At 70.4% G+C, this 57671-nt stretch carries 49 protein-coding genes and 2 tRNA genes (1 of these 51 running past the window's edge); 32 read left to right on the top strand and 19 right to left on the bottom strand.

Translation table 11 applies throughout. The annotated features are described in order from the left end of the window. On the bottom strand, positions 1–404 hold the 5' portion of the coding sequence (locus BLW84_RS36075) for a response regulator (protein WP_093275023.1). The gene continues 343 nt to the left of window position 1, outside the view; the window shows 404 of its 747 coding nt (coding positions 1–404); the start codon lies at positions 402–404; the stop codon falls past the left edge of the window. A gap of 150 nt (positions 405–554) precedes the next feature. After that, positions 555–3128, bottom strand: coding sequence for an aminopeptidase N (gene pepN, locus BLW84_RS36070; protein ID WP_093275020.1), 2574 nt, complete (start codon positions 3126–3128; stop codon positions 555–557). Positions 3129–3353: 225 nt separating this feature from the next. Here pepN and BLW84_RS36065 point away from each other — a divergent pair, with 225 nt between their 5' ends. From BLW84_RS36065 to BLW84_RS36055, 3 genes are all read left to right on the top strand, one after another. Next, positions 3354–3968, top strand: a complete 615-nt coding sequence (locus BLW84_RS36065) for a mycothiol-dependent nitroreductase Rv2466c family protein (protein ID WP_093275018.1) — start codon at positions 3354–3356, stop codon at positions 3966–3968. 281 nt (positions 3969–4249) lie between these two features. Next, a complete protein-coding gene (locus BLW84_RS36060; RefSeq protein WP_093275015.1) occupies positions 4250–5662 on the top strand; it encodes an aldehyde dehydrogenase family protein in 1413 nt (470 codons plus the stop codon). Between the two features lie 68 nt (positions 5663–5730). Further along, positions 5731–6396, top strand: a complete 666-nt coding sequence (locus tag BLW84_RS36055; protein ID WP_093275013.1) for an endonuclease V — start codon at positions 5731–5733, stop codon at positions 6394–6396. 27 nt (positions 6397–6423) lie between these two features. On the opposite strand, the gene BLW84_RS36050 is transcribed toward BLW84_RS36055, so the two are convergent. The 5 genes from BLW84_RS36050 to BLW84_RS36030 form a co-directional block, all read right to left on the bottom strand. Beyond that, complete coding sequence (locus BLW84_RS36050; RefSeq protein ID WP_177226874.1) at positions 6424–7275, bottom strand: immunity 49 family protein; 852 nt, start codon at positions 7273–7275, stop codon at positions 6424–6426. A 4-nt stretch (positions 7276–7279) separates the two neighbouring features. Next, positions 7280–11236: a hypothetical protein gene (locus tag BLW84_RS47965; RefSeq protein ID WP_093275008.1), complete on the bottom strand. Its 3957-nt coding sequence runs from the start codon at positions 11234–11236 to the stop codon at positions 7280–7282. Beyond that, positions 11236–11541, bottom strand: a complete 306-nt coding sequence (locus BLW84_RS36040) for an ESX-1 secretion-associated protein (protein WP_093275005.1) — start codon at positions 11539–11541, stop codon at positions 11236–11238. Before BLW84_RS36040 ends, BLW84_RS47965 begins: the two co-directional genes overlap by 1 nt. Positions 11542–11565: 24 nt before the next feature. Continuing rightward, a complete protein-coding gene (locus BLW84_RS36035; RefSeq protein ID WP_245761626.1) occupies positions 11566–12156 on the bottom strand; it encodes a YbaB/EbfC family nucleoid-associated protein in 591 nt (196 codons plus the stop codon). 189 nt (positions 12157–12345) lie between these two features. Next, the gene (locus tag BLW84_RS36030) at positions 12346–12978 is read right to left on the bottom strand and encodes a 2-phosphosulfolactate phosphatase (RefSeq protein WP_093275060.1); all 633 of its coding nucleotides are present in this window, start codon (positions 12976–12978) and stop codon (positions 12346–12348) included. Positions 12979–13086: 108 nt separating this feature from the next. Between BLW84_RS36030 and BLW84_RS36025 the strand changes: the two genes are divergently transcribed. The 3 genes from BLW84_RS36025 to BLW84_RS36015 are packed head-to-tail and all read left to right on the top strand — an operon-like array spanning position 13087 to position 14719. Continuing rightward, the gene (locus BLW84_RS36025) at positions 13087–13557 is read left to right on the top strand and encodes a ribose-5-phosphate isomerase (protein WP_093275003.1); all 471 of its coding nucleotides are present in this window, start codon (positions 13087–13089) and stop codon (positions 13555–13557) included. Between the two features lie 4 nt (positions 13558–13561). After that, positions 13562–13891 (top strand): hypothetical protein, encoded by a 330-nt coding sequence (locus BLW84_RS36020; RefSeq protein WP_093275000.1) that lies wholly within the window; start codon positions 13562–13564, stop codon positions 13889–13891. 18 nt (positions 13892–13909) lie between these two features. Beyond that, positions 13910–14719, top strand: coding sequence for an Fpg/Nei family DNA glycosylase (locus BLW84_RS36015; RefSeq protein WP_093274999.1), 810 nt, complete (start codon positions 13910–13912; stop codon positions 14717–14719). A gap of 433 nt (positions 14720–15152) precedes the next feature. Here the strand turns inward: BLW84_RS36015 and BLW84_RS36010 are convergent, their stop codons facing one another. The 5 genes from BLW84_RS36010 to BLW84_RS35990 all read right to left on the bottom strand — a co-directional run bounded on the left by BLW84_RS36010 (position 15153) and on the right by BLW84_RS35990 (position 20390). Next, positions 15153–15989 (bottom strand): hypothetical protein, encoded by an 837-nt coding sequence (locus BLW84_RS36010; RefSeq protein WP_093274995.1) that lies wholly within the window; start codon positions 15987–15989, stop codon positions 15153–15155. 67 nt (positions 15990–16056) lie between these two features. After that, on the bottom strand, positions 16057–17271 hold the full coding sequence (locus tag BLW84_RS36005; RefSeq protein ID WP_093274992.1) for a GNAT family N-acetyltransferase: 1215 nt from the start codon (positions 17269–17271) through the stop codon (positions 16057–16059). Between the two features lie 47 nt (positions 17272–17318). Further along, complete coding sequence (locus BLW84_RS36000) at positions 17319–17945, bottom strand: 2'-5' RNA ligase family protein (protein ID WP_093275056.1); 627 nt, start codon at positions 17943–17945, stop codon at positions 17319–17321. A 55-nt stretch (positions 17946–18000) separates the two neighbouring features. Next, positions 18001–19470 (bottom strand): MDR family MFS transporter, encoded by a 1470-nt coding sequence (locus BLW84_RS35995; RefSeq protein ID WP_093274989.1) that lies wholly within the window; start codon positions 19468–19470, stop codon positions 18001–18003. A gap of 849 nt (positions 19471–20319) precedes the next feature. Beyond that, positions 20320–20390: transfer RNA gene (locus tag BLW84_RS35990), tRNA-Gly, on the bottom strand. A gap of 114 nt (positions 20391–20504) precedes the next feature. Between BLW84_RS35990 and BLW84_RS35985 the strand changes: the two genes are divergently transcribed. Beyond that, positions 20505–20578, top strand: a tRNA-Pro gene (locus tag BLW84_RS35985). A 287-nt stretch (positions 20579–20865) separates the two neighbouring features. On the opposite strand, the gene BLW84_RS35980 is transcribed toward BLW84_RS35985, so the two are convergent. Further along, entirely contained in the window at positions 20866–21822 is a 957-nt protein-coding gene (locus BLW84_RS35980) for a ferredoxin family protein (RefSeq protein ID WP_093274985.1), read from the bottom strand. Positions 21823–22013: 191 nt separating this feature from the next. Between BLW84_RS35980 and tig the strand changes: the two genes are divergently transcribed. From tig to BLW84_RS35955, 5 genes are all read left to right on the top strand, one after another. After that, complete coding sequence (gene tig, locus BLW84_RS35975) at positions 22014–23378, top strand: trigger factor (protein WP_093274983.1); 1365 nt, start codon at positions 22014–22016, stop codon at positions 23376–23378. 466 nt (positions 23379–23844) lie between these two features. Then, a complete protein-coding gene (locus BLW84_RS35970; protein WP_010695833.1) occupies positions 23845–24468 on the top strand; it encodes an ATP-dependent Clp protease proteolytic subunit in 624 nt (207 codons plus the stop codon). 39 nt (positions 24469–24507) lie between these two features. After that, a complete protein-coding gene (locus BLW84_RS35965; RefSeq protein ID WP_093274981.1) occupies positions 24508–25140 on the top strand; it encodes an ATP-dependent Clp protease proteolytic subunit in 633 nt (210 codons plus the stop codon). Between the two features lie 230 nt (positions 25141–25370). Beyond that, positions 25371–26651 carry an ATP-dependent Clp protease ATP-binding subunit ClpX gene (gene clpX, locus BLW84_RS35960; RefSeq protein WP_093274979.1) on the top strand — a complete coding sequence of 427 codons (1281 nt, stop codon included), beginning with the start codon at positions 25371–25373 and terminating at the stop codon, positions 26649–26651. A 161-nt stretch (positions 26652–26812) separates the two neighbouring features. After that, complete coding sequence (locus tag BLW84_RS35955) at positions 26813–27451, top strand: RBBP9/YdeN family alpha/beta hydrolase (protein WP_093275054.1); 639 nt, start codon at positions 26813–26815, stop codon at positions 27449–27451. 7 nt (positions 27452–27458) lie between these two features. On the opposite strand, the gene BLW84_RS35950 is transcribed toward BLW84_RS35955, so the two are convergent. Both BLW84_RS35950 and fdhD read right to left on the bottom strand, forming a co-directional pair. Further along, entirely contained in the window at positions 27459–28334 is an 876-nt protein-coding gene (locus tag BLW84_RS35950) for an alpha/beta hydrolase (protein ID WP_093274975.1), read from the bottom strand. Positions 28335–28407: 73 nt separating this feature from the next. After that, positions 28408–29244, bottom strand: coding sequence for a formate dehydrogenase accessory sulfurtransferase FdhD (gene fdhD / locus BLW84_RS35945; protein WP_093274972.1), 837 nt, complete (start codon positions 29242–29244; stop codon positions 28408–28410). Between the two features lie 105 nt (positions 29245–29349). Between fdhD and BLW84_RS35940 the strand changes: the two genes are divergently transcribed. Together BLW84_RS35940 and BLW84_RS50515 are read left to right on the top strand one after the other, a co-directional pair. Then, positions 29350–30687, top strand: coding sequence for an OFA family MFS transporter (locus BLW84_RS35940; RefSeq protein ID WP_093274970.1), 1338 nt, complete (start codon positions 29350–29352; stop codon positions 30685–30687). After that, positions 30684–30791: an MFS transporter small subunit gene (locus BLW84_RS50515; protein ID WP_425441805.1), complete on the top strand. Its 108-nt coding sequence runs from the start codon at positions 30684–30686 to the stop codon at positions 30789–30791. The genes BLW84_RS35940 and BLW84_RS50515 overlap by 4 nt, the downstream gene beginning before the upstream one ends. A gap of 170 nt (positions 30792–30961) precedes the next feature. Here the strand turns inward: BLW84_RS50515 and BLW84_RS35935 are convergent, their stop codons facing one another. Then, a complete protein-coding gene (locus BLW84_RS35935) occupies positions 30962–31888 on the bottom strand; it encodes a LysR family transcriptional regulator (protein ID WP_093274967.1) in 927 nt (308 codons plus the stop codon). A 71-nt stretch (positions 31889–31959) separates the two neighbouring features. Here BLW84_RS35935 and BLW84_RS35930 point away from each other — a divergent pair, with 71 nt between their 5' ends. From BLW84_RS35930 to BLW84_RS35920, 3 genes are all read left to right on the top strand, one after another. Beyond that, positions 31960–33018 carry an SDR family oxidoreductase gene (locus BLW84_RS35930; protein WP_093274965.1) on the top strand — a complete coding sequence of 353 codons (1059 nt, stop codon included), beginning with the start codon at positions 31960–31962 and terminating at the stop codon, positions 33016–33018. A 9-nt stretch (positions 33019–33027) separates the two neighbouring features. After that, complete coding sequence (locus tag BLW84_RS35925) at positions 33028–33813, top strand: SDR family NAD(P)-dependent oxidoreductase (protein ID WP_093274962.1); 786 nt, start codon at positions 33028–33030, stop codon at positions 33811–33813. A 413-nt stretch (positions 33814–34226) separates the two neighbouring features. Beyond that, the gene (locus tag BLW84_RS35920; RefSeq protein WP_093275051.1) at positions 34227–34832 is read left to right on the top strand and encodes a YwqG family protein; all 606 of its coding nucleotides are present in this window, start codon (positions 34227–34229) and stop codon (positions 34830–34832) included. A gap of 43 nt (positions 34833–34875) precedes the next feature. Here BLW84_RS35920 and BLW84_RS35915 read toward each other — a convergent pair whose 3' ends face one another. After that, entirely contained in the window at positions 34876–37173 is a 2298-nt protein-coding gene (locus BLW84_RS35915) for an FdhF/YdeP family oxidoreductase (protein WP_093274960.1), read from the bottom strand. Positions 37174–37299: 126 nt separating this feature from the next. Between BLW84_RS35915 and BLW84_RS35910 the strand changes: the two genes are divergently transcribed. The 3 genes from BLW84_RS35910 to BLW84_RS35900 all read left to right on the top strand — a co-directional run bounded on the left by BLW84_RS35910 (position 37300) and on the right by BLW84_RS35900 (position 42256). Beyond that, positions 37300–40020 carry a valine--tRNA ligase gene (locus BLW84_RS35910; protein ID WP_093274957.1) on the top strand — a complete coding sequence of 907 codons (2721 nt, stop codon included), beginning with the start codon at positions 37300–37302 and terminating at the stop codon, positions 40018–40020. A gap of 389 nt (positions 40021–40409) precedes the next feature. Further along, complete coding sequence (gene folC / locus BLW84_RS35905; protein WP_093274954.1) at positions 40410–41777, top strand: bifunctional tetrahydrofolate synthase/dihydrofolate synthase; 1368 nt, start codon at positions 40410–40412, stop codon at positions 41775–41777. After that, a complete protein-coding gene (locus BLW84_RS35900) occupies positions 41774–42256 on the top strand; it encodes a DUF4233 domain-containing protein (protein ID WP_177226872.1) in 483 nt (160 codons plus the stop codon). The genes folC and BLW84_RS35900 overlap by 4 nt, the downstream gene beginning before the upstream one ends. A gap of 2 nt (positions 42257–42258) precedes the next feature. Here BLW84_RS35900 and BLW84_RS35895 read toward each other — a convergent pair whose 3' ends face one another. Continuing rightward, positions 42259–43359, bottom strand: a complete 1101-nt coding sequence (locus BLW84_RS35895; protein WP_093274951.1) for a zinc-binding dehydrogenase — start codon at positions 43357–43359, stop codon at positions 42259–42261. Positions 43360–43557: 198 nt separating this feature from the next. Between BLW84_RS35895 and BLW84_RS35890 the strand changes: the two genes are divergently transcribed. The 11 genes from BLW84_RS35890 (at position 43558) to BLW84_RS35840 (ending at position 56581) form a co-directional block, all read left to right on the top strand. Beyond that, entirely contained in the window at positions 43558–45096 is a 1539-nt protein-coding gene (locus BLW84_RS35890; RefSeq protein WP_093274950.1) for an alkaline phosphatase D family protein, read from the top strand. Positions 45097–45442: 346 nt separating this feature from the next. Then, positions 45443–45673, top strand: coding sequence for an AbrB/MazE/SpoVT family DNA-binding domain-containing protein (locus tag BLW84_RS35885; protein WP_093274948.1), 231 nt, complete (start codon positions 45443–45445; stop codon positions 45671–45673). Further along, positions 45663–46091 carry a type II toxin-antitoxin system VapC family toxin gene (locus BLW84_RS35880; RefSeq protein ID WP_093274945.1) on the top strand — a complete coding sequence of 143 codons (429 nt, stop codon included), beginning with the start codon at positions 45663–45665 and terminating at the stop codon, positions 46089–46091. Before BLW84_RS35885 ends, BLW84_RS35880 begins: the two co-directional genes overlap by 11 nt. 106 nt (positions 46092–46197) lie before the next feature. Further along, complete coding sequence (gene ndk / locus BLW84_RS35875; RefSeq protein ID WP_093274943.1) at positions 46198–46608, top strand: nucleoside-diphosphate kinase; 411 nt, start codon at positions 46198–46200, stop codon at positions 46606–46608. 5 nt (positions 46609–46613) lie between these two features. Continuing rightward, positions 46614–47147 (top strand): GNAT family N-acetyltransferase, encoded by a 534-nt coding sequence (locus tag BLW84_RS35870; protein WP_093274940.1) that lies wholly within the window; start codon positions 46614–46616, stop codon positions 47145–47147. Positions 47148–47245: 98 nt separating this feature from the next. After that, the gene (locus BLW84_RS35865) at positions 47246–49207 is read left to right on the top strand and encodes a TIGR03960 family B12-binding radical SAM protein (protein WP_093274938.1); all 1962 of its coding nucleotides are present in this window, start codon (positions 47246–47248) and stop codon (positions 49205–49207) included. Positions 49208–49471: 264 nt separating this feature from the next. Continuing rightward, the gene (locus BLW84_RS35860; RefSeq protein WP_093274934.1) at positions 49472–50266 is read left to right on the top strand and encodes a TIGR03936 family radical SAM-associated protein; all 795 of its coding nucleotides are present in this window, start codon (positions 49472–49474) and stop codon (positions 50264–50266) included. A gap of 166 nt (positions 50267–50432) precedes the next feature. Then, positions 50433–53414, top strand: coding sequence for a translation initiation factor IF-2 N-terminal domain-containing protein (locus BLW84_RS35855; RefSeq protein WP_093274930.1), 2982 nt, complete (start codon positions 50433–50435; stop codon positions 53412–53414). Positions 53415–53495: 81 nt separating this feature from the next. Then, positions 53496–54404 (top strand): hypothetical protein, encoded by a 909-nt coding sequence (locus BLW84_RS35850; protein ID WP_093274928.1) that lies wholly within the window; start codon positions 53496–53498, stop codon positions 54402–54404. A 44-nt stretch (positions 54405–54448) separates the two neighbouring features. Continuing rightward, entirely contained in the window at positions 54449–55057 is a 609-nt protein-coding gene (locus BLW84_RS35845) for a TetR/AcrR family transcriptional regulator (RefSeq protein WP_093274925.1), read from the top strand. 18 nt (positions 55058–55075) lie between these two features. Next, positions 55076–56581 (top strand): carboxylesterase/lipase family protein, encoded by a 1506-nt coding sequence (locus BLW84_RS35840; RefSeq protein WP_093274923.1) that lies wholly within the window; start codon positions 55076–55078, stop codon positions 56579–56581. On the opposite strand, the gene BLW84_RS35835 is transcribed toward BLW84_RS35840, so the two are convergent. Further along, on the bottom strand, positions 56568–57284 hold the full coding sequence (locus BLW84_RS35835) for a helix-turn-helix transcriptional regulator (protein ID WP_093274920.1): 717 nt from the start codon (positions 57282–57284) through the stop codon (positions 56568–56570). The genes BLW84_RS35840 and BLW84_RS35835 overlap by 14 nt on opposite strands. A gap of 138 nt (positions 57285–57422) precedes the next feature. Here BLW84_RS35835 and BLW84_RS35830 point away from each other — a divergent pair. Beyond that, positions 57423–57671, top strand: a 249-nt coding sequence (locus BLW84_RS35830; protein ID WP_177226871.1) for a helix-turn-helix domain-containing protein, incomplete at its 3' end; no start/stop codon positions are given.

The raw sequence follows: 57671 nt of genomic DNA, 5'->3' as shown, positions 1-57671 counted from the left end.
TTCTCCGCGACCCACAGCACCGCGAGCGGCTCCGAACCGACCGGCGCCTGCGTCGGCAGCACCTCGTCCTCGGCGTGGCCGTCGCCGTTGCCGGAGATCTCGGGCACCTCGGGCAGGGCCGGAACCGGGAGCGGCTTCGGGGTTTCCGCCGGGGTGCCGATCTGGTCGCGTTCCGACAGCTCCCTGCTGAGCATGCTCAGCTGCCGCTGCAGGTCCTGGATCATCTCGGTCTGCTGATCGTTGAGCTCGTGCATGGTCAGCTTCTGACCGCCGATCTCGAACTCCAGCTCCCGCTTCTCCGCGGTGCGCAACACCCGCCCGATGGCACGCCGGAACACCACGATCGCCATCAGCGCGATCAACGGCCACAGCAGCTGCGCGATGGCGGTGATCAGCTCGGGCATCGACGCTCCCTCACGACGGGCAGAACGACGAAATCTTACTCGCCGTGTCCATTTCGACACGATTCGTGTTCACCCGAAACGGAAGCTCACGCAACGCGAAAAGGGACCCCGGCGACCAAGCCGGTCGCCGGAGCCCCTCGACGGATCGGATCAGGAGCGGTCGAACTCCCGGGCCGCCAAGGCGCGCACGATGCCCGCGCGGCCCTCCGAGACCAGGCGGTGCAGCGCCGACGGGTGCTCGCTGGCCAGCCAGTCGTCCGAGGCCGCGACCGTGTCGTCGGTGACCGCCCACGACGGGAACAGTCCGATCACCGTCGGCTGGGCCCGCTCGCTGGAGCGGCGCTGCCAGACCTCGTCGATCTCGTCGAAGTAGCGCCGCACGTACGGCGCCAGCAGCTCGCGCTGGGCCGGGTGCTGGAAGCCCGCGATGATCGAGTCGCTGACCGCGTTCGGCAGCTGGTCGTCGTGGACGGCCCGCTGCCAGGCCTTCTCCTTGGACTCGGCGGTCGGGATCAGCGCCCGCGCCCGCTCCGCGCGCCGCCGGCCCGTCGCGGTCTGGTCCTTCTCCAGCTCCGCGTCGATCTCGGACTCGCCTGCCGCGCCGTGCGCGACCAGCGCCTGCAGCAGCTGCCAGCGCAGGTCCGTGTCGACGGCCAGCCCGGGCAGCGGCGCCGAGCCGTCCAGCCAGCCGCGCAGCTCGGCGACCTGCTCGGCGGAGAGCACCGAGCCGACCAGCGAGTTGACGAACGCGAGCTGGTGGTCCGAGCCGGGCTCGGCCGCGCGGGCGAGTTCGAAGAGCCGGCCGGAGAACCGCCGCCAGCCCTCGCCCTGCCACGACGGGTCCACATAGGACGCGAGCGCGGTCTGGGTCTGCAGCAGCACCCGCTGGACCACGCCGATCTGGCTCTCGGCGCCGATGCCGCCGTCCACGGACGCGCCCAGCACCAGCGTCACGAAGTCGCGCGCCTTCAGCTCCGCCTCGCGGGTCATCTCCCATGCGGTGGACCAGCACAGCGCCCGCGGCAGCGACTCGTCGATGTCGCCGATCCGGTCGATCAGCGACGCCAGCGACTCCGGGTCGAAGCGCAGCGAGCAGTAGGTCAGGTCGTCGTCGTTGACCAGCACGAGCTTGCCCCGGTGCACGCCGACCAGGTCGGGGACCTCGGTGCGCTCGCCGGTGACGTCGAGCTCGACGCGGTGCTTGCGCACCAGCTTGCCGCCCTCGTCGTCGTAGATGCCGATCGCCAGCCGGTGCGTGCGCAGCTCGCCCGCGCCGGGGCGGGCACCGTTCTGCACGACCTCGAACGAGGTGAACCGGCCCTCGCCGTCGGTGGTGAACCGCGGCCGCAGCATGTTCAGGCCGGTGGTCTCCAGCCACTGCGCGCTCCACCACGACAGGTCGCGGCCGGAGGCCTCCTCCAACGCCCGCAGCAGGTCGTTGAGCGTCGCGTTGCCCCAGGCGTGCCGGTTGAAGTACACCCGCAGGCCGGCCAGGAAGTTGTCCAGGCCCACGTAGGCGACCAGCTGCTTGAGGACGGAGGCGCCCTTGGCGTAGGTGATGCCGTCGAAGTTGACCTCCACGGCCTGCAGGTCCTGGATGTCGGCCGCCACCGGGTGGGTCGACGGCAGCTGGTCCTGCCGGTACGCCCAGGACTTCTCCACGCTGGCGAACGTCGTCCAGGCGTGGTCGTACTGGGTCGCGCCGACCTGCGCGAGGACGCTGGCCCAGGTCGCGAACGACTCGTTGAGCCACAGGTCGTCCCACCAGCGCATGGTCACCAGGTCGCCGAACCACATGTGCGCCATCTCGTGCAGCACCGTCTCGCAGCGCCGCTCGTAGAGGTAGCTGGTGACCTTCGACCGGAAGACGTAGTCCTCCAGGAACGTCACGCAGCCGGCGTTCTCCATCGCGCCCGCGTTGAACTCCGGCACGAAGCACTGGTCGTACTTGCCGAACGGGTAGGGCACCCCGAACGCCTTGTGGAAGAAGCCGAAGCCCTGCTTGGTCTCGGTGAACAGCCGCTCCGCGTCGAGGTGCTCGGCGAGCGAGGCGCGGCAGTAGATGCCCAGCGGGATCTCGTCCTGGCCGTCACCGCTGGGGAAGACGTCGCGCCACTCGGCGTACGGCCCGGCCACCAGCGCCACCAGGTAGGTCGACATCGGCTTGGTGGTGGCGAATTCGTGCCGCTTGCCGTTCGCCGAGCCGGTGACCTCGGCGGTGGCGTTGGAGATGACCTTCCACGACTCCGGGGCGTCCACCGTGATCTGGTAGGTGGCCTTCAGGTCGGGCTGGTCGAAGCAGGTGAACATCCGCTTCGCGTCGGCGGTTTCGAACTGGCTGTAGAGGTACACGCCGCCGTCGACCGGGTCGATGAAGCGGTGCAGGCCCTCGCCGGTGTTGGTGTAGGCGCAGTCGGCGCGCACCACGAGCTCGTTGTCGGCGGCCAGGTTCGGCAGCCGGATGCCGGTGGACTCGTCGTAGTCGGAGACGTCGACCTCGACTCCGTTGAGGACGGCGCTGTGGACCCGGTCGGCCACCAGGTCGATCCAGCTGTCGGCGCCCGCCTGGTTGCTGCGGAACCGCACCGTTGTGGTGGAACCGAACGTCTCCACGTCCGGCCCACCCGCGCCGGCAGTGAGATCCAGTTCGATCACGTACGACTGGACCTCCAGCAGGGCCGCGCGCTGCTCGGCCTGTTCGCGGGTGAGGTTCGGCGGGGCCACGGATCACCTCGTTGCTCGTCGGGGACTCGTCAGGACAGGCACGCCTGGCGTACCTGGCGCAGGCATCAAATCACGTCCGCGTGCGCGCGTGCCGCCCGGCGGGTCAGGCTCCGCCGTCGGCGTGTCGGTCCGGGCGGGAAGACAAACGGCTCTACCGGGGTTGGTACCCATGACGGGGCGCGCTGGAACGCGTCCGCGGGCTACTTCTCGAACGTTGGAGGCTTGATGAGCGCCGCTGCCCGACCCAGGGTCGATTTCTACTTCGACCCGGTGTGCCCATTCGCCTGGGTGTCCTCGCGCTGGATCCTGGAGGTCGCCAAGGTCCGCGACATCGACCTGAACTTCCGCGTGATGAGCTTGTCGGTGCTCAACGAGGGGCGCGACCTGCCGGAGGAGTATCGGGAGCTGCTGGACAAGGCGTGGGCCCCGGTGCGGGTGGCCATCGCCGCGGCCAAGCACCACGGCGACGAGGTGCTGTCGCCGCTCTACACGGCGCTCGGCACCCGGCTGCACGACGAGGGCAAGAAGGACTTCGAAGAGGTGATCGCCGAGTCGCTGGCGGAGGTCGGCCTGCCCGCGTCGCTGGCCGAGGCGGGCCGGAGCACCGAGTACGACGAGGAACTGCGCGCCAGCCACCACGCGGGCATGGACCCGGTGGGCGACGAGGTCGGCACCCCGACCATCCACGTCGACGGCGTGGCGTTCTTCGGACCGGTGATCACGCGCATCCCGCGCGGCGAGGAGGCGGCGAAGCTGTTCGACGGGGCGCTCGCGCTGGCCAGCTACCCGTACTTCTTCGAGCTCAAGCGGACCCGCACGGAGTCGCCCAGGTTCGACTGATCACCGCAGGTGGGCTTGTCTTTGAAGCGGCGCAGCCGCTTAGCCCACACACGCAGCTTGCACCGCCGCGGGTTCTCAGGGGGCTTCTCGCGAGGACAGCCCCGACGTGGTGAATTGGCTTCATGATGTCGGGGATCCCACAGCGAGAAGGCCTCTGAGGTTCCGCTACCGCGCCGCTGCCCAAAATGAGCCGGGACTTTGAAACTTTCGCGGGTTCCCCGGGGTTTGTCGGGTGTGACAGGCTCGCCGTGACGTCTGCTGCGTTGGATCAGGGAGGCTTCATGGTGCACACCGGCCACATCATCGGCGGTGCTCACGTCGAGGGCGGCGAGGCGCGGATCGAGGTGCTCAACCCGGCCACCGAGGAGGTGATCGGCTCGGTACCGGCCGGCACGCCGTCCGATGTGGACGCCGCGGTGGCCGCGGCCCGGGCCGCCTTCGACGGCTGGGCGGGCACGCCGCTCGCGGAGCGCATCGCGGTGGCTCGGCGGATCTCCGCGGGGATCGCCGGGCGCCGCGATGAGATCGCCGCGACGGTGACCGCCGAGATGGGCTCGCCGATCAAGTTCGCCACCCAGGTGCACGCGAGCGTCCCGGTGGCGACCTCGGCCGGGATCGCCGACGTGCTGGAGAACGGCTTCGCCTGGACCGAGGAGGTCGGCAACTCGCTGATCGTGCGGGAGCCGATCGGCGTGGTCGCCGCGATCACGCCGTGGAACTACCCGCTGCACCAGATCGTCGCCAAGGTGGTGCCCGCGCTGGCGGTCGGCTGCACCGTGGTGCTCAAGCCCAGCGAGGTGGCGCCGCTGACGGCCGCGATCTTCGCCGAGATCGTGGCGGACGCGGGCGTGCCGGCGGGCGTGTTCAACCTGGTGCACGGCACCGGGCCGGTGGTCGGCGAGGCGCTGGCGGCGCACCCGGGCGTCGACATGGTGTCCTTCACCGGCTCCACCCGGGCCGGTCGGCGCGTGTCGGAGGTGGCCGCGCGGACGGTGAAGCGGGTGGCGCTGGAACTCGGCGGCAAGTCGGCGAACGTGGTGCTCGACGACGCCGACCTGGCCAAGGCGGTGAAGCTCGGCGTCGCCGGCTGCTTCCCGAACGGCGGCCAGAGCTGCAACGCGCTGAGCCGCATGCTGGTGCCGGAGTCGCGGCTGGCCGAGGCGGTGGAGCTGGCCGTCGCGGCGGCCGCGAAGTACACCGTCGGCGACCCCACCGACGAGTCCACCCGGATCGGGCCGATGGTTTCGGAGGCGCAGCGGGACCGCGTCGTGGACTACATCCGCAAGGGCATCGAGGAAGGCGCGAAGCTGGTCGCCGGCGGGCCGGAGCGGCCGGAGGGCCTGGCGAAGGGTTTCTTCGTGCGGCCGACGGTGTTCACCGGGGTGACGCCGGAGATGACCATCGCGCAGGAGGAGATCTTCGGCCCGGTGCTGTCGATCCTGCCGTACCGGGACGAGGACGAGGCCGTGCGGATCGCCAACGGCACCGACTACGGCCTGGCGGGCGCGGTGTTCGGTTCGGACGAGCGGGCCCTGGCGGTGGCCCGGCGGCTGCGGACGGGCCAGGTCGATGTCAACGGCGGCCGCTTCAACCCCAACGCCCCGTTCGGCGGCTACCGGCAGTCAGGCAACGGCCGCGAGTTCGGCCGCCACGGCATCGAGGAGCTCCTCGAGACCAAGTCCATCCAGCGCTGACGGCGACCGCGAGTCTCCCGGGCCGTCCGGGAGACTCGCGTGCCCCGCTCCGCCATACGATCGGCGGCGTGATCCGCGCCCGCGAACTGCACCCGTGGCCCTCGACGGCGGCCGAAGCCGTTGCGATCCAGGAACGGCTTCGGCCGCTCGTGCGCTTCGACGGCGAGCCCGCGGAGGTGCGCACGGCGGCGGGCCTGGACGTCGCCTACCGCGACGACTCGGGACGGCTGGTCGCGGCGGTAACGGTCGTCGATGTGGCAACACTGTCCGTTGTGGACAGTGCCATCGTGCGCGGCGAGACTGATTTTCCTTATGTGCCAGGACTGTTCGCATTCCGTGAAGCGCCGTCGTTGCTGCGGGCCCTCGCCGAGCTGTCGGTGGTGCCGGACGTCCTGGTCTGCGACGGGCAGGGCCTGGCCCACCCGCGCCGCTTCGGCTTGGCCTGCCACCTGGGCGTGCTGACCGACCTCCCGAGCATCGGGGTCGGCAAGACGGCGATGGGGCGCTACGAGCCGCCGGGTGAGGCACGCGGGGCGTGGTCGCCGCTGCGCATGGACGACGAAGTCGTCGGCCGGGCGCTGCGGACGCAGCGCGGCGTGAAGCCGGTGTTCGTCTCCGTCGGCCACCGCTTCACCCTCGACGGGGCCTGCGACCTGGTGCTCCGCCTGGCGCCGAAGTACCGCCTGCCGGAAACGACCCGAACGGCCGATCACCTGGGCAGGACGGCCGGCTAGGTCAAGGTCGGATGCCGCGCACGCCGGTCAGCCTTCGTCGTCCTGCTCTCCGCTGGTGATGACGTGGTTCGGCAAGTACTCCGAGTCAACGGTGACCGCCATCCCGATGTCATGCGCGATGGCGGCCATCGCCGTCAACGGCAGGGAGAAGAAGCCATCGGGATCGGTGGCGCGCTGGCGATCACCGGTCCAGAACTCCTTGTGGTGCTCGACGGCTTGCGCGAGAGCGGTGTTGAAGGCTTCGGCCTCTTGCGTCGCAAGGTAGTGCAGCACCTTCATCTGCGGGTAGTAGATCCGCAGTGCGAGTTCGAGCGCGTCGGGTCCGACGGTATCCGGATCGGTATCGGCCAGCGCGGTGTTCAGCTTGGTCAGCGCATCGTCATCGCGGAGGCAGAACGCGGCGACGGCGTTCGCCCAGCTGTAGAAGAAAGCCGGGAATGACGAGTCATTGTCCCGAAGCGTGTCCACGGGGTAAACGCAGAGCTCGTCGGAGCTCAGCTCGTCGCGGGAGATCAAGCAGGCCCACAGGCTTTCCAGCCAGACAGGCGGAGTGTGGTCGGTGGTCGGGCCGGTCGCCTTGAGCGCCATCCGTTCCCGGATCGTGAAGTCGAATTCGCCGCTCGGCAGTTTTGCAGTGGCGAAGAAGGCGCTGCCGGCGGCTCCCGACAGGGAAAGCGACTCGCGGAACTCGGCGGATTCCCCGGCGGGATCGAAGGCAGACCTGAATCGTGTTCGGAGAAGTGCTTTTCGCTGGACGGATTCGAGCATCCCCGGGTACTCGGCGACATCACCGAGGTTTCGCTCGACGATTCTCGCCAGCTTGCCCTCCCTGGCCCTGGCGTTCTCCACGTCGAGATCGTGCCGCTTGATCTGCGTCATCGAGCTACGTCCCTTGCTCGTCGGTGCGCGGGGAAAGGTCGAACTTCGACGAATCATAGCCCGCGAACACGTCCTTGCCGTCTGGTCCGGTCGTGACCTTGGCCTTCACCAGGCGGTAGTCGACGGTTTCCTTCTTGAGCGCCTGATCGAGGGCGTCCGCGACGTCGTCGTCGCCGCGCTTTTCCATCTCCTTCACGATGGCTTCGTAGTAAGGCCGGGTGCCCTGCTCGACTCTTCGTCCATCTAGGTCCAGCCGGTTTCCCAGGTCCGCGTGGGGCGCCTTCGCCTCGATCACGACGACCGTGCCATCGGGACTGATTGCGATCTTGTCGAAGACGCCGGAACCTTCGCCGGTGATGACGTTCGTCTTCGTCGGGTCGAAGTCGTTCGGCGGGCAGGTGTTGACGTTCGGATCGTCGACGTCGATGCCGTAGCGGTTCTTCAGCTCCAGATCGGCGGCTTGATCGCCGAGCGTCTCGCTCTTCTTGGTCGCATCGGCGTACGCTTGGCTGCGCTCCTCGGTGGCCTTCTCGCTCGGGTCAGGCTTCTCAGCCTCGTAATTGTCCTTCTTGTTCTTGAGGTTATCCAGTGCATTTTCGCGGTCGCGAACCGCGTCCTTGAAGGCTTCTTGTTCTGCCGGAGTTGCGGTGTGCGGATCGGTCTTGCCGTCGAATCGGTGGAATTCTTTGATCTGGTCGTCCGCGACGATGATGTTTCCCTCGTTGTCGCGGCGGAGGAGCGGCACCTGGTCCTTGTTGAAGTCGGTCTGATCCTCGTTCTTCCGGTGGAAGGTGCCGTCCGAGCGCTCGTCGTAGTACTTATTCCGGTATTCGGGGTCGTGGATGCGATCGTCGACGTTCTCCTTGAAATTCGGAGAATTCGGATTCTCGACGTCCGTCAGTTTCGGATCGATCTTGCGGCGACCCCGGGCGTCGGCGTCCTCGGGGCGTGCGCCCGGGTCTTCGCCGTTCTTGGTCGGGTGGAACGCGTCGTCGCTGGCCGGGGACTTGGTGCCGTCCGGGCTGTGGGTTTCCCAGCCGCCGTCCGGCGGCCAGGTGGGGCCGCCGTCCGGGGCACGGCTGGTCGAGAAGACGCGGCCGTTGGAGTCCGTCCAGGCCAGGCCCTTCGGGGCTGTGACGTCCACGCCCAGCTTCTTGGCCAGGTCGCTGGCGAAGTCGCTGGAGTCGCAGCTGACCAGGCGGATCGGGCTCTCGCCGTCCCAGCCGGAGCGGCGCAGCACGTCGGCGAACTCGTCGGGCGAGTAGCTGCGCCCGCCGATCTCGATGCGGCCGTCGGGGCCCATGTGGGCGTCGACGGTCGTGTGCTTGCCATCGCCGGGAACCCGGTCGGCGAGGTCCTGGTGGTTCGGGTCGGTGTGACCCGACATGCCCGCGTCGGTCTGCTTGAGGTTGTCGACACCCTCGTCGATCTTCTGGTCGTACTCGGGCGTGCCCGGCTCCGGCTTGTCGGCGTCCGGCTCGTGCGGCTTGTCCGCGTCGTCCTTCGGCTTGTCCGTCGTGTCGGGCTCGCGTTGGGAGTCCGGGCCGTCCTTCGGCTTGTCCGCGTCCGGGCCCTTCGAGTCCGGCTGGTTGGACGTGTCCGGCGACTTGGTGCCGTCCGGGGACTTCGTCGGGTCCGGGCTCTTGGGCGAATCCAGCGCCTTCGTGGTGTCCGGGCTTTTCGTCGAGTCCGGTGTCTTGGTGGTGTCCGGCTTCGAGCCGGGGCCGCCCGCGTCGGGGCGTTGGCCCGGCCCGCCGTTCGGGCCGGTGGGGCGCTGGTTCGGTGCGTCGGGGCGGGATCCGGGCGCGTCGGTGCGCGGCGTCGGAGCGTCGGAGCGTGGCGCACCGGGGTCTCCCGGCGCACGGCCGTCGGGGCCCGTCGGCCGGGGCGAGCCGGTCGGTCCGCCGTTCGGACGGGGCGGTGCGTCCGGTCCCGCCGATCCGCGGGGCGCCGCGGTGGGGCGTTCCGGCGTGCGGGTGCCGCTGCCCTCGGGGCCGCGCGGGCGCGGCGGAGCGTCCGGAGTGGACGGTGGGCGTCCGGCCGCACCGGGGCTGCCCGGCGTGCCGGTCCAGCCGCCTCCAGAACCCGGACGGCTTCCGCCGCCGCTCGGGCTGGTGCCACCGCCGCCGGCGCCACCGCCGTGCATGCCGCCACCACCCATCGCGCCGCCCGCCGGGGCTCCGGCGTTCGGCTGATCGGTGCGGGGAGCGCTGGGCGGTGGTGCGGTCTGCGGAGCCGCCGCGGGTGCGTCCACACTGGACGAGCTCGTGCCGGACGGGTCGCTCGGCCGGTCGAAGGACGACGGCGAGTGGCTGCCGCCGCCACCGGAACCTCCGCTGTGCGTCCCGCCGCCGCCCGGCGATCCGCCGCCGTGCGGGGCGGAGCTGCCGCTCGGCGAGCCACCCGCGTCGGGGCTGGAGCCGCCGCCGTGCGGGCTGGAGCCGCCGCTGGGGCTGCTGGCGAGGTCACCGGAGAACGCGGTGTTGCGGCCGTCCGGCGCGTGCCCGCCGCTGGGCGATCCGGAGGACCCGCCCCCGGGGTGGCTGCCCGAGCCTGGGCCGTCTGGTGAGGAGCTGCTGCTGGGGTGGCTGCCCGAGCCGCCCGAGTGCGGCGCGGAGCCGTCAGGCGAGGAGGTCGGCCTGCTGCTGTCCGGTGACGAGCTCGACGAGTGCGAGCCGCCCGAGTCCGTGCTGCTGGAGCTCGACGAACCGCTGGACGACGAGTCGGAGTGCGAGCTGCCGGAATCGCCGCTGCTCGACCGGCCGTCGCCGCCGGAGCCAGTGCCGTCCGAGCTGGATCCCGAACCGCTGGGGTCGGAGCTGGAGCTGGAGGAGCTGGATCCGTCGCTGCCCGATCCCGAACCGCTGCCGGAACCGGAGTCGCCGCCGGAGCCCGACCCCGATCCGTCGCTACCGGATCCGGAGCCCGATCCGTTGCCGGACCCAGTACCGCCGGAGCCCGATCCGTTGCCGCCGGACTCGGAGCCCGATCCGTTGCCGGACCCAGTACCGCCCGAGCCGGAGCCGCCGTCGCTGCCAGAGCCGCCATCTCCGCCGATGTTCGGGCCGCCGCCCGTCCTGGCGTTGTGCTTGCCGACGACGTTGGTGCCGAAGGCGTCGTCGAACTTCTTCCAGGCGCCCTCGGCGAAGTTGTCGGCGAGCTTGCCGGGGGCGTCGACGACCTTCTTGATGCCCTTGCCGAGCTTCTTGAGGATCTTGCCCAGGACCTCGACCATCTTGGCGATCTTCGGCGCCACGTTCTTGATCGTCTTGACCAGCTTCTGGACGACTTCGCTGATCTTCGAGACGGTCTTGGAGATGAACGCGGTCGCCTGGGCGACGATCACCGGGGTGCCGAGCCCGAAGGTGCACAGCGCTTCCAGCGCGTAGGTGATCAGCCGCGAGACGCAGTCGGCGACCAGGTCGCGGACGAATTCGCGGACGAACGAGACGACCTCGCCCATCACCGTCACGACGGTGCTCAGGATGCCGGCGAGCTCGCTGGCATCGTTGAGCGCGCTGGCCTTCTCCTCGGCGTGCTTGCGGTAGGCGTCACCGGCGGCGCCGGTCCACTCCGAGGTGTCGCCCTGGACGGCGCCGTTGTACTCCTCCGCGGCCTGCTTGACGGCTTCGGAGACCTTCTGCCAGGTCGCGCCGTAGGCCTTGACTCCGTCCGGGTCGCCGGCGAACCAGTCCAGCGCCTCCTTGAGCGGCTGCACGTGTTCGATCAGGAACGAGACGCCGTAGGAGGCCAGCGTGCCGATGGGGTCCATGACCATGCTGGCCACTTCCATCGCGGCACCGCCGTAGGCGAGCCCTGCCTCTACCCAGCTGGATTCGTCGTTGAGGCTGGTGACGTCGTGGTAGGACTCCAGGATGCCGACGCCCTTGATGCTGTCGGGCGTCTCGTTCGGGTCCTTGGGGAGGGTGTCCTCGGTTACGACGAGCGGATTGTCGGCCATCACTGCATCCCGCTGAACATCGAGCTGTTGCCGTCATCGGTGGACTGGTAGTCCTCGGCGGCGCCGCGCACGTTCTCGGCGGTGTCTTGCATCGCCTCCACGGCCTTCTGCAGCGTCTCGACGCCGTACTGCTCCACGGGCTGCAGCATCAGCGCGAAGGGCTGGCACAGGATTCCGTAGGCGTCGTTGTTCATCGTCACCTGCTGCGACGCGTCGACGGCGACGTTCAGCTGATCGACGACACCGTCCACTTTGGATGCGTGCGATCGCAGGTTCTCGATGACGACGTTCATCTCGTCGGCCATCGTCGGCTCCCCTCAGTGCGGAACTCAGCGCAGGAACGAACCACCGCTGAAGTCGTCATCGTCGAAGTCGTCCGGACGGCGGCGCGACGGCCGCTGCTGCTGTTGCGGAGGCTGTTGCGGAGGCGGCGGCGCGGCGGGACGTTGCGGGGGTTGTTGCCGCTGCGGCGGTTCCTCGTAGTCGTCTTCCAGCCCGAACTGCATCTCCGGCACACCGGAGCCGTGCCCCTGCGGCCCGTCCTCGGTCGCGGGCGGTTCCGGGAAGTTCTTGCGGGCCTCGCCGAGCACGTGCTGGGCGGCGGAATCCTCCAGCCCGACCGTGCCCGCCACGGCCTGCTGCATGAGTTCGGGGATCTTCGCCTGCGCGGTCTGCACGGCGCGCATGATCTCGGCGGCGAGCTTCGGCATCGGGCGGTTGCTGGCGTTCTCGGAGAGCTGCAGGTTCTGCAGGATGCCGTTCGAGGCGATGGTCACCTGGATCGCGCCGTCGCGGGACGTCTCGGTCACCGAGATCTGCTCGATCTCCTGCTGCATCCGGCCGAACTTCTCGGCCTTCTCCGCCGCGCGTTCCTGCCACTGCTGGACCATGCGCTCGGCGGCGCCGATGTCTTCAACCACGCGTCCTCCCCGGCAGAACCCCCCCTGTTCCGAAAAGAATGACGCGTTGGGAAACTGTTCGGATCCACCAGGCGACGCAAATGGATCGAACAGATCAGCTTGTTAAGCCAAATGGTCTAATAATTGTGCGCAAAGGTAGCTCGGCGGGTTCATCGTGACCCGATCGTCCTGTGTGGACGCCGAGCCGCCTCATCCGGCCGTCAGGATCCCGTCCCGCAGCACCGGCGCCCGCCCGCTGCAGTCGACCTCAGCGGCCAGCGAGACATCGTGCGCGAACCCCCACTCCGCGAGCTCGCGGCCGGACTCGCAGTCGGCGAGCATGGCGCCGATCTCGCCCGACACGGCCTGGAACGCCGCTGCGGCCAGCTCGGCTTCGGGAGAGCGCCGTCCTGGCAGCGCCGAGATGATCGCGCCCGCACCGAGTTGATCCTCGATAGCCGGGCGCAGCTGGCCGTCTCGCCGCTCTCCGGCGGCGACGATTCCGATCGGGCCGCCCACCCGCGCTGCCGCGCGGGCCACGGCGCCGGCGTTGCGCAGGCAGCCCGCGAACACGGTGGCCCCGGTGGCGACGGCCTCGGCGCACAGCGTCGCGCCGTTCGGCGACGGAAGCCCCAGCAGCACGTCAGGTGTCAGGGTGCGAAGCGACGACGGGCTCAGCGACCACTCGTCGAGGCTGCGGGGACGCGCGAGCACGACGTCGTCGGGCGCCGACTCGTCCTGCCAGCGCAGCGGCATGACCCGGGCGCCGGTGCCCGTCGCCACGTCGACCGCCGTCGAGAAGGACAGGACGTCGACGACCACGAGCACCGGGTGGTCCGCCATGGCCCGCAGGCCGGGCAGGGCCCAGTCGGTGTGCACATCGATGCTGGTCACGGTCGGTAGCGTAACCGGGGTGTGCGGGGGCGGTGGGCCGTTTGGCAGACTGCCCGCGTGCGCGTCTACATCGGCTCCGACCATGCTGGCTACGAACTCAAGAACCACCTCGTCAAGTGGCTGACCGACAAGGGTCACGACGTGACCGACATCGGTCCGGCGGAATACGACGCCCAGGACGACTACCCGCCGTTCTGCGTCGAGACCGCCCGCCGCGTCGTCGCCGACGAGGGCAGCCTCGGGCTGGTCCTCGGCGGATCCGGCAACGGCGAGCAGATCGCCGCGAACAAGGTCCCCGGCGCCCGCGCCGCGCTGGCCTGGAGCGTCGAGACCGCGAAGCTCGCCCGGCAGCACAACAACGCGCTGCTGGCCGGCATCGGTGCGCGGATGCACACCGTCGACGAGGCCGAGCAGATCGTCGAGGCCTTCCTGACCACCGACTTCGAGGGCGGCCGGCACCAGCGCCGGATCGACCTGCTCACCGACTACGAGAAGACCGGCGAGCCCCCGGCCCTGCCCGGCAACTGATCCCATGGCGCCGGCACGTCCGACCGCGGCGCTGCTGACACCTCTGGTGGCGGCGGCGGGAACCGCGGTCGGCGTGCTGGCGCTCTTCTTCGGGCAGCGCGCGCTCGCGCCCGTCCTCGCGGGCGGCCCCGGCGCGACCTGCACCGAACCCGACTGCCTGCTCGGGGTGGGAGTGTGGCTGATCGTGGGCGGCGTCGTCGCGGTGTGCGCCTCGTCGCTGGCCGGCGCGGTGTTCCGGCATCCCGACCGACCGGTCCGGCGCGGCCTGTTCGTCGCGCTGTGGTGCCTGGCGGCGTACCTCGTGGAGTCGGTCGTGCTGTGGATCCTCGCCTGACGCGGACGGACTGTTGACATGCCTGAAGGCCACACGCTGCACCGGCTCGCCGGGCTGCACGGCGACCTGTTCGCCGGCACGGAGGTCCAGGTGCGCAGCCCGCAAGGGCGGTTCGCCACCAGCGCCTCGCTGCTGACCGGCTCGGTGTTCGAGCGGGCCGAGGCGCACGGCAAGCACCTGTTCCACTTCTACGGCCCGGATCGGGTCGTCCACGTGCACCTCGGGTTGTACGGCACGTTCACCGAGTCCGAACTCCCGCTGGCCGAGCCCCGCGGCCAGGTGCGGATGCGCATCATCGGCCGCACGCATTGGACGGACCTGCGTGGGCCCACCGCGTGCGAGCTGCTGACCGGCGAGGAGGTCGCCGCGCTGCGCGGGCGGCTGGGACCGGACCCGCTGCGCCGCGACGCCGATCCCGAGCGGGCGTGGCAGCGGATCTCGCGTTCCCGCACCAGCATCGCCGCACTGCTGATGGATCAGAAGGTGCTGGCCGGCGTCGGCAACGTCTACCGAGCGGAAGTGTTGTTCCGGCACGGGATTCCGCCGTACACGCCGGGTCGCTCGCTCGGGCGCGAGCGGTGGGAGGCGATCTGGGCCGACCTCGTCGAGCTGATGGCCGACGGGGTGCGGGTGGGGCGCATCGACACGGTGCGCCCGGAGCACCTGCCGGAGGTCACCGGCCGGGCGCCGCGGCAGGACCGGCACGGCGGCGAGGTCTACGTCTACCGGCGAGCGGGGATGCCCTGCCTGCTGTGCGGCACGCCGGTGGCGATGGCGGACCTGTCGGCCCGCAAGCTCTACTGGTGCCCCACCTGCCAGGAAACCTGACTCCTGCCTCCTCGGAGGTGCGCAACTTCAATGGAAACTGCGGTTCTCCGGCGCGTCGGGCCCGCCGACGGGGAGTCGGTGTCCAGTGGTTTCAATGGAAACCTCAGTTCAGTTTCAATTGAGGTTTTTCCAACCTCGATTTGCGTGGCGGCGCGGGTGGCGGAACCTCAGCGTCCGCCTGGCTGTGGGTGCCCTGACTTATGTATGCCAATACACGGCGTCAGGGCCGTCCTCGCCAGGCGAACGCTGAGAACCCGCGGCGGTGCCAGTTGCGAAGGGGCCCGAAAGCGCCTGACGGCGCTTGGCGACGGCACGCACTCAGGCGCAGGTCAGACACCGCAGCTGCGGTACCCGACCAGGATGAAAAACCCTCATTGAAACTGATGTCCAGTTCCGTTGAAACTGCGGGTCGTCGCCTGCGGCGTCGGAATCGTCAGATGTCGAAGTCGCCCATGTCGAAGCCGCCTGCGTCAAAGCCGCCAGCGTCGAAGCCGCCAGCGTCGAAGCCGCCAGCGTCGAAGCCGCCAGCGTCGAAGCCGCCAGCGTCGAAGCTGCCGGCGTCGCTCGGGTCTCCGCCGTCGAAGCCCTGGTCGCCGATGCCCTGGTCGCCGTCGGCTCCCAGGCCGTCTTGGAAACCGTCCGCGTACGCGGCTTCCGCCGGGACTCCCGCCATGCCGCCGAACAGGGCGCCCATCAGCACGAACGAGCCCACGCCCCAGGCGCCCGCGACCAGCGCAGGCTTCCACCACGGCTCGCTGTACCAGCCCTGCGGCACCGGCCGCCCGGCGACCGTGCCGCCCGGGTAGTAGTGCGGCGTCTGCTCGGTCGGGTTCGGCGACGCCGCCTGGTGCCGGCCCTCCACCTCGACGTCGCGGTACTCGGTGACCTTGCCCGCGCCGTGCTGGCCTGACAGGTCGGGCAGTTCCGGGCCCGGGTCCATGTCCATCGCGACCCGCGCCGCCCGCACGTAGTACAGGCCTTCCAGCGCGGACTCCGTGGTCAGGCGCGCCTGCGCGGCGGTGTTCGCCCGGTCGAGCTGGGAGATCGCCGCGCCGTGCCGTTCGGCCGCGTCGGCGAGGGCCTGCTTGGCCGCCTCGTTGGTGCCGACCAGGTTGAGCACCTGCCCGCCCAGCCGCTCCACCCAGCGCCGCGCTTCGGCCTTGGCGTCCTCCAGCTGCTTCTGCTGGTGCGCCACGGCCTTCTGGCGGGACCACCAGACCGCGGCGACGATCACCACGAGGGCGATCACGATGATGATGGTTGCGGTCACCCGTGCCTCCCGTTCCGGCGGACGCGCTGATTTCGACAGTACGCCGCCGGAACGAGGTGCAGTCGGGTCAGAAGCTCTCCTGGCAGTGCGGGGCGTCCTCGGTGGCGAACGCGCGGGAGGCTTCGAGCAGAGCGCCGGGGGCGAGTTCGGCGACCCGTCCGGAGCGCGCCAAGCCGGCCAGCGTGTTCCCGCCCAGGTACGCCGCGGCCAGGTCGGTGACGTCCAGCTCGAGCTGGCCGGGATCGTCGGTGCGGGAGAGCTTGGCGATGCCGTCGGAGCCGGCGGTCAGCCGCCACCGGCCCGCGTTCCACGGGCAGAACCGGTCGGTGATGTCGAGCACGACGTCCACCGGGGCCGAGTACCGCCGCGCGGCCAGCGCGCGGTCGACGTCGACGAGCCGCACCCACAGCCCGTCGAGGATCTGCCGGCTCGCCGCGCGCGGGTCGGCGAGCATGCCCACCACCGGCTCGTCGAGCGCGGCCTTCGGCCAGTTCACCTCGCCGACCAGGTCGATGTCGAGCAGGTACCGCCACAGCGCGGCGTAGGCATGCGGGGTCGCCGCGACGAGTTCCAGCACCTGCAGCTGGTAGGCGGGGCCCCGGGTGGTCCACTCGGGCTTGGGGCGGTAGATGACGTAGCCGTCGGGGTGCAGCGCGAACCTGGCCCGGCCCAGGTCGCCGCGCTCGGCGCGGTCGTCGATCATCCGGACCTCCCAGGAGCCGTCGCCCCGGGACAGCCAGCCGGTGCGGGTGGCGGCCACCTCCGGGTAGCGCCGGTGGGCGAACTCCAGCGCGGTTTCCCGGTCGGCCTCCCGGACCCGTCGCTCATCGACGTCCACAGTAGACAGAAATGCGGCGCCGCGGGGCAGGCTCAGGCGGGTTTCGTAGCTGGCCAGGCCGTAGCCGAAGCGTCCGTAGATGGAGCCCTCTGAGGCGTACAGCGCGGCGAGCCCGGTGCCGTCGGCGTGCACCTCGTCGAGCTGGGCGCGCATCAGCGAGGTCAGCACGCCGCGCCGCCGGTGGCCCGGCTTGACCCCGACCGCGGTGATGGCCGCGACCGGGTGCTGCGCCGGGCCGGGCACGGTGATGTCCAGGGAGAACCGCCCGGCGACGCCGATCAGCTCGTCGCCGTCGAAGGTTCCGTGTGCCAGCGATGGGTCGAAGACCTCGCGGTAGCGCTCCATCGCGGGATCCCGGCTGTCGTCCAGGAAGGCCGCGGTGAACACCGCGAAGAAGCTCTCGTAGTCGCCGGTCGAAAGTTTTCTCGTGGTGAGGTCCGCCATGTGGCGTTCTTACCGCCGACGAGCCGTTCGTGCGACCCGTTTTCCGGTCAGGCGCCGAGCGGGACCTCGGCGATGGTCTCCCACTCGGAGCACGAGTGGTCCCGGTTGAGCTTGACCAGCGACAGCGAGGGCACCTTCGCCGTGGTCGGCTCCACCGCGGTCGCGCTGAGCGTGGCGATGGCGAAGATCGCCGGGCCGTCCGTGGTGGAGTGGGCGAGGCTCACGTGCTTGTCGACGTCCTCGGGCTCCGCGGGCAGCGGCGTCTCACCGATGGCCTCGGCGGTCGCTTCCCGCACCGCGGCGCGGAGTTCGAGCACCGTCGACTGCGGTTCGGCCGGCAGCGACAGCGACTCCGGCAGCACCACGGCGTGGTGGAACGCCAGGGTCAGGGGCAGCACCGACGCCAGCCGCGGCCGGGCGGCGGCCAGCAGCGCCTCGATGCGGTCTTCGCCGATCTCGTCGGTGAAACCGATCTCCTGCACCAGGATGTGCATCCATTCCAGCGGGACGAGGTCGAAGCCCGGCAGGTCGCGCAGGGCGTACTGGTAGTCGTTCACCAGCTTGCGCAGCCCGGGTTGGTCGGCCAGCGGCAGCAGCCACGCGTAGCCGGTGCGCCCGGCGCGCCAGCCCGGGCGCCAGCGGGCGTGATTGCGGACCTGATCGGCGTGTGGCATGTCGGTCACCCCTCACATACTGCCCGGGCCGGTCCGGGCGTGGGGCGAGCTTGAGCTATCTCACGGTTTCCGAGGGCTCGCGTTCACCCTGCCGTGCCTTCGCCACCGGAGTGTCCAAGCTGGCCGCCGCGTCGGAGTCTCGCACGCGCAGCCCCAGCAGCAGCCCCAGCCCGGCGAAGACCACCGAGACCAGGAACGCGCCGTGGTAGGCGCCCAGGTGCGCCGCGGCGACCTGGCCGACCGCGGCGGGATCCACTGTGGACGTGCCGCGCTCGGTCAGCACCACCAGCACGGTGGCGACGATCGCGGTGCCCAGCGCGGTGGCGACCTGCCTGCTGACGTTGAACATCGAGCTGGCCTGACCCATGGAAGGACCGGAGATCCGGGCGAAGGTCGCGGTCTGCACCGGCGTCATCAGCAGCCCCATCGCCACGCCCTGCACCGCGAGCAACGCGACGAGGAACCACAGCGAGGTGTCGACGCCCTGCAGCTGCAACCCGATCCCGATCACCACCTGCACGGCGAACCCGGCCAGGATCAGCCGCTTCGGCCCGACGCGACCGTAGATCCGGCTGATCACCTGGGTGGTCAGCAGCATGGTGATGGCCTGCGGCATCAGCACGAGCCCGGCGTGCATGGGCGACACCCCGCGCAGGTTCTGCAGGTACAGCGGGATGAGGAAGAGCACCCCGAACATCGCGCCGGTCTGGCACAGCAGCAGCAGGTTGCCTGAGCGGAACAGCCGGTCGGTGAGCAGCCGGAGGTCGAGCATCGGGGCGCGCACGGTCAGCTCCCGCCAGACCAGCCCGCTGATGAGCAGCACCGCGGCGATGAGGCTCAGCCAGACCTGCGGCTCGCCCCACCCGAGCTGCGCGCCCTGGTCGAGGCCGTAGAGCAGCGTGGCGAGCCCGGCGCCGGCGAGCACGAACCCGGGCAGGTCGAACCGGCCGGGATCGCGACGCGCCTCCTCCTTCAGGAAGAGAACGGTGAACAGCAGCGCCAGCGCCCCGACGGGAACGTTGATGAAGAAGATCCAGCGCCAGTTGGCGTATTCGACGAGGAGGCCGCCGAGCACGGGCCCGAGCATGGGGGCGACGGTGATCGGGATGGAGAGCACGGCGCCGGCCTTGGCGCGCTCGTTGGGCGGGAATGCGCGGAACAGCATCGCCTGGCCGACGGGCACCAGCATGCCGCCGCCGACGCCCTGGAGCACCCGGGCGGCGATGAGGTGCCACATCTCGGTGGACACCCCGCAGAGCACGGAAGCGAAGGTGAAGATCACGACGGCGGCCTGGAAGGTCCGTTTGCTGCCGAACCGGTCGGCGATCCAGCCGGAGGAGGGGATGAAGACGGCGAGGCTGATCATGTAGCCGGTGAGGATCCACTGCAGGGCAGCGGCGTCGACGTCGAACTCCCGCCCCAAGGTGGCCAGGGCGACGTTGAGGATGGTGACGTCCAGGATCTGCATGATCAACGCCAGCACGAAGGTGATGCCGACTAACCACTTGTACTCGAGCCGCCGCACAAAACCCCCAAGATCGAAAGAAGAAGAGGAAGACCACCGACCGGCCGACGAGCGCCCGCCCGACCGCAAAGCGACCGAGACCCGGCCAGGGCCCAAGCCTCCCGCAACCCCCTGACAAAACCCAAAGCCTTTTTATTCCCCAAAAGCCCCAAAATCACGCCCAACAACCCAAACGACCACAAACCCCCAACCCCACCCAAAGCAGCGACGAAGCGGCCCGACCCAGGAGCGGCGAGCAAACCCAAGGGCTCCGGGACCGCGCCGCCGGCGGAGAAGCCCGGGCACGCGGCAGGGCAGAGGCCGCCGTTTTCGCGAGAAACCGGCGCGGGCCCCGCGTAGGAGCGCCGCTTTCGCGCGAAAACGCCCCCCGGACAGAGAGGGAAGAGGCGGGCCATCAACACGACGCGAAGCGGGCACACACCGGCTCCACCCGCGAAGCGGCACTTCCGCCAACATCAGCCGCGAAGCGGCACCGCCAGAGGAAGCGGCGCAGAAGAGGCCAGACATCTCGTCCGGCGGCGAAGAGGTGCGCATCTGCTCCAGCCGCGAAGCGGCGCGCCCACCAACGCCAGCCGCGAAGCGGCACCACGAACTGTCAACGAAGGCGAGAAGCGCCACCACCAACTGACAAGGAAGCCGTGAAGCGGCACCACGAACTGTCAGTGAAGGCGAAGAGGTGACGTTCTGCCTCGGCCACGAAGCCCCAAGGCTGGTCGGAAACCCAGGCGAGGAGCAAGGAAGAGACGCCCCCGCACCGTGGGGGGTGTGGGGGGCTCGGCCCCCCACGGCAAAGGCGAAGAGTAAAGGTCTGGAGGGCGAAGCCCGACAGACACAACAAACCCAACTCGGAGCGGGCGACGGGAATCGAACCCGCGTAGCCAGTTTGGAAGACTGGGGCTCTACCATTGAGCTACGCCCGCGTGCCGGTTTCGCCTGTCCCTCGCGGGTTCGGCGACCTTGCGTGCCACAGCTTAGCGGGTCGCGATAGGCTCTTCGCAACGCACCCGGTTCTTCCGGGTGTGCCGCACGTCGGACGGGGTGTGGCGCAGTTTGGTAGCGCACTCGCTTTGGGTGCGAGGGGTCGTGGGTTCAAATCCCGCCACCCCGACGTCGCGGCCGGCCGCTCGCCTGCAGGTGGGTGGCCGGTTTTCTTTTGCCCGTCGGCGGGCCGGGCGCGGTGATGCGCGTCGCAGCGGGTGGCTGTGGTTCGTAACGCTCCGTCGCGGGCGGCCGATTCCTCCGTCGTGCGCGATTGGAGTGTGGTCGGGTTCCGCGTTCAGCCGCCTGCTTTGGCGGTGTGCGTGGTGCTGGGCGCCGCCGTGGCTTTCCTGGTCGTGGTGTCGTTGTGGGTGCCTGGTCCGCCGGGTTCGACCGAGTTGGCGCCGCCGGACGGGATCATGACCGCGGTGACGCCGACTCGGTTGGGTTCTGCGGCGGGTGCGTTGGCCGGCCGTTGATGGTTTCGGCGGTGCAGGTGGTGGGGCGGATCGCTTTCTTCCCGCAGCTGTTGGGGCGCGGTGGGTCGAGTTCGTGTTCGCGGACCGCGACCTGCCAGCTGCGGCCGTCCTGGTGGCCGATCGTCACCTGGCCGTTCGCCTCGCCGGTGACGCGCAGGGCGTCGGCGAGGTATTCGCCGATGTGCTCTCGGATGGCGAGTTCGGCGGTTTGGCCGGCGCGGGTCCACGACGACCGGCCGCGGCAGTGGTCGAGCACGACCTTGCCGACCGCGGCGGAGGACAGCACCGCTTCGGCGGCGGGCGCGGTCAGCCGCCCGTAGGTGTAGCCGCTGGGCAGCACGACCGCGGCGGGCGCGAAGCGGTGTCCGCCGGTGTGCGTGGATTCCCAGATCGAGCCGTCGTGGCGGCCGGCGAGCTCGGTGATGAGTTCACGGCCGAGCAGTGCGCAGCACCGGTCGCGGCGGCCGTTGGTGCACACCAGCAGCAGCGGGTCGGCGACGGGCCGGCCCCAGCCGTCGTGGTGGCCGGCGGCGATCCGGCCGAAGTCGAGTTCGAGCAGCTCGGCGGGGTTGTCGACGGTCGCGGTCCGCAGCCAGCAGGTGCCGGGGGCGGTGTGCGCGAGGAACACCCGGCGCGGCTTGCCGTCGGCGGTGTCCGCGTGCCTGCCGGGCTGCCGGATGAGCTGGATCCGCACACCGTGCTCGTCGGTGCGCGCGGACAGCGCCCGCCCCAGTTCGGGGTCCAGGTGGCTCTGGACCAGCGCGTTGTGGCCCCAGGGGCCGCGCTGTTCCAGGCACAGCCAGCTGCCTGCCACCGCGGCGGTGCCGGGCAGCGGCTCGGCGAACGTCTCGGACAGGGCGGCGCAGGTGGCCGCGTCGGCTGCGGTGTGGTGCACGTTTCCACTCAAGCACGAATGGGCGCCCGATGGTTAGGTGAGGCTGTCCAACGCGGGTTGTGGCAACCCCGGGCCGTGTGCCCCGGCGGGAAGCAATAGACTCGGAGGTCAGCCCGGCATCGTTGGACGTGGTGGTATGCCGCGCCCGTTGTAAGCGCCGGGAATCAAGCACGTTCGCACTAGGAGACCACGTGAAGAGCACCGTCGAGCACCTGAGCCCGACGCGCGTCCGGATCAACGTCGAGGTGCCGTTCGACGAGCTCAAGCCGAACTTCGACCGCGCGTACAAGGCACTCGCCCAGCAGGTCCGCATCCCCGGCTTCCGGCCGGGCAAGGTCCCGGCGCGGGTGCTGGAGAGCCGCATCGGTCGGGGCCCCGTGCTCGACGAGGTCGTCAACGAAGCGGTCCCGGCGAAGTACCTGGAGGCGGTCAACAGCAGCGAGGTGCGCACCCTCGGTCGCCCGGACATCGAGGTGACCAAGATCGAGGACGGCGCGGAGATCGCGTTCACCGCCGAGGTCGACGTCCGTCCGGAGATCACCGTGCCCGCGTTCGGCGAGCTGTCGGTGAGCGTTGACGACGTCGAGGTCACCGAGGAAGAGGTGACCGAGCAGCTCGACTCGCTGCGCGCCCGCTTCGGCACCCTGGCCGGGGTCGAGCGCCCCGCCCAGGAAGGCGACTTCGTCAGCATCGACCTGGCGGCCACCGTCGACGGCGAGGACGTCGAGGACGCCAAGACCAGCGGCCTGTCCTACGAGATCGGCTCGGGCCAGCTCATCGAGGGCATCGACGACGCGCTGATCGGTGCCGGCGAGGGCGACACTAAGACGTTCACCACGAAGCTGGTGGCCGGCGAGTACGCGGGCAAGGACGCCGAGGTTTCGGTCGTGCTGAACTCCGTCAAGGAGCGCCAGCTGCCCGAGGCCGACGACGAGTTCGCCCAGATGGCCAGCGAGTTCGACACCGTCGAGGAGCTCATCGCCGACCTGCGGGAGCGGCTGGGCCGGGTCAAGAAGATGCAGCAGGGCATGCAGGCCCGGGACAAGGTCCTGGACGCGCTGCTGGAGACCGTCGAGGTGCCGCTGCCGGAGAAGGTCGTCGAGTCGGAGATCGAGGTGCGCCAGCACGACGCGGTGCACCCGTTCGACCACGACGAGGCGCGCTTCGAGGAGTGGCTCGGGCAGCAGGAGAAGACCCGCGAGGAGTTCGACGCGGAGACCCGCACCGAGGCGGAGAAGGCGGTCAAGACCCAGCTGGTGCTGGACACCATCGCCGACGCCGAGGACGTCTCGGTCTCCGACGACGAGCTCACCCAGCGGATCATCTACCAAGCCCAGCGCTTCGGGATGAGCCCGGACCAGTTCGTGCAGCAGGCGCAGCAGTCGGGCCAGCTCGGCTCGCTGTACGCCGACGTGCGCCGCAGCAAGGCGCTGTTCTCGGTCGTGCGCGAGGCCACCGTCACGGACGCGGCCGGCAACGAGCTGGACCTGGACGAGCTGTTCGGCCCGCAGGAGTCCGAGTCGGACGAGGCGGCCGAGACCGCGAAGGCGGAGTGACCAGCCGCTCAGGCGACAACTGGATATAGAGCTAGCCGGACTGGGTGTGATCCGCAGGTGGGCGTCGGGCAAGCGGCGTTAGCCGCTTCCTGCCACCTTCGCAGCTTGCACCGCCGCGAGTTCTCAGAGGCCTTCTCGCGAGGACAACCCCGACGCGACGTATTTAGGACATACGTGCGTCGGGGATCCCGGAGCCGAGAAGGCCTCTGAGGTTCCGCTACCCGCACCGCCACGCAGGCCAGTCCGAGCAATCTCTACGCATGCTCTAAGCGAACGTGGGCGGTACTGGGAAGCTGGTGCCGCCCACGTTCGTTAGGGTCGGTTGTAGCGGATCACCCGAGAGGGAAGCAGGACATCACCTGGGGCCGCCCGACGTGCCGGCCGCGCCCGTCCACTGTGGAAGTGGGCGGAGTGGCCGATGTGGCCCCGGTGGACAACGGCCCATTGTGGGAGAAGGCAGGGAGACGTGACGCAGCACCTGACTGTTCCGACGTCCGACGCGCAGTCGCCGTCCATGCGGACGGGGACGAACGGGCTCTCGCTCAACGACTCGGTTTACGAGCGGCTGCTGCGGGAGCGCATCATCGTCCTCGGCTCCCAGGTCGAGGACTCGATCTCGAACCAGATCTGCTCGCAGCTGCTGCTGCTGGCGGCGGAGGACGCGGACCGCGACATTTCGCTCTACATCAACTCGCCGGGTGGTTCGGTGACGGCGGGCATGGCGATCTACGACACCATGCAGCTGATCAAGCCGGACGTGGCCACCGTGGCGATGGGCATGGCCGCTTCGATGGGGCAGTTCTTGCTGTCCGCGGGAGCCAAGGGCAAGCGCTTCGCGCTGCCGCACGCGCGGATCATGATGCACCAGCCGTCGGCCGGTCTCGGCGGTACGGCTTCGGACATCGAGATCCAGGCCAAGATGTTCTCCCGGCACAAGAAGGAAATGGCTCAGCTGATCGCCGAGCAGACCGGTCAGACGGTGGAGAAGATCACGCAGGACTCGGACCGCGACCGCTGGTTCACCGCGGAGGAGGCCCGCGAGTACGGGTTCGTGGACCACGTGGCGAGCGCCGCGAACCTGCCCGGCTGATCACCCCGCCCGAGACCTAGCAACGAGGAGTCACCTGTCGTGAACCCTTACGAGTCTTTGCAGTCCCGGTACGTCCTGCCCTCGTTCGTCGAGCGCACCGCGTACGGGGTCAAGGAATCGAACCCGTACAACAAGCTGTTCGAGGAGCGCATCATCTTCCTCGGCGTCCAGGTCGACGACGCGTCGGCCAACGACGTGATGGCGCAGCTGCTGTTCCTGGAGTCCGACGACCCGGATCGCGAGATCCAGATCTACATCAACTCGCCGGGTGGTTCGTTCACCGCGCTGATGGCGATCTACGACACCATCCAGTACGTCCGCCCGGACGTGCGCACCATCTGCCTCGGGCAGGCGGCCTCGGCCGCGGCGGTGCTGCTGGCGGCCGGCACGAAGGGCAAGCGCCAGGCGCTGCCGAACTCGCGCGTGCTGATCCACCAGCCGTCGGTGGAGGGCATCTACGGCCAGGTCTCCGACCTGGAGATCCAGGCCGCCGAGGTGCAGCGGATGCGGGAGTTGCTGGAGACCACGCTGGCCCGGCACACCAACCGGTCCCAGGACCAGATCCGCGAGGACATCGACCGGGACAAGATCCTGACCGCCGACCAGGCCGCCGAGTACGGCCTGATCGACGAGGTCGTGCCCTACCGCAAGCTCTCGACGCAGAAGGCGTAAGGAGATTGCACGGCTCCGCTCGCGAGGGCGGGGCGGACGGCCGGGCGTGGTGGTTGCGCCACGCCCGGCCGTCATGCACGACACGCCGGATGCGGCGCTGGTCACACCACGCTCGGCAATGGCGGACACTGTGAGTCTCCCCGAACCCGGGGAACGCCAGGTACCGTCGAAGGCACATACGGTCAGGCGCGCTACCGGACGGCGCGCCGGAGGGGACGGGGTCAGCGGTCATGGCACGTATCGGTGACGGCGGCGACCTGCTGAAGTGCTCCTTCTGCGGGAAGAGCCAGAAGCAGGTGAAGAAACTCATCGCCGGCCCCGGCGTGTACATCTGCGATGAGTGCATCGATCTCTGCAACGAGATCATCGAGGAGGAACTGGCCGAGGCGGGCGAGGTCAAGCTCGACGAGCTGCCGAAGCCGGCCGAGATCCACGAGTTCCTCGACCAGTACGTCATCGGGCAGGACCCGGCGAAGCGGAACCTGTCGGTCGCGGTCTACAACCACTACAAGCGTATCCAGGCCGGTGAGCGCCGGGAGAGCCGTGGTGAAGAGGCCGTCGAGCTGGCCAAGTCGAACATCCTGATGCTCGGCCCCACCGGCTGCGGCAAGACCTACCTGGCGCAGACGCTGGCCAAGATGCTCAACGTCCCGTTCGCGATCGCCGACGCGACGGCGCTGACCGAGGCCGGTTACGTGGGCGAGGACGTCGAGAACATCCTGCTCAAGCTGATCCAGGCGGCCGACTACGACGTGAAGCGCGCCGAGACCGGGATCATCTACATCGACGAGGTCGACAAGATCGCCCGCAAGAGCGAGAACCCGTCGATCACCCGCGACGTGTCCGGCGAGGGTGTGCAGCAGGCGCTGCTGAAGATCCTGGAGGGCACCACCGCGAGCGTGCCGCCGCAGGGCGGACGCAAGCACCCGCACCAGGAGTTCATCCAGATCGACACGACGAACGTGCTGTTCATCGTGGCCGGCGCGTTCGCCGGGCTGGAGAAGATCGTCGAGGAGCGGGTCGGCAAGCACAGCGTCGGCTTCGGCGCGGAGCTGCGCTCGAAGGCCAAGATCGACACCACCGACCACTTCGCCGACGTGATGCCCGAGGACCTGATCAAGTTCGGGCTGATCCCGGAGTTCATCGGCCGGCTGCCCACGGTGGCCAGCGTGACGAACCTGGACAAGCCGTCGCTGGTGCAGATCCTCACCGAGCCGCGCAACGCGCTGGTGAAGCAGTACAAGCGGTTGTTCGAGATGGACAACGTGGAGCTGGAGTTCACCAAGACCGCGTTGGAGGCCATCGCCGACCAGGCGATCCTGCGGGGCACGGGCGCGCGCGGGCTGCGCGCGATCCTGGAGGAGGTCCTGCTGCCGGTGATGTACGACATCCCGAGCCGTACGGACGTCGCCAAGGTCGTCATCACGGAGCAGACGGTTCGCGAGAACGTCAACCCGACGATCGTCGCGCGCCAGGCCACTCGCCGCGAGCGCCGCGAGAAGTCCGCCTGAGTCCTGGTCGGTTCGTGTCGAACAGTTCCGCCGGGCGCCGGAGGTCGCCCGCTTCCCGGATCGTTCTGCGCTGATCCGACACCCGTGGTCACTCGCTGCGGATCCGGCGCGGTTAGATGATCATTGGTTGCGACCAGACGAACGATTCCGGGAACGGTGCCATGAGCGAGATGCATGTCCTGCTGATTCACGGGATTACCGGGTCCGGTCCCTGGCACTGGCAGCAGTGGCTCGCCGGGCAGCTGCGCGAGCAGGGTGTCCGGGTGGACCTGCCTCGCCTGCCCGATCCCGACCGGCCGGTGCTCGACCGGTGGCTGAAGGTGCTGCGGGAGCGGCTGGAGGCAGTGCCGCGGGAGGCCGAGCTCGTCGTGGCGGTGCATTCCTGCGGAGTGGCGCTGTGGCTGCACCACGCCGCGACGATCGCCGGGCGGGACCGGCGCGCGGACCGGGTCCTGCTGGTGGCTCCGCCCGCCCTGGACTGGCAGCACCCGGACGCCCAGGACATCACGCCCTATCCCACGGACGCCGCGGCGCTGCGCCGCGCTGCCGGGATCACCAGGCTCGTGGTGGGCACCGGCGACCCGTACCTGTCGATGTACCGGGCGCACGCGCTGGCTGCGGACCTGCAGGTCGAGATGGACGTGATTCTCGATGGCGAGCACCTGAACACCGACGCGGGCTACGGCCCGTGGCCGTCGGTGCTGCGCTGGGCCCTGTACGGCTCGGTGCCGCTGAACGACCGCTTCGACACCGACACCTACACCGCGGGGCCCTCGCAGGACCGGCTGCGGCTGGTGTGACCGGCCCTCACTTCTTGCGGGTTCGGGCGAGCTGGCCGCCCACGAAGTCGACGACCTCCGGCAGGGCCTTCCGGTAGTAGCGGCTGTTGTGCCCGCCTGGCGTGGTCGAGGCGTACTCGGGCCGGGCCGCGCCGATGAAGCGGCGGGTGCCCTCGATGAAGCGGTCATCGGTGCCGCACCACACGCCCAGCGGCACGTCCCCGAGCTCGTCGACGTGGCGGAGCGGGTCCATCGCGGCCCACTCGGCCTCGTTGGCGAAGGCGCGTCGCTTGCTCATCTCCCGCCAGCTGGTGATCAGGGCGGGCGAGACGACGGCGGCGGCCGACAGCGGATTGCCCTGCTCGCGCCGGCGGCGGGCGTAGAGCAGCGCCCCGAACCCGCCCATCGAGATGCCGGCCGCCGCGAACGGCTGGCCGCTCGGGCCGCCGAGGCGGCGTTCGGCCAGCCAGCGCGGCACCTCGTCGAGCAGCATCGACATCGGGTCGTCGCCCGGCCACCGGTGCCAGTAGCTGTTCCCGCCGCCGTCCACCGCGAGGAACGCGAACGGCGGGATGCGGCGCGCGGCCACCGAGTCGGACAGCCAGGTCGGCAGCCCGCCCGCGGACTTGCGCGCGTCGCCGAACCGGCCGTGCAGCATCAGGCAGACCGGAAGCCCTTCGCGAGCAACGCCTTTCGGGAACATCGTGACCAGGTGGACGGGGCAGTTGCGGGCCTGCGAGTACACCTGCTCGATGAGCACGTTCGACTCGTCCACGAACTGAGCCGCCGGGCGCGTGTCGAGGTCGGCGGTCAGCCCGATGCTCAGCGCGGCCAGCCCGGCGACGCCGGAGGCGAGGACGCTGCGCCTGCCGAGCATGCGGCCGCGCGATTCACCGTCGCCCATGCGCCCTCCCGTTTTCGCCGTCCGACTTCATCGTGCCAACGGGGTGCGCCGGCACCAACCGAGTGGGACGCAATCACGCGATGTCCTTCGTCACGATGCGTTCGGTTCCGGTGTAGACGTTCATGGTGCGGCCGCGGAGGAAGCCGATCAACGTCATGCCCTGCTCGGCCGCGAGGTCCACGGCCAGCGACGACGGCGCGGACACCGCGGCGAGCGCGGGCACCCCGGCCATCGCGGCCTTCTGCACGAGTTCGAACGACGCCCGGCCGGACACCATCAGCACGCAGCCGGTCAGCGGCACCCGGTCCGCCAGCACGGCCCAGCCGAGGGCCTTGTCGACGGCATTGTGCCTGCCGACGTCTTCGCGCACCACGAGCTGTTCGCCGTCGGCGTCGAACAGGCCCGCCGCGTGAAGCCCGCCGGTGGTGTCGAAGACGCGCTGCGCGGCCCGCAGCCGGTCCGGGAGGCCGGCGAGGGTGTCGGTGTCCAGCGTGAGCGGGTCGTCGGCGGGGGAGTGCCGGGTGCTGAGCCGGACGGAGTCCAGCGCGGCCTTGCCGCACACCCCGCAGGACGACGTGGTGTAGAAGTTGCGCGTCACGGAGGCGTCCGGCGGCTGGACGCCGGGGGCGAGCAGGATGTCCAGCACGTTGTAGGTGTTGCGGCCGTCGGGGCCTGGGCTGTCGCAGTAGCGGGCCGTGGACAGCTGGGCCTTGTCGTGGATGACGCCTTCGGTCAGCAGGAACCCGTGCGCGAGTTCGACGTCGTGGCCGGGCGTGCGCATGGTGACCGACAGCGGCGCGCCGTTGACCCGGATCTCCAGCGGCTCCTCGGCGGCCAGCGTGTCCGGCCGGCTCCGGCTGCCGTCGGCGGCGATCTTCAGCACCGGTCGTCGCACGGTGACGCGTCCCATCGGGTCCTCCCTACCGGCCGCATCGGCGAAATCGTCCTCGTCCGAATGCCCTTGTACACCGTATGCTCAGCCGCGCTGTGATCAACGCCGCATCGGGGAGGTCCCATGGTCGCAGACCTGCTCGCCCCCAACAGAATCGTCGCACCTCACGACTGGAACAGGTGGCTGGTCCCGCCCGCCGCGCTCGCCGTGCACCTGTCGATCGGGCAGGTCTACGCGTGGAGCGTCTTCAAACCGCCGCTGGAGGACACCCTCGGCCTGTCCGGGACGCTCAGCGCGCTGCCGTTCCAGCTGGGCATCGTGATGCTCGGGCTGTCCGCGGCGCTGGGCGGGACGCTGGTGGAGCGCCGCGGCCCGCGATGGGCGATGACGGTGTCCGCGACGTGCTTCTCGGCGGGGTTCCTGCTCTCCTCGCTCGGGGTGTCGATCGGCCAGTACTGGCTGGTGGTGTTCGGGTACGGGTTCGTCGGCGGGATCGGGCTCGGCATCGGCTACATCTCGCCGGTGTCGACGCTGATCAAGTGGTTCCCGGACCGGCCGGGCATGGCGACCGGCATCGCCATCATGGGCTTCGGCGGGGGCGCGCTGATCGCCTCGCCGTGGTCGGCGCAGATGCTGGAGTCCTTCGGCACCGGCAATTCCGGGATCGCGCTGACGTTCCTGGTGCACGGGCTGGTCTACGCGGTGTTCATGTCGCTGGGCGTGCTGCTGGTCCGGGTGCCGCCGCCGGACTGGCGGCCGGCGGGGATGCCGGAGCGGACCGCGAGCCCGATGATCACCACGGCGAACGTGACGGCCCGCAACGCGGTGCGCACGCCGCAGTTCTGGCTGCTGTGGGTGGTCCTGTGCTGCAACGTCACCGCGGGGATCGGCATCCTGGAGAAGGCGTCGCCGATGATCGTCGGCTTCTTCGCGGACAGCTCGACGCCGGTCGCGACGGGTGCGGCGGCCGGGTTCGTCGCGTTGCTGTCGCTGACCAACATGGCCGGGCGGTTCGTCTGGTCGTCCACATCGGACATCATCGGGCGCAAGAACGTGTACCGGCTCTACCTGGGCGGCGGGGTGCTGCTGTACCTGGGAATCATGCTCTTCGGCGCGACCGGGGTACCGGTGTTCGTGCTGTGCGCGATGCTGATCCTGTCGTTCTACGGCGGCGGTTTCGCGACGGTGCCGGCCTACTTGAAGGACCTGTTCGGCGGTCTCCAGGTGGGCGCCATCCACGGCCGGCTGCTCACCGCGTGGTCGGTGGCCGGGGTGCTGGGGCCACTGATCGTCAACGCGATCGCCGACGTCCGCAAGGCGGCCGGCGCCACCGGGCCGGACCTGTACACGACCTCGCTCTACATCATGATCGGCCTGCTGGTCGTCGGGTTCGTGGCCAACGAGCTGGTGCGGCCGGTCCATCCCCGGTTCCACGAACCGGCCACCGGAGGTGAGCGATGAACCGCCGAGCACTGCTCGTCCTCGCGTGGGCGTGGGTCGGCCTGCCTTTTGCCTACGGCGTCTACCAACTCGTCCAGAAGGTCACCCAGCTCTTCACCGGCTAGCGCGGTCGATGGCCGCGGTCACCTCGTGGACAGAGGTGACCGCGGGGAACTGGACGAGCCACCAGGTGACGCCGGCCGCCCGGTAGAAGGGCGGGATCGTCGCCCGGCGGGCCGCCGACGACGCCTGCGCCGTCTAGCCGACACGCGGGTTGGAGTGGGGTTTTACCTGGTCAGGAGCCGGTCTTCGCGGGTGCGAGGCGGCGGCGGACGTGGTCGGGGAGGACCGCGGCCTTGCGGGCGAGGGTGTCGACGAAGGCCGAGGTGAGCGGGTCCGGGCCGCTGCGCGTGTAGGCGGTCAGGGTCCGGTGCACGGGCGGATCGGGGCGCAGCAGCGCGCCGTCGAATCGGGTCGGGATGATGTTCGCCGGAACCAGCGCGGGGCCCAGCCCGGCGGCGGCGAGCATGGGAGCTGCGGCGGTCTGCTCGGTGCGGATCGCGGCCCGCGTCTGGAAGCCGGCACCGGCGCAGGCCTGTTCGAGCACGTCGGAGAGCCCGTTCTCCGGGCTGTAGTGCACCCATCCCCGGTCGGCGAGCGCCGCGAGCTCGATGCGCGTCGCGCCCTCGCCGACGACCGGATCGTCCGGCGGCAGCACGACGACGAACTCCTCCACGCCCAGGGTGTGCACCGGACCGTCCCAATCGGACGGTGGCGGCCCCACCGCGAGATCGGCCTGCCCGGCCGTCATCGCGGCGCGGAGCTCGTCGGTGTGCCGGTGCTCGAAGAGTCTGATGTGGACACCGGCGTGCTCGCGGCGCCAGGCGCGCAGCACCGGCGGCAGCACGCCGAGGCTGATCGAGTACACCGTCGCGAGCTGCAGTTCGCCGCTTTCCAGCCCGCACGCCTGCCGGGCGGCCAGCCGGGCGCGCTCGGCGTCGGCGAGCGTGGCGCGGGCGTGCGGCAGCATCGCGCGGCCCATCGGCGTCAGCCGCACCGCGCGCGGCAGACGCTCCAGCAGCGGGCCGCCGACCTCCCGCTCCAGCGCGCGCACCTGGTGCGACAGCGCGGGCTGGGTGACGTGCAGGAGCTCCGCGGCGCGGGTGAACGAACCCTCCGCCACCACCGTGACCAGGTACTCGAACTGCCGCAGCGTTGGCATGAACAGAACTTATCACTGCCAGAAAGAACAAGACTTGGACTTATAGGTCGCTGGCGACGAGTGTTGTCGGCATGGAGCACAACACCAAGGTCGCCCTGGTAGTGGGGGCCAACGGGGTCATCGGCCGCAACCTCGTCGAGCACCTGGCCACGCTGCCCGACTGGGAGGTGATCGGGCTGTCCCGGCGCGGCGGCGAGAACACCGAGCGGGTCCGGTACGTGGCCGTCGACCTGCTCGACCCGGCGGACACCCGGGCGAAGTTGCGCGAGCTCACCGGCGTCACGCACCTCTTCTACGCGGCCTACCAGGACCGCCCGACCTGGGCCGAACTCGTCCCGCCGAACATGGCGATGCTGACCAACGTCGTCGACGCGGTCGAAGCCGCCGCGCCCGGCCTCCGGCACATCAGCCTCATGCAGGGCTACAAGGTCTACGGCGCGCACCTCGGGCCGTTCAAGACGCCGGCCCGCGAGACCGACGCCCGGCCGATGCCGCCCGAGTTCATGGCCTCCCAGCAGCAGTTCCTGGAACGGCGCCAGCACGGCAAGGCCTGGACCTGGACGGCGCTGCGCCCGTCGGTGGTGGCCGGATTCGCGCTCGGCAACCCGATGAACCTGGCGATGGTGATCGCGGTCTACGCGGCGATCTCGAAGGAACTCGGCCTGCCGCTGCGGTTCCCCGGCAAGCCCGGCGCCTATGACTCGCTGCTGGAGATGACCGACGCCGGCCTGCTGGCGAAGGCGACGGTCTGGGCCGCCACCTCGGAGCGGGCCGAGAACCAGGCGTTCAACATCAACAACGGCGATCTGTTCCGCTGGCGGGAGCTGTGGCCGAAGATCGCCGCGCACTTCGGCCTGGCGGTCGCCGACCCGCTGCCGATGTCGCTGAGCGACGTGATGGCCGACAAGGCCGAGCTGTGGCAGGAGATGGTCGCCGAGCACGGCCTGGAACCGCATGCGTACCAGGAGGTTTCGTCCTGGGGGTTCGGCGACTTCGTCTTCTCCTGGGACTACGACATGTTCGCCGACGGCTCGAAGGCCCGCCGGTTCGGGTTCCACGAGTTCGTCGACACCGAGGCGATGTTCCTGGAGATCTTCGACGACCTGCGCGCCCGCCGCGTCATTCCCTGAGGAGCCCTGGTGGATCTGCAACTGGCCGACAAGGTCTTCGTGGTGACCGGCGCCTCCGCGGGCATCGGCGAGGCGACCGTCCGCCTGCTGGCGGCGGAGGGCGCGAAGGTCGTCGGGGTGGCGCGCACCCCGCACGGCATCTGCGAGCTCGGCAGCGGGATCAGCGCGGTGGCGGCGGACGTCACCGACCCGGACGCCGCCGAGCGGGTCGTGAAGGCCGCGCTGGAGCGGCACGGCCGCCTGGACGGGCTGGTGAACAACGTGGGCGGGCTGCGGTCGCGCGCCGGCTTCCTGGACGTCGCCGACGAGGAGTGGCAGCGGACCTTCGAGCTGAACTTCCACTCGGCGATCCGCATGACCCGGTCGGCGCTGCCCGCGATGCTGGCGCAGGGCGCGGGCAGCGTGGTGCACGTGACCAGCGAGGCGGCGCGCCTGACGGACGTGCCGGTGATCGACTACGCGGCCTCGAAGACCGCGATGCTGTCGGTGTCCAAGGCGCTGGCGATCGAGTTCGGGCCGCGCGGCGTGCGCTCCAACGTCGTCGCGCCCGGCCCGACCCGGACCTGGTTGTGGGACGCGCCGGGCGGCTTCGCGGCGCAGCTGGCGGACCGGTTCGGCCTGCCGGTGGAGGAGGCGGTGGAGCACTTCGTCCGGGACGTCCGCCGCCTGCCGACGGGCCGCCTCGGCGCCCCGGACGACGTGGCCCGGGTGATCGCGTACCTGCTGTCCCCGCTGGCGGCCCAGGTGACCGGAGCGGAGTGGGCGGTCGACGGCGGAGCCCTCCGCCAGCTGTGACATGTCGCGGCTGCCGCGATTTCCGTTGAGGTTTTTTCATTCTCGTTTTGCGTGGCGGTGCGGGTGGCGGAACCTCGGCGTCCGCCTGGGCTGTGGGTGCCCAACCTGATGTGTGTCCGATGCACGGTGGTTGGGCCGTCTTCGCCAGGCGAACGCTGAGAACCCGCAGCGGTGCAAGCTGCGTAGGTGGGCTATGCGCCTGCGGCGCATGCGACTGCTTCCGGGATACGGTCCGTTGGCTGTCGCGGCTGCGGTCACCAACCACGACGAAAACGCTCCTTGAAATCGGACCTTCGACTTCAATGGAAGTCGCGGACCGGCGTTCGCGGCTGGACCGTTTCAGGGTGATCGGCCCCGCGCTGACGGCCGGTGGCGCTACCGTCGGCGAGGCACCCCGCACAGTGAGGAAAGCGATGGCCACCAGCACTCCGCTCGAACGGCAGAACCTGCGCTTCGTGGAGGCGTCGGAACCGATCACCGAACCGATCACGAAGTTCGGCGGCCAGCCGGTGTGGCTGGCCGACCCGACCTGGCCGCTGTCCGCCGACACCGGCCGCCCGATGCGGTTCATCGGCCAGATCCGCCTGCCGGGCGAGGAGGTCCGGCTCGGCTACCTGTTCATGACCGAGGACGGTTCCGACGAGTTCGTCGACGGCACCTACGACCCCACCGCCGGCGAGAACGCCTTCTTCGCCCAGCCCGGCGAGCCTGCGGAGTTCTACCAGGTGGCCAGCATCCGCCGAGGCCCGACGTTCGGCCCGGACCACCACGCGGAACTGGCGCCGCACGACCCGGACGCGGTGGACGACGAGGACGACGACCTGCGCAGCCGGCTGTGGGGCGAACCGGTCTGGCTGCAGGGCGAGGAGTGGCCGGACGAACCCGGCACCTGGCGGTTCGTGGCGCAGCTGGACAGCGCGGACGAGCCGTTCGACATGAACCTCGGCGACGCGGGCGTCGCCTACGCCTTCATCGACGAGAAGACCGGCCAGGGCCGCTTCCTCTGGCAGTGCAGCTAGTTCTCGTGGGTGGCTCTCCCGCCGAGGGCCACCCACGAGCCCGTCAGCTGCGTTCGAGGCGGATGACGACGGCCTTGGAGACCGGCGTGTTCGACTTCTCCGCCACCGAGTTCAGCGGCACCAGCGGGTTGGCCTCCGGGTAGTAGGCCGCCGCGCAGCCCCGCGCGGTCGGGTAGGCGACGATCCGGAAGCGCTCCGCGCGGCGCTCCTCGACCGAGCCGTCCGGCGCCGTCCACTCCGAGATCACGTTCACCAGATCTCCCGCCGCGAAGCCGAGCTCCGCGATGTCCTCGCCGTTGACCAGCACCACGCGGCGGCCGTCCTCGATGCCGCGGTAGCGGTCCGAGAGCCCGTAGATCGTGGTGTTGTACTGGTCGTGGCTGCGCATCGTCTGCAGCAGCAGCCGCCCCGCGGGCACCCGGATGGGCTCCGGGACGTTCACCGTGAAGTTCGCCTTGCCCGTCGCGGTCGGGAACGTGCGGCTGTCGCGCGGCGGGTGCGGCAGCACGAAGCCGTCCGGTTCGCGGACCCGCCGGTTGTAGTCCTCGCAGCCGGGCACCACCTGCGCGATGTGGTCCCGGATCAGGTCGTAGTCGCGCTCGAAGGACTCCCAGCGCACCGGGTGCTCCGGGCCGAGCAGTTCACGCGCCATCCGACAGACGATCGCGACTTCGGAGAGCAGGTGCTCGGACGCCGGCGCGAGCCGTCCGCGCGAGACGTGCACCACCGACATCGAGTCCTCGACGGTCACGAACTGCTCGCCGGTGCCCTGCGCGTCGCGTTCGGTGCGGCCGAGCGTGGGCAGGATCAGCGCGGTGCGGCCCGGGACGACGTGCGAGCGGTTGAGCTTCGTGGACACCTGCACCGTCAGCTCGCAGCCGCGCAGCGCCCGAATGGTCGCGTCGGTGTCCGGCGTCGCGGAGACGAAGTTCCCGCCCATCCCCACGAACGCCTTGACCCGGCCGGCCTGCATGGCGCGGATGGTGTCCACCGTGTCCAGACCGTGCTCCCGCGGCACCGGCACCCCGAACTCGCGCTCCAAGGCGGCCAGGAACTTCTCCGGCATCTTCTCCCAGATGCCCATCGTCCGGTCGCCTTGCACGTTGGAGTGGCCGCGCACCGGGCACACCCCGGCGCCGGGCTTGCCGATCATCCCGCGCAGCAGCAGCAGGTTGACGATCTCGCGGATGGTGGCGACGCCCTGCTTCTGCTGGGTCAGCCCCATCGCCCAGCACGCCACCGTGCGCTGCGAGGAGATCAGCATCTCGGCGATGCGCTCGATCTGCTCGCGGTCCAGCCCGGTGGCCTCGGCGGTGGCCTCCCAGTCGACCTCCCGGGCCTGGGCGGTGAACTCGTCGAAGCCGTGCGCGTGCGCGTCGATGAACTCCTGGTCCACCGCGCCCGCCTTGAGCACCAGCGCGTTGAGGGCCTTGAACAGCGCCAGGTCGCCGCCGATGCGGATCTGCGCGAACTCGTCGGCCAGCTGGGTGCCGTCGCCGACCACACCGCGCACGTTCTGCGGGTTCTTGAACCGCATCAGCCCGGTCTCCGGCAGCGGGTTCACCGCGATGATCCGCCCGCCGCGCCGCTTGACCTTCTCCAGCGACGACAGCATCCGCGGGTGGTTGGTGCCCGGGTTCTGGCCCACCACCAGCACCAGGTCCGCGTGCTCCACATCGGACAGCGATACCGAGCCCTTGCCGATGCCGATGGTCTCGGTCAGCGCCGACCCGGACGACTCGTGGCACATGTTCGAGCAGTCCGGCAGGTTGTTCGTGCCGAAGCTGCGCACCAGCAGCTGGTAGAGGAACGCGGCTTCGTTGCTGGTGCGGCCCGAGGTGTAGAACGCGGCCTCGTCGGGCGAGGCCAGCCCGCGCAGACCGGCCGCGATCACCTCGAACGCCTCGGCCCAGCCGATCGGCCGGTAGTGGCTGTCGCCGTCGCGCAGGATCATCGGCTGCGTCAGCCGGCCCTGCTGGCCGAGCCAGTAGTCGGTCTTGCCGGCGAGCTCGGCGACCGGGTGGCGGGCGAAGAACTCCGGCCCGACCCGCCGCGTCGTCGCCTCCTCGGCGACCGCCTTCGCGCCGTTCTCGCAGAACTCGGCGAGTTTCCGCTTGTCGCCCTCGGCCTCGCGCGGGTCCGGCCACGCGCACCCGGGGCAGTCGAAGCCCGCGCGCTGGTTCAGCAGCGGCAACGTCCGCGCGGTGCGGGTCAGGCCCATCTGCTCCCAGCTGCGTTGCAGCGAGACCAGGACGCCCTTCACGCCCGCCGCAGCGTGGCCGGGCGGACCGACTCGGAGGCCGTTCTCGTCAATGTCCTTCTCGGGCGCTCCACGCGACATTCGCCTAGCGTGCGCCACGGCGAGCAGGCGGGCACGGCCGGGGTGGTGGGAGTCACAACCGCGCTGGTCGCCGCGCAGTCCAATGCCCGGAAAACGCGCTGAACAGGCACTCGTAGAATCCGGTGCGTGACACAGACCCATGACGCTCAGCAACGTGAACTTCCGTCGACCTGGAATCCGGCCGACGTAGAGGCCGAGCTGTACGAGCGCTGGGTAGCCGCCGAATACTTCACCGCCGACCCGAACAGCGACAAGCCGCCGTTCTCGATCGTCATCCCGCCGCCGAACGTCACCGGCAGCCTGCACATCGGGCACGCCTTCGAGCACACCCTGATGGACATCCTCACCCGGCGCCGCCGGATGCAGGGCTACGAGGCGCTGTGGCTGCCGGGCATGGACCACGCGAGCATCGCGGTGCAGGCGCTGGTCGAGCGGCAGCTCCGCGAGGAGGGCGTCGACCACCGCGAGCTCGGCCGCGAGGCGTTCCTGGACCGCGTGTGGCAGTGGAAGGAGAAGCACGGCGGGGCGATCCTGGACCAGATGCGCCGCCTCGGCGACAGCGTCGACTGGAGCCGCGAGCGCTTCACCATGGACGCCGGGCTTTCCCGCGCTGTGCAGACGATCTTCAAGAAGCTCTACGACGACGGGCTGATCTACCGGGCCGAGCGACTGGTCAACTGGTCGCCCAACATGCGCTCGGCGATCAGCGACATCGAGGTGGAGCACAAGGAGGTCGAGGGCGAGCTCGTCTCCATGCGCTACGGCGACGGCGACGACTCGATCGTGGTCGCCACGACCCGGATCGAGACGATGCTCGGCGACACCGCCGTCGCGGTCCACCCCGACGACGAGCGCTACAGGCACCTGGTCGGCACCGAGATCGAGCTGCCGCTGACCGGGCGCAAGATCCCGATCGTCGCGGACGAGCACGTGGACCCGGAGTTCGGCACCGGCGCCGTCAAGGTCACCCCGGCGCACGACCCGAACGACTTCGAGATCGGCAAGCGGCACGACCTGCCGATGCTGACGATCATGGACGAGCAGGGCCGGATCGCCCACACCGGCACGCAGTTCGACGGCATGGACCGGTTCGAGGCGCGGGTCGCCGTCCGCGAGGCGCTGCGCGAGCAGGACCGCATCGTCGCGGAGAAGCGCCCGTACGTGCACAGCGTCGGGCACAGCTCGCGGTCCAAGGAGCCGATCGAGCCGCGGCTGTCGCTGCAGTGGTTCGTCAAGGTCGGTCCGCTGGCCAAGGCCGCGGGCGACGCGGTGCGCGACGGCCGGGTGGCGATCCACCCGCCGGAGATGGCCAAGCGCTACTTCGACTGGGTCGACAACCTGCACGACTGGGCCATCTCGCGGCAGCTGTGGTGGGGCCACCGCATCCCGATCTGGTACGGGCCGAACGGCGAGGTCGTCTGCGTCGGGCCGGACGAGGAGCCGCCGACGGGCGAGGGCTGGCACCAGGACGAGGACGTGCTGGACACCTGGTTCTCCTCGGGCCTGTGGCCGTTCTCCACCATGGGCTGGCCGGAGGACACCGCGGACCTGCGGAAGTTCTACCCGACCAGCGTCCTGGTGACCGGCTACGACATCTTGTTCTTCTGGGTCGCCCGGATGATGATGCTCGGCCTCTACGCGATGAGTGATCGTGAACCCTCCGGTGCCATTCCTTTCCGGGTCATCGCGCTGCACGGCATGGTCCGCGACGCACACGGCAAGAAGATGTCGAAGTCCGCGGGCAACACCGTCGACCCGCTGGTGTGGATGGACACCTACGGCACCGACGCGCTGCGGTTCACCCTGGCGCGCGGGGCGAACCCCGGCACCGACTCGCCGATCAGCGAGGAGTGGGTGGCGGCGTCCCGCAGCTTCGGCACGAAGCTGTTCAACGCCACCAAGTTCGCGATGATGAACGGCGCTAAGGTGCCCGAGCGGCTGGCCGACCGCGGCGAGCTCACCGACGCGGACCGGTGGATCCTGGACGGTGTAGACCAGCTGGTGTCCGATGTGGACGAACTGCTGGAGGACTTCCAGTTCGCCAAGGCGACCGAGGCGCTCTACCACTTCACCTGGGACGAGTTCTGCGACTGGTACCTGGAGCTGTCCAAGGTCCAGCTGGATGCTTCTGGAGCTGGCATGGGCGATAATTCTTCGCCAGCCCATGATCAGCGACCGGGTGCGGGTGTCCCGCAAGACGCTGCTGAGCGGGCGGAGCGGACCCGCGAGGTGCTCGGGTACGTGCTCGACGTGCTGCTGCGGCTGCTGCACCCGACGATCCCGTTCATAACCGAGACCCTGTGGACCGCGCTGACCGGCCGCGAGTCCGTGGTGATCGCGGACTGGCCGACGGTGTCCGGGGCGGCTGCCGACCCCGCCGCCGCGGAGCGGATCACGGCGGCGCAGAAGCTGATCACCGAGATCCGGCGGTTCCGGTCCGATCAGGGCCTCAAGCCGGGGCAGCGGGTCGCGGCCAAGCTCGGCGGCGTCGCGGAGCTGGGGCTGGCCGATCACGTGCCCGCGGTGCGGGCGCTGGCGCGGGTCACCGAGCCGGGCGACGAGTTCACCTCGTCGGCGTCGATCGAGGTCGGGTTGGCCGGCGGCAACGTGTCGGTGGAGCTGGACCTCTCTGGCGCGGTTGACGTGGCCGCCGAGCGCAAGCGGCTGGCCAAGGACCTGGCCGTGGCGGAGAAGGAACTCGCGGGCACCGACAAGAAGCTGAACAACCCGGCGTTCCTGGACAAGGCCCCGGCCGACGTGGTGGACAAGATCAAGGCCCGCCGCGAAACGGCGCAGGCCGACATCGCCCGCATCAACGCGCGTCTGGCTGCGCTGCCGGAGGCCTGATCGGTCGCGAGCGTGCCGGGTGGCGATTTCGCGCGAAATCGCCATCCGGTAGGCGTGGGGAGCGGCGATTTCTCGCGAAATCGCCGCTTTCGCCTTTCCGGACACGGGCTCGGGCCGCGGTCACGGCATCCGCCAGTAGCCGCAGAACATGATGTTGTTCTTCGGCAGGCCCGATCGGACCCAGTGCCGGCGCAGCGACGCGGCCAGGTTGGTTCGGGCAATGCTCAACCCCTTCGTTACTTAGCCATGCCTAACCTTGCCGGAGATTTGGCGGGGCGAGATCGCGGATTCCGGGAACCGGGAATCATCGGCGCGGGTCTTCGCCGGTCGGCCGACCGGCGAGACGTAGACTGACCTCGTCGTTTCGCCGTTCGCAGGGGAGTGAGCACTTGTCCGGCACCGATCCCGCCGCGATGCAGGAACTGCACGTGGTGGAGGCCGAGCTCAACGAACGCTGGCCGGAAACCAAGATCGAACCGTCGCTCGACCGGATCCGGGCGCTCACCGAGCTGCTCGCCGATCCGCAGCACAGCTATCCGGTCGTGCACATCTCCGGTACCAACGGCAAGTCGTCGACGTCGCGCATCGCGGACGCGCTGCTGAGCGGTCTCGGGCTGCGCACCGGCCGCTACACCAGCCCGCACCTGCAGCTGGCCACCGAGCGCATCAGCATCGACGGCGCGCCGATCAGCCCCGAGGGCTACGTCGAGGCCTACCGCGACGTCGCGCCGTACGTGTCCATCGTGGACTCCCGCAGCGACGTCCGGATGAGCAAGTTCGAGGTGCTCACCGGGATGGCGTTCGCGGCCTTCGCCGACGCCCCGGTGGAGGCGGCGGTGATCGAGGTCGGCCTGGGCGGCAGCTGGGACGCCACCAACGTCGCCGACGCGAAGATCGCGGTCGTCTGCCCGGTCGCGCTCGACCACGCCGACTACCTCGGCACCGACCTGGCCTCGATCGCCGGGGAGAAGGCCGGGATCATCAAGCCCGGCTCGATCGCGGTGGTCGCGGCGCAGCCCGCCGAGGCGCAGAAGGTGATCATGGAGCGGGCCGCCGAGGTGGACGCCACGGTCGCCCGTGAGGGCCAGGAGTTCGGCGTCCTCTCGCGGACCGTCGCCGTCGGCGGCCAGCTGCTCCGGCTGCAGGGCCTGGGCGGCGTGTACGACGAGATCTTCCTGCCGTTGCACGGAGAACACCAGGCGCGCAACGCCGTGTTGGCGCTGGCGGCGGTCGAAGCGTTCTTCGGCGCCGGTGCCGACCGGCAGCTCGACGTCGAGCGGGTCCGCGACGCGTTCGCGAACGTCGTGACGCCCGGGCGCCTGGAGCGGGTCCGCGCGGCGCCGACGGTGCTGGTCGACGCGGCCCACAACCCGCACGGCGCACGGGCCCTCGCCGACGCGCTCAGCTCCGAGTTCTCCTTCCGCAAGCTGGTCGCGGTGGTCGGCGTGCTCGGCGACAAGGACGCGCGCGGCATCCTCGCCGAGCTGGAACCGGTGGTCGAGGAGATCGTGCTGACCACGAACTCCTCGCCGCGGGCGATGGATCCCGACGTGCTGGCCGGCGTGGCCAAGGACATCTTCGGCCCGGACCGCATCGTGGTGGAGCCCCGGCTGGACAACGCGGTGGAGACCGCGATCCAGCTGGCCGAGGAGACCGACGAGCCCGGCGAATCGGTTTCCGGCGGCGGCATCGTGATCACCGGGTCCGTGGTGACGGCGGGCGAGGCGCGCGCCCTGTTCGGCAAGGAGCCCGCGTGAGCGAACCGCAAGACACTGGAGCCGTCGTGACCGATCAGCCGAATCCAGAACCGGACAAGGGACTGCCCGAGGCGCCGCCCGGCGTGCGCGACCCGTGGAAGGGTCTGCGCGGGATCATGGCGGGCACCCTGGTGCTGGAGTTCATCGCGTTCATGCTCGCGCTGCCGGTGGTCTGGAAGCTCGGCAGCGGCGTCTCCAGCATCGGCTTCACCATCGTGGCGGTGCTGTCGGTGCTGATGCTGGCGGCGGCGTTCGTGCAGCGCCGCCCGTGGGGCCTCGGCGTGGCGCTGGCCCTGCAGGTCGCGATGGTGCTCTGCTTCTTCGTGCACCCGGCGGTCGGGATCATGGGCGCGGTGTTCGCCGCGGTCTGGGCCTACATGCTGTACCTGCGCCACGACGTCGCCCGGCGCATGCGCGAAGGCCAGCTCTACGACCAGCTCGGCCACCCGCCGGGCTTCCCGCCAGAGAAGACCGACTGACGTCAGCCGATGTCGATGACGGCTCGGCCGACGGTTTCGCCGCGCCTCAGGGCGTCGTAGGCGTCCTGGACCTGTTCGAACGGGTAGTGGCGGCTGATCGCGTCCTGCGGGCGGAGCAGGCCGCGGGCCACCAGGTCGAGCAGCACCGGCATGTCGCGCCGCGGCTTCGCGCCGTAGGAGCCCTTGATCTGCAGTTTCCGCCGGGCGATGGTGGCCAGGTCGAACTCCGCGGTGGTGCCCCTGGCGGCGATGCCGACCACCACGACCTGGCCGCCTTCGACGACCGAGTCGCGCGCGATGTCGAAGGTGGGCACCGCGCCCAGCGCCTCGAAGGCGACGTCCACGCCGCGTCCGCCGGTCAGTTCGCGGATCGCCGCGGGCGCGTCCGCCTCGGCGGAGTTGACCACGTGCGTCGCACCGAGCTTCCGCGCCCCGGCCAGCTTCTCCTCGCTGATGTCCACCGCGATGGTCATCGACGCGCCGAACACCGCCGCCAGCTGGATCAGCGCCGAGCCGACGCCGCCCGCCGCGACCACCGCCACGGTGTCGCCGACCTGCACGTTCGCCGCGTGGCGCAGCGCGCCGTACGCGGTCATCGTCGAGCAGCCCACCGAAGCGACGTCGCTGAGTTCCACGCCGTCCGGCACGCGGTAGACCGACGTCGCGGGCGTGACGCAGCGTTCCGCCAGGCCGCCCATCGAGTACATCCAGACCGGCTCGCCGTCCGGCCGGAACAGCCGGGTCTCGTCGTCGTAGAGCCGCCCCTTGCCGCGGTTGAACTCGAAGAACTTCTCGCAGATCTCCTCGTTGCCGCGCGCGCACTGCGCGCACTGGCCGCACGGCATGATGAAGCTGGTCACCACCCGGTCGCCCACCTCGAACCCGGTGACGTCCGGCCCGAGCTCGGCGATCACGCCGGCCACCTCGTGCCCGAGCACCGTCGGCGTCGGGAACGGCAGTTCTCCCTTGAGCACGTGCAGATCCGTGTGGCAGGCCCCGCAGGACCGCACGTCGATGGCGACCTCGCCGGCCTTCGGCCGGGGATCGGCGAGTTCCTCGATCCGCATCGGCTGGTTCGCGGCGGTGTGCACGGCGGCGCGCATCCGGACCTCCAAGTCAGACCGGCCAGTCGGTTTGCCCGTGAAGCTATCGCGCCGACCCGCCGGACACCAGGCGCGAGCGCGGGAAACCCGCACCGCCGGTGATCGCTCGTGCGCTCTCGGTCGCCCGGCACGAACTCTTCACCTGCGCGTCGACCAGCGGTGATCCACCAGCCGCCTGCCGCGGATAGAACCGGCGGCATGACTCCCGAACCTTCCCAGCTGAACCGGCGCGCCCTGCTCCGCGGCGCCGCCGCCACCGGCCTGGCCGCCACCGGCCTGTTCCTGTCCGGCGCGCCCGCCTTCGCTCGAGGCGGCCGCCCGGTGCTGACCCACGGCGTGCAACTCGGGGACCCGCGCCCGGACGGGGCAGTGGTGTGGACCCGCGCCGACCGGCCGTCGCGGATGTTCGTGGAGGTCTCCCGGCACGCCGACTTCCGCGGCGCGTGGCGGATCCCCGGCCCGGTCCTGACCCCGGAGACCGACGGCACCGGCGAGGTCTGGCTGCGCGGCCTGCCGCCGGGGCAGCAGGCGTACTACCGCGTGATCGCCGAGGACCTCGACGGCCGCGTCGAGAGCGAGGCGCTGACCGGCACCTTCCGCACCGCGCCGCGCGACCGGCGGGACGTGCGCTTCCTGTGGTCCGGCGACGTCGTGGGGCAGGGCTGGGGCATCAACCCGGACGTCGGCGGCATGACGATCTACAACGCGATGGCCGCCCGCAACCCGGACTTCTTCCTGCACAGCGGCGACACGGTGTACGCCGACGGCCCGTTGAAGGAGTCCGTCACGCTGCCCGACGGCCGGATGTGGCGCAACGTCGTGACCGAGGAGAAGTCCAAGGTCGCCGAGACGCTGGCCGAGTACCGCGGGCAGTTCGCCTACAACCTGCTCGACGAGAACGTGCGGCGCTTCGCCGCGCAGGTCCCGCAGCTCGTGCAGTGGGACGACCACGAGGTCACCAACAACTGGTACCCGGGCGAGATCCTGGACCTCGCCCAGTACACGGAGAAGCGCGTCGACGTGCTCGCGGAGCGCGCCTTCCAGGCCTTCCACGAGTGGCAGCCCGTCCGCCACCAGGACGCGGTGGACGGCCGGGTGTACCGGAAGGTCTCGCACGGCCCGCTGCTGGACGTGTTCGTGCTCGACATGCGCAGCTACCGCGACCCGAACTCGGCGGGCACCACGCCGGAGCGGATCCTCGGCGACCGCCAGGCGCGCTGGCTCGTCGACGAGCTCGCCCGCTCCCGCGCGACCTGGAAGGTGATCGCCTCGGACATGCCGATCGGCATCGTCGTGCCGGACGGCGACAAGATCGAGGCCGTGGCCAACGGGCTGCCGGGGGCGCCCAACGGGCGCGAGGCGGAGTTGGCCTGGGTGCTGCAGGAGATCAGCCGCCGCTCGGTGCGCAACACCGTCTGGCTGACCGCCGACGTGCACTACACGGCGGCGATCCACTACGCGCCGGAGCGCGCGGCGTTCGCCGGGTTCGACCCGTTCTGGGAGTTCGTCTCCGGCCCGCTGCACGCCGGCGCGTTCGGGCCGAACAAGCTCGACCCGACCTTCGGCCCGGAGCAGGTGTTCGTCAACGCCCCGACCCGCCAGGGTGCGTCGCCGCTGGAGGGCTTCCAGCACTTCGGCGAGGTCAACATCGATGGCCGCACGGGGCAGCTGACCGTGGACCTCCGCGACCAGTCCGGCCGCTCCCTCTGGGCGAAGACCCTCGACCCGCAGCGCTGACCAGCCACGATCGAGTTATTCAATGAGGTTTTTCCAACCTCGTTCTGCGTGGCGGTGCGGGTGGCGGCCCCCCTGCGGGAGTTACAGCGCCCGCCTGGCTGTGGGTGCCCTGACTTATGTATGCCCAATACACGGCGTCAGGGCCGTCCTCGCCGGAGGAACCCCAGAGGGGTGGGCTCCGTGAACCCGCGGCGGTGCCAGTTGCGAGGGCGGGCCTGAAAGCGCCTGACGGCGCTTGGCGACGGCGCGCACGCAGGCGCAGGTCAGACGCCGCGGCTGCGGTACCCGACCAGGATGAAAAACCCTCAATGGAAGTGGAAGTAGGAAAAGTCGTATTCTTACTTCTATGAAGCTGACGGAGAAGGGACAGGTGACCATCCCGATCGACCTGCGCCGAGAACTCGGGCTTCGGCCGGGCGATCAGATCGAGATCAGATTGGAGGGAAATGCGCTGATCCTCACCCGCGGGCATTCCGTGCCCAGCCGTGGGCAGCGGATCGTGGAGCACCTTCGCGGGCGCGCCAGCGGAGAGGGGCTTTCCACCGACGAGATCATGGCGATGACCCGTGGAGAGTGAATCCGCCCGCGCGCCGGCCACACTGGTCGACTCCGACGTTCTGCTCGATCTGGTCATCGAGGACGGCGAATGGGTCGATTGGTCTTCGGACGCGCTTGAAAAGGCGGCGGAAGAGGGCCCCTTGGTGATCAACCCGTTGATCTTCGCCGAGGTGTCGGTGCGCTTCCCGGCGATCGAGGAAGTCGAGGAGGCGTTCCCGAACGACTTCTTCGTCCGCATGCCGCTGCCGTGGTCGGCGGCGTTCCTCGCGGGAAAGTGCTTCCAGGACTACCGAAGGCGAGGTGGCGAGAAGCGGTCGCCGCTGCCCGATTTCTACATCGGCGCGCATGCGGCGGTGAGCCGGCTTCGCCTGCTGACCCGCGATGCCCGTCGGTACCGCACCTACTTCCCGACGGTCGAGGTGATCGCTCCGGACTGAGGCGGGGCCGTCGCTCGGGGTGTCACCTGCATCGATACCCTGGCGGGCAAATCGGGCGCGGTGCGTGTTCGCACCCGGCGCCACCGGAAATGAAGGAGAAACAACCGTGAGCGAGCGCACCCTGGTCCTGGTCAAGCCCGACGGCGTCGAGCGCGGCCTGGTCGGCGAGGTGATCAGCCGCATCGAGCGCAAGGGCCTGAAGCTGGTCGCGCTGGAGCTGAAGAACGTCGACCGCCAGCTCGCCGAGCAGCACTACGCCGAGCACGACGGCAAGCCGTTCTTCGGCAGCCTGATCGAGTTCATCACCTCCGGCCCGGTCGTGGCCGCGTGCGTCGAGGGCCCGCGCGCGATCGCGGCGTTCCGTCAGCTGGCCGGCGGCACCGACCCGGTCGACAAGGCCGCGCCGGGCAGCATCCGCGGCGATTTCGGCCTCGAGGTCCAGTACAACCTGGTGCACGGCTCCGACTCGGTCGAGTCCGCCGAGCGCGAGCTCAAGCTGTGGTTCCCGGAGATCTGAGCGCCGTGACCGAAACCGGCGTCGAAGTGACCGGGCCGCACCGGGTCGACGCCTCGCACCCGGGCCTGGCGGACGGGCTTGCCGGCCTGTGGGAGCGGGTCACCGCCGCAGGCGGCGCGGTCGGCTTCAGCCCGACCGACCCGGCCGACCGGCTGCGCGCGGCGGCCGCCGCGCTGGTCGAGGAAGTCCAGGCCGAGCGGGCGCACCTGATCACCATCGGCCGGCAGGACGTGCTGCTCGGGATCGGGGTGCTGAGGCAGCGCCAGCTGCCGGTGCGCACGCACACCGGCGAGCTCGCCTGGCTCGCCGTCGACCCCGCCCTGCAGCGCCAGGGCTGGGGCAAGCGGCTGCTCGACGCCGTGCTGGTGCAGGCGCGCGCGATCGGCCTGGAGAAGCTGGACCTGGTCACCCGCAGTGGGCACGACCTGGAGCGCTTCTACGAGGCCAACGGCTGGGTGGAGCGCGGCCGCTGGCCGGGCGCGGTGCGGGTCGCCACCGGCGACGACCGCGACGAGATCTGGTTCACCCGAGACGTCTGAGCACCGGTGTTGCGCGATTTCAATGGGAATCGGAGGTCCGGTTTCCATTGAAATCGCCCCCGGTCTCCCGATTCGGGGCGGACCTCTACCCTGGTCGCGTGCGTGTGGAGTCCGTTTTCGACAGGTTGGAACCGCTGTTGCCGCGCGTCTCCAAACCCGTGCAGTACGTGGGTGGGGAGCTCAACGCGACGGCGAAGGCGTGGGACGACGCCGCCATCCGGTGGTGCCTGATGTACCCCGACGCCTACGAGGTCGGCCTGCCCAACCAGGGCGTGCAGATCCTCTACGAGATCCTCAACGAGCAGCCGGACGTGCTCGCCGAACGCACCTACGCGGTGTGGCCGGATCTCGAGGAGCTGATGCGGGAGCACGACATCCCGCAGTTCACCGTGGACAGCCACCGGCCGGTCGGCGCGTTCGACGTGCTGGGCCTCAGCTTCGCCACCGAACTCGGCTACACCAACATGCTCGGCGCGCTCGACCTCGCGGGCATCCCGCTGCACGCGGTCGATCGCACCGATGACCACCCGATTGTGCTGGCCGGTGGGCACGCGGCGTTCAACCCCGAGCCGATCGCCGACTTCCTGGACGCCGCGGTGCTCGGCGACGGCGAGGAAGCGGTCCTGGAGATCACCGAGGCCATCCGGCGCTGGAAGGCCGAGGGGCGGCCGGGCGGCCGCGAGGAGCTGCTGCTCCGGCTGGCCGAGTCCGGCGGTGTGTACGTGCCGCGGTTCTACGACGTCACCTACGGTCCCGACGGCACGATCTCCGAGGTCGTGCCGAACCGCGACCGGGTGCCGTACCGCGTCTTCAAGCGGACGACCATGGAGCTCGACGACTGGCCGTACCCGAAGAAGCCGCTGGTGCCGCTGGCCGAGAGCGTGCACGAGCGGATGAGCGTGGAGATCTTCCGCGGCTGCACCCGCGGCTGCCGGTTCTGCCAGGCCGGGATGATCACCCGGCCGGTGCGGGAGCGGTCCATCGAGGGCATCGGCGAGATGGTGCAGCGCGGGCTGGAGGCCACCGGTTTCGAAGAGGTCGGCCTGCTGTCGCTGAGCTCGGCCGACCACTCCGAGATCGCCGAGATCACCAAGGGGCTGGCGGACCGCTACGAGGGCACCAACACCGGGCTGTCGCTGCCGTCGACCCGGGTGGACGCCTTCAACATCGACCTGGCCAACGAGCTGTCCCGCAACGGCCGCCGCTCGGGCCTGACCTTCGCGCCGGAGGGCGGCAGCGAGCGGATCCGGCGGGTGATCAACAAGATGGTGTCGGAGGAGGACCTGATCCGCACCGTCTCCGCCGCATTCGCCAACGGCTGGCGGCAGGTCAAGCTGTACTTCATGTGTGGACTGCCGACCGAGACCGACGAGGACGTGCTGCAGATCGCGGAGATGGCCAAGCAGGTCATCCGGGCCGGTCGGGAGGTCTCGGGCCGCAAGGACATCCGCTGCACGATCTCGATCGGCGGTTTCGTGCCGAAGCCGCACACCCCGTTCCAGTGGGCGTCGCAGTGCGATCCGGACACCATCGACGAGCGGCTGCGCAAGCTGCGCCAGGAGATCAACACCGATCGCAGCCTGGGCCGCAACATCGGCATGCGCTACCACGACGGCAAGCCGACGATGGTCGAGGGACTGCTGTCGCGCGGTGACCGCCGGATCGGCCGGGTCATCGAGCGGGTGTGGCGCGAGGGCGGCCGGTTCGACGGTTGGAACGAGTACTTCTCGTTCGAACGCTGGATGTCCTGCGCCGCCGCCGAGCTCGAACCGCTGGGCGTGGACGTGCACTGGTTCACCACCCGCGAGCGCGGCGAGGCCGAGGTGCTGCCGTGGGACCACCTCGACTCCGGGCTCGACAAGGAGTGGTTGTGGGCCGACTGGCAGGACGCGCTGGACGCCCGCGAGCAGGACGACTGCCGCTGGACGCCGTGCTTCGACTGCGGCGTGTGCCCGACGATGGGCACCGACATCGAGGTCGGTCCGACCGGGCGGAAGTTGCTGCCGATCTCTCCGGTCGGCCAGGGCTCCCCGGTCAGCAACCCGGCCTTCAACGGCTGACTACCGAATTTTCCCTGGTCAAGTGGCATTGCGTCGGGGTGTGCGAGGTTCTGGCCGAAACCTCGCACGTCCCGGCGGAGCGCTCGGTTCCGGGGTGGTGGCCGGGGTACGGTCCTTCGAAATATGAACCGCAGGTGTTGTCACACGGCGGTTGAGCACGCAAGCATCGACATCGGAGCGGTCGACGAGGACCGCCGATGACGATCACTGGTCGGGGAGGGCATCCTGAGTCGGCGAGATCACCCCAATCCCTCGGCGCCACCGGTGCAGAAGCTGCGCCTGCGTTACGCCAAACGGGGGCGGCTGCGCTTCACCTCGCACCGCGATGTGGCGCGCACCTTCGAACGCGCCCTGCGGAGGGCTGGGGTACCGATGGCGTATTCCCAGGGCTTCAGCCCGCACCCGAAGGTGTCCTGGGCCGGTGCGGTGCCCACCGGCGTGTCCAGCGTGGCCGAGTACGTCGAGCTCCAGCTCGTCGAGCGGCTCGACCCGGCGACGCTGTCCGCCGAGCTCAACTCGGCACTGCCAGACGGGATCGACGTGCTCGACGCGGTCGAGGCCGAGCCGGGGCCGCTCGCGGACCGGCTGCAGGTGAGCCGGTGGCGGATCGACATCCCCGGCACGGACGTCGCCGAGCTGCGTGACGCCGCAACGGCGCTGATGGCGGCCGACACCGCGCTGGTGGAGCGGATGACCAAGGACGGTCGCCGCACCATCGACGCGCGGGCCGCATTGGTCAGCGCGGAGGTGCAGGACGGCCGACGGACAGTCGCGGAGAGTGATCAAATTTCCGCGTCGACCGCCCAGGTGGACGATTGGCCGAAGGCATCGGAACCGTATGGGATACTTGTAACGGTCGTGCGGCAGACAACACCGGTCGTACGACCCGACGACGTACTGAGCGCCCTGCGTGTCGTCGCCGGTCTGGCACCGTCGGCCGCCGCTAGAGCGACCCGGCTGGAGCAGGGTCGGCTCGACGACGGGGGAGGGATTGTCGACCCGTTGGCCCGGGCCTCAGGCGGCGGCCGGATTCCGGCGGGAGAGCCCGCGGCGGAGTGACGGGCGGCGCGGACGTCGTCGACCCGCCGTGTGACTTCCCGGCCTGAAGGCCCGGGGCGGAGGGAACACCAGAATTGCCGTCGCCCGCGGGCGGCGGAGACCGAAGATCGCACATGCCTCTGTGCGGCCGCGTCCACCCGGACGCGCCCGGGGGCGGAGGAGCTGGATGTTGAACATGGATACGCCCGCTGGAAGCGCCAGCGGGCAATCGCCCACACCCACCCGCGACGAGCAGGGCACGATCGAGCTGCCCGCCAAGCTCCGGGTGCATGCACTGGCCAAGCTGCTGGGCGCCAGCAGCCGGGAGATCATCACGACGCTGGAATCGATCGGCGAATCGGTTCGCAGCGCCCAGTCGAACATCACCCGTGACGTCGCTCTGCAGGTGGTGCAGGCCCTGCACCCCGAGATGGTGGCCGAAACGGAGAACGTGGCCGAGCAGGAGCAGAGCGAGCCCCAGGCCGAGCCGGAATCCCAGGCCCCGGCGGAAGCCGCAGCCCAAGCCGAGCCGGAGGCGGAGCCCGCGGCTGAAGCGCAGCCCGCTGTCGAGCCCGCGGTGCCGGCGGCGGATTTCGCGTCCGCCGGGGTCGAGCCTGCCGCCGGGACGTCCGCTGCGCCGGGGCTGACGCCCCTGTTCGCCGCGCCGGCGCCGGAGGCGATGTTCCTCGCGCCCCAGCCCGAGACGCGACAGGTGCCGAAGGCCGCCGAGCCGGCGCCGGCGCCGGTGGAGGTGCGCCAGGAGCCCGAGGAGACCGAGGCGACCGAGGCCGAGCAGCCTGCATCGACCGCCGCCGAGACCGACGACGAGAGCGAGCCGGCTGGTCGCCGTCGTCGCCGTCGCGGTCGCCGAGGCCGTGGCCGTGGCCGCGGTGCCGAGTCGGAGTCGGGCGAGGAGGAGACCGAGACCGCCGAGGAGACCGCCGCCGAGGCCGCCGAATCGGCTGAGGAGGAAGCCGCGGAGGAGCAGGCGGCCGAGGCCGAGGGCTCGGGTGACTCCAACCGCCGTCGTCGCCGTCGCCGCCGCCGCAAGGGCTCCGCGGACGACGAGAGCAGCGCCCGCGAGGACGATCCGCCGAACACCGTCGTGCACGTGCGCGAGCCGGCCGCGGCGGAGACCCGCCAGGACAGCAGCGACGACGAGGTGCGCGCGGTCAAGGGCTCGACGCGGCTGGAGGCCAAGCGGCAGCGCCGCCGGGACGGCCGCGAGGCCGGTCGCCGCCGGGCCCCGGTGCTCTCCGAGGCCGAGTTCCTGGCCCGCCGCGAGTCGGTGGACCGCAAGATGGTCGTCCGGCAGAACGGCGACCAGACCCAGATCGCGGTGCTCGAGGACAACGTCCTCGTCGAGAACTTCGTGACCTCGTCGGGCTCCGGCTCGCTGGTCGGCAACGTCTACCTCGGGCGCGTGCAGAACGTGCTGCCCAGCATGGAGGCGGCGTTCGTCGACATCGGCCGCGGCCGCAACGCGGTGCTCTACGCCGGTGAGGTGGACTGGGACGCCGCCGGGCTGGCCGGCAAGGCCCGCCGCATCGAGCAGGCCCTGCAGACCGGTGACAGCGTCCTGGTGCAGGTCACCAAGGACCCGGTCGGTCACAAGGGCGCGCGCCTGACCACCCAGATCAGCCTGCCCGGCCGATTCCTGGTGTACGTGCCGGGCGGCGGCGCGACCGGCATCAGCCGCAAGCTCCCGGACACCGAGCGCAAGCGGCTCAAGGAGATCCTCAAGCGGATCGTGCCGGACAACGCCGGGGTGATCATCCGCACCGCGTCGGAGGGCACCAGCGAAGAGGCGCTGGACCGCGACGTGCGGCGCCTGCAGGCGCAGTGGGAGGTCATCAAGGAGAAGGCCGAGACGCCGGGCGCGCAGGCCCCGCAGCTGCTCTACGAGGAGCCGGACCTGCTGATCAAGGTCGTCCGCGACCTGTTCACCGAGGACTTCACGGCCATGACCGTCCAGGGCAACGACGCCTGGGACACCATTGAGGCCTACGTCAGGCACGTCGCGCCGGACCTGGCGCAGCGGCTGTCGAAGCACGTCGGCAAGAACGACGTGTTCACCGAGCAGCGGATCAACGAGCAGATCGCGAAGGCCCTGGACCGCAAGGTCTGGCTGCCCTCCGGCGGTTACCTGGTGATCGACCGCACCGAGGCCATGACGGTGATCGACGTCAACACCGGCAAGTTCACCGGCTCCGGGGGCAACCTGGAGGAGACGGTCACCCGCAACAACCTGGAGGCGGCCGAGGAGATCGTCCGGCAGCTCCGGTTGCGCGACATCGGCGGCATCATCGTCATCGACTTCATCGACATGGTGCTGGAGTCCAACCGCGACCTGGTGCTGCGCCGCCTCACCGAGTGCCTGGGCCGGGACCGCACCCGCCACCAGGTCGCCGAGGTGACCTCGCTGGGCCTGGTGCAGATGACCCGCAAGCGGGTCGGCACCGGCCTGCTGGAGGCCTACAGCAGCACCTGCGAGCACTGCCGCGGTCGCGGCCTGCTCGTCTCGACCGAGCCGGTCACGCAGCCGAACGGGCAGGCGGGCGGGAACAACGGTGCCCGCCGGAACCGGCAGCGGGGCAAGCAGCACGAGCACGAGCAGCACGCCCAGCAGGAGACGCGCACCGAGGCCAAGGCCGAGGCTCTCAAGGTCGAGGCGCCCAAGACCGAAGAGCCCAAGGTCGAGGCACCGAAGGTCGAAGAACCCAAGGCCGAGCCTGTCAAGGCCGAGGAGCCGAAGGCGGCGGCCGCCAAGGTCGAAGAGGTCAAGCCGGAGCCCGTCAAGACCGAGCCCGTCAAGACCGAGCCCGTCGAGGCCGTGAAGGCCGAGCCCGCGCCGGTGGCGAAGGCCGAGCCGGAGGCGCTGAAGCCGGAGCCCGTCGTCGAGCCGAAGGCGGAGGCGGCGAAGCCGGTCGTCGAGCCGAAGGCGGTCGAGCCCGAGGCGGAGCCTGCCGCGGCGAACGGTCGGCCGCGGCGCAAGGCGACGCGGGCCGCCGGCAGCGCCGGCGCGGCGGCGGTGACGCCGCTGGTGGTCAGCAAGCCGGCCGAGCCGCAGGAGGCCGCCCAGAACGGCCTGCCGAGCGTCGCTCCGGCAGCTCCGGTGCGGCGGGTTCGCCGGTCCGCGTCCCGTCCGGCGGGACCCCCGGTGGAGTAAGCCCCGTCCGGGGCTGAGCAGATACGAGGGAATGGCCGATTCGTTCAAGAACGGATCGGCCATTCTTCTTATCGTCGGCGCATGATTCGATGCACCGCCGAGCGCGTGGCCGCCGTCGAGCAGTTCGTCTGGCTGACCGCGCGCGTGCTGGAACAACGCCGTTTCGAGTTCTTGTTCGCCGGGGGCAGCGCCGACGGCGTGCTGGCCGCGCTCGACGCCTACCGCTGCGCGGACGGCGGCTACGGCTACGCCTTGGAGCCCGACTCGCGCGGTCCGCTCAGCCAGCCGCTGCAGACCTTCACGGCGCTGCTGATCCTCGACGAGGTCGGGGCCTGCGACGGGGCCGCCGTGGCGCGGGTCTGCGATTACCTGGTTTCGATCACGCGCCCGGACGGCGGCGTGCCCGCGGGCGACACCCGGCTGCGGGACTACCCGCACGCGCCGTGGATTCCGATCGTCGAAGAGCCCGAGGGCAGCCTGCTCACTACCGGCCTGCTTGCGGCCCTGCTGCACAAGAACCGGATCGAGCACCCGTGGCTGACCGGGGCCACCGAGTTCTGCTGGCGGCGGATCGAGGAGCTGACCGAGAGCCACCCCTACGAGGTGCAGGCCGCGGTGTCGTTCCTCGACCACGTGCCCGATCGCGATCGGGCACGTGCCGCGGCCGGGAAGCTGGGCGAGCTCGTGCGGGAGAAGGGGTTCGTGCTGCTCGACCCGCGGCATCCTGAACGGGCTCAGGTGCCTCCCGGCTACGCGCCCGGCGAGCTGCACTGCGTCTGGGACTACGCGCCGGAGCCGACGAGCCTGGCGCGCTCGTGGTTCTCCGATGACGAGATGGCCCGCGGGCTCGACCACCTCGCCGGCCTGCAGGAGGATGACGGCGGCTGGCCGATCCGCTGGCGCGCCTGGGCGCCCGGCACCCACCTGGAGTGGCGACCGCGGGTGGCCATCGATGCCCTGTGCACCCTCCGCGCCTACGACCAGGTCTGATCCACGGCATTCCCGACCTTGCTCACCTGTGCTAGATTTTGCTCATGCGAGCAAATTCCGGCTCAGGTGAGCAAGGACGGTCGTTCACCGAGCGGGGCCGGCGGGCGCAGATCGTCGAGGCCGCCATCGACACGATCGTCGAGCTCGGCTACTCGCGTGCGTCGTTCGGGCAGATCGCCAAGCGGGCCGGGCTGAGCAGCACGGGGATGATCTCCTACCACTTCCGGAACAAGGCCGAGCTGATGCAGCAGGTGGTCACCGATGTTTACGCGGTGGCCGAGGAGCTGGTGGGGGAGCGCATCGAGGCGGCGGGCACGGCGCGCGAGCGGCTCCGGGCGTTCATCGAGTCCAGTGTGGACTTCTACCGCGCGCACCACCGGAAGATCCGGGCGCTCACTGAGATCTTCCTGAACGAGCGCGGCGACGACGCGGCGCTGCCGCACCGGCGGGAACTCGAAGGCATGCGGGAACTGCTCCGCGCCGGCCAGCTGGCCGGGGAGTTCCGGGACTTCGACCCGCACGTGATGGCCGTGGCGCTGCGCCACGCGCTGGACGGCGTCGCGCTGCGCCTCGGCGTGGAGCCCGACGCCGACGCCGACCTCTACGCCCGCGAGCTCGCGACCATGTTCGACCTGGCCACCCGGGCCGGGTGAGCAACGCACGGAGGTACCGTGGAAGACATCGTGGAGCTGGACTCGGGTCGCGTGCTCGGCCGGACCTTCGAGAAATACCGGCTCTTCCAAGGGATTCCCTACGCCGCGCCGCCGGTCGGCGAGCTGCGCTGGAGTTCGCCGCAGCCCGTCGAGCCGTGGCCGGACGTGCGGGACGCGACCGCGCCGGGGAACCCGTGCCCGCAGCTCCCGCAGGACTTCGCCGACATCGCAAGCCTGGACGAGGACTGCCTGTTCCTGAACGTGACCGCGCCCCGCGGCGGCGGCCGCAAGCCGGTGATGGTGTGGCTGCACGGCGGCGGCGGGGCCAACGGCGAGGGCGCGATCTTCGACGCGCACCGGCTCGCCGCAGCCGAGGACGTCGTCGTGGTCACGCCGAACTCGCGGCTGGGCATCTTCGGCAACTTCGGCTACCCAGGCTTGGCGGGAGGCGGCGGTTTCGGCCTTGAAGACCAGCAGGCGGTGTTGCGCTGGGTGCAGCGCAACATCGGCGAGTTCGGCGGGGACCCGGGCAACGTGACGTTGTTCGGCGAGTCCTACGGCGGGCTCAACGTCAGCGCGCACCTGGTAGCGCCCGGCTCTGCCGGGCTGTTCCACCGGGCGATCGTGCAGAGCGGCTTCGCACTGCTGCACGCCCCGGCAAACGGCTGGGCGCCCGGCTCGCCGGAGCTGCCGACCATGTGGATGTCCACAGTGGAATTGGAAGCTCTGGCCGAGCACCTGGTCGGCGAGCTCGGCTGGGTGCGGCCCGGGCAAGGCCCGGCGATCGAGCAGCTGCGCCGCGTCCCGGTCGAGCAGCTGGTCAACGTGTCGTCGGTGTTCAGCAGGCCGGCGTTCGGCGGTGCGGTGCTGCCGGAATCCCCGGTGCCGGCGCTGCCCGCCGGGCGGTTCCACCGGGTCCCGGTGCTCACCGGCGGAACCCGGGACGAGGCCAGGCTGTTCACGGCGCTGTTCTGGGACGCAGCCGGTCAGCCGATCACGGCCGACGGCTACGACAAGCTGCTCGCCGAGGCCTTCGACGCCGCGGCGGACGACGTCGCGCAGCAGTACCCCGCCGATGCGTACCCGACGCCCAGCGTGGCGTGGGCGGACGTCGTCGGCGACTGCGCCTGGGCGCGCTCGGTGTGGGACTTCGCGAACGCCCTGAGCGCGGACACCGCCACCTACGTCTACGAGTTCGCCGACCGCGACGCGCCGCCGGTCGTGCCGTTCCCGCCAGGATTCCCGCCGGGCGCCCACCACTCCGCCGAGGTGCCCTACCAGTTCGACCTCGGCGAGCCGGCACCGCTGAACGACGCGCAGTGGCGGCTGGCGGCGACGATGAACCGCTACTGGGCGAACTTCGCGCGCAGCGGCGACCCCAACGGGCCGGATCTGCCCGGCTGGCCGCGGTTCTCGGCCGCCGAGCCGCGGGTGCAGTCGTTGCACCCGGACGAGATCGCCGGGATCGACTTCGCCGCCCGCCACCGCCTGGAGTTCTGGGCCCGGCGGGTCAGCGGGGCGTGAAGTACTGGCCCGGAGTCACGCCGGCCAGGCGGCGGAATTCACGCGTGAGGTGCGCTTGGTCGGCGTAGCCGGTGGCGTGGGCGAGCTCCGCGAGCCCGCCGGGGCCGGTGCCGCGCCGCATTGCCCGCTGGAAGCGGAGCACGGCTGAGAGGAGCTGCGGTCCGTAGCCGACGGCGGCGGTGACGCGTCGCCGCAGTTGGCGCTCGGACAACCCGAGTGTGTCGGCGAGCGTCGGAACCGCGAGCGGGGCGGGGGAGTCGAGGGCCGCTACGACGGCGGAAAGCGCCGGATCGGGCCGGTATTCCGACAACCGAGAACAGGCGAATTCCTCGAGGATCCGCCCCGCCTGCTCCGGCGCATCGCGGATCCTGTCCACTGTGCACCGGATCAAGGCGCCCCAGCAGTCGAGGCCGTCGATCTGAAGATCGCGCAGCTCGGTGGCGGGAACATCACCCAGCAGCAGCCGGGCGGCGCCGGGCCTGGCCCGGATCCCGGTGATTCTGCTCCCCGGCGGCAGCTCCGCGAGCCGGGCGGCGGTGTCCGGCCCGACCACGTCGAGGCGGTCGCCCATCCAGATCAGGTCCACGCAGCCGTCCGGGACCACGCGCTGCACGTGGCCGCCCGCGTCCGCCCCGTGCGTCCACACGCAGGCGATCGCCCCGGTCAGCGCGCCGACCGGCGGCCGCTCCCGATACCGGCTCACGACCCCATGATGCCCACCGGCCCCGACACCGGAACGCGAAGGGCCCCGCCGACCTGAACTGGTCCCCGGAGGTTGGACTGAGGAATTCAGTTCCGATCTCCGGGGAGCGGTTGTATGGCTGGGCGAAGTTCGTTGAGCGTGGAGCAGCGTGCCGCGGCGGTAGGGTTGTTCGATGACGGTTGGGCGGATCGTGCGGTCGCGACCAGGCTTGGTGTGTCTCGCCCGGCGGTGGCCCGGTTGTATGGCCGGTGGCGGGTTCGCGGGGGTGCGGCGCTGGTGAGTAAGCCGTCCAGGCGGGTTTTCACCGTCGAGTTCAAGCTCGAGGTGGTGCGGCGTTTCCTTGCTGGTGAGACGAAGACCGATCTCGCTTGTGAGTTCGATCTGTCG

It is taken from the genome of Saccharopolyspora shandongensis (assembly GCF_900106995.1).
Taxonomy (GTDB): Bacteria; Actinomycetota; Actinomycetes; order Mycobacteriales; family Pseudonocardiaceae; genus Saccharopolyspora; species Saccharopolyspora shandongensis.
This window is presented reverse-complemented; position numbering and strand designations above follow the sequence as displayed.

Coding starts and splice junctions, on each gene's coding strand:
- BLW84_RS36065 (WP_093275018.1), top strand. CDS start 3,354: ATGAGCGCCGCTGCCCGACCCAGGGTCGATTTCTACTTCGACCCGGTG.
- BLW84_RS36060 (WP_093275015.1), top strand. CDS start 4,250: ATGGTGCACACCGGCCACATCATCGGCGGTGCTCACGTCGAGGGCGGC.
- BLW84_RS36050 (WP_177226874.1), bottom strand. CDS start 7,275: ATGACGCAGATCAAGCGGCACGATCTCGACGTGGAGAACGCCAGGGCC.
- BLW84_RS47965 (WP_093275008.1), bottom strand. CDS start 11,236: ATGGCCGACAATCCGCTCGTCGTAACCGAGGACACCCTCCCCAAGGAC.
- BLW84_RS36040 (WP_093275005.1), bottom strand. CDS start 11,541: ATGGCCGACGAGATGAACGTCGTCATCGAGAACCTGCGATCGCACGCA.
- BLW84_RS36030 (WP_093275060.1), bottom strand. CDS start 12,978: ATGGCGGACCACCCGGTGCTCGTGGTCGTCGACGTCCTGTCCTTCTCG.
- BLW84_RS36020 (WP_093275000.1), top strand. CDS start 13,562: ATGGCGCCGGCACGTCCGACCGCGGCGCTGCTGACACCTCTGGTGGCG.
- BLW84_RS36015 (WP_093274999.1), top strand. CDS start 13,910: ATGCCTGAAGGCCACACGCTGCACCGGCTCGCCGGGCTGCACGGCGAC.
- BLW84_RS36005 (WP_093274992.1), bottom strand. CDS start 17,271: ATGGCGGACCTCACCACGAGAAAACTTTCGACCGGCGACTACGAGAGC.
- BLW84_RS36000 (WP_093275056.1), bottom strand. CDS start 17,945: ATGCCACACGCCGATCAGGTCCGCAATCACGCCCGCTGGCGCCCGGGC.
- clpX (WP_093274979.1), top strand. CDS start 25,371: ATGGCACGTATCGGTGACGGCGGCGACCTGCTGAAGTGCTCCTTCTGC.
- BLW84_RS35955 (WP_093275054.1), top strand. CDS start 26,813: ATGAGCGAGATGCATGTCCTGCTGATTCACGGGATTACCGGGTCCGGT.
- BLW84_RS35950 (WP_093274975.1), bottom strand. CDS start 28,334: ATGGGCGACGGTGAATCGCGCGGCCGCATGCTCGGCAGGCGCAGCGTC.
- fdhD (WP_093274972.1), bottom strand. CDS start 29,244: ATGGGACGCGTCACCGTGCGACGACCGGTGCTGAAGATCGCCGCCGAC.
- BLW84_RS35940 (WP_093274970.1), top strand. CDS start 29,350: ATGGTCGCAGACCTGCTCGCCCCCAACAGAATCGTCGCACCTCACGAC.
- BLW84_RS50515 (WP_425441805.1), top strand. CDS start 30,684: ATGAACCGCCGAGCACTGCTCGTCCTCGCGTGGGCGTGGGTCGGCCTG.
- BLW84_RS35935 (WP_093274967.1), bottom strand. CDS start 31,888: ATGCCAACGCTGCGGCAGTTCGAGTACCTGGTCACGGTGGTGGCGGAG.
- BLW84_RS35930 (WP_093274965.1), top strand. CDS start 31,960: ATGGAGCACAACACCAAGGTCGCCCTGGTAGTGGGGGCCAACGGGGTC.
- BLW84_RS35920 (WP_093275051.1), top strand. CDS start 34,227: ATGGCCACCAGCACTCCGCTCGAACGGCAGAACCTGCGCTTCGTGGAG.
- BLW84_RS35915 (WP_093274960.1), bottom strand. CDS start 37,173: ATGTCGCGTGGAGCGCCCGAGAAGGACATTGACGAGAACGGCCTCCGA.
- BLW84_RS35895 (WP_093274951.1), bottom strand. CDS start 43,359: ATGCGCGCCGCCGTGCACACCGCCGCGAACCAGCCGATGCGGATCGAG.
- BLW84_RS35890 (WP_093274950.1), top strand. CDS start 43,558: ATGACTCCCGAACCTTCCCAGCTGAACCGGCGCGCCCTGCTCCGCGGC.
- BLW84_RS35885 (WP_093274948.1), top strand. CDS start 45,443: ATGAAGCTGACGGAGAAGGGACAGGTGACCATCCCGATCGACCTGCGC.
- BLW84_RS35855 (WP_093274930.1), top strand. CDS start 50,433: ATGTTGAACATGGATACGCCCGCTGGAAGCGCCAGCGGGCAATCGCCC.
- BLW84_RS35850 (WP_093274928.1), top strand. CDS start 53,496: ATGATTCGATGCACCGCCGAGCGCGTGGCCGCCGTCGAGCAGTTCGTC.
- BLW84_RS35845 (WP_093274925.1), top strand. CDS start 54,449: ATGCGAGCAAATTCCGGCTCAGGTGAGCAAGGACGGTCGTTCACCGAG.